General features: G+C 42.8%; 37 protein-coding genes and 1 tRNA gene (1 of these 38 only partly in view). 16 read left to right on the plus strand and 22 right to left on the minus strand.

Annotated features, from left to right (window positions below):
* The 3 genes from dnaG to R8N46_RS13895 all read left to right on the plus strand — a co-directional run.
* On the plus strand, positions 1-494 hold the end of the coding sequence (dnaG, locus tag R8N46_RS13885; protein ID WP_005379719.1) for a DNA primase. The gene continues 1,273 nt to the left of window position 1, outside the view; only the last 494 of its 1,767 coding nucleotides appear in the window; its start codon lies off the left edge, out of view; its stop codon occupies positions 492-494.
* 99 nt (positions 495-593) lie between these two features.
* Positions 594-2,456, plus strand: coding sequence for an RNA polymerase sigma factor RpoD (rpoD, locus tag R8N46_RS13890; RefSeq protein ID WP_005395986.1), 1,863 nt, complete (start codon positions 594-596; stop codon positions 2,454-2,456).
* A gap of 318 nt (positions 2,457-2,774) precedes the next feature.
* Positions 2,775-2,852: transfer RNA gene (locus R8N46_RS13895), tRNA-Ile, on the plus strand.
* Between the two features lie 159 nt (positions 2,853-3,011).
* On the opposite strand, the gene R8N46_RS13900 is transcribed toward R8N46_RS13895, so the two are convergent.
* The 7 genes from R8N46_RS13900 to R8N46_RS13930 all read right to left on the minus strand — a co-directional run bounded on the left by R8N46_RS13900 (position 3,012) and on the right by R8N46_RS13930 (position 7,537).
* Positions 3,012-3,971: a reverse transcriptase family protein gene (locus R8N46_RS13900; RefSeq protein ID WP_016790917.1), complete on the minus strand. Its 960-nt coding sequence runs from the start codon at positions 3,969-3,971 to the stop codon at positions 3,012-3,014.
* A complete protein-coding gene (locus R8N46_RS13905; protein WP_016790918.1) occupies positions 3,952-4,257 on the minus strand; it encodes a helix-turn-helix domain-containing protein in 306 nt (101 codons plus the stop codon). The genes R8N46_RS13900 and R8N46_RS13905 overlap by 20 nt, the downstream gene beginning before the upstream one ends.
* Positions 4,258-4,296: 39 nt before the next feature.
* Positions 4,297-4,464: a hypothetical protein gene (locus R8N46_RS13910; RefSeq protein WP_016790919.1), complete on the minus strand. Its 168-nt coding sequence runs from the start codon at positions 4,462-4,464 to the stop codon at positions 4,297-4,299.
* Between the two features lie 371 nt (positions 4,465-4,835).
* The gene (locus tag R8N46_RS13915) at positions 4,836-5,216 is read right to left on the minus strand and encodes a transcriptional regulator (protein ID WP_069548585.1); all 381 of its coding nucleotides are present in this window, start codon (positions 5,214-5,216) and stop codon (positions 4,836-4,838) included.
* A 217-nt stretch (positions 5,217-5,433) separates the two neighbouring features.
* Positions 5,434-5,628, minus strand: coding sequence for a hypothetical protein (locus tag R8N46_RS13920; RefSeq protein WP_078231042.1), 195 nt, complete (start codon positions 5,626-5,628; stop codon positions 5,434-5,436).
* Between the two features lie 60 nt (positions 5,629-5,688).
* Entirely contained in the window at positions 5,689-6,996 is a 1,308-nt protein-coding gene (locus tag R8N46_RS13925; protein WP_318098441.1) for a HipA domain-containing protein, read from the minus strand.
* 1 nt (position 6,997) lies between these two features.
* Positions 6,998-7,537 carry a hypothetical protein gene (locus R8N46_RS13930; RefSeq protein WP_318098448.1) on the minus strand — a complete coding sequence of 180 codons (540 nt, stop codon included), beginning with the start codon at positions 7,535-7,537 and terminating at the stop codon, positions 6,998-7,000.
* Between the two features lie 105 nt (positions 7,538-7,642).
* Between R8N46_RS13930 and R8N46_RS13935 the strand changes: the two genes are divergently transcribed.
* The 4 genes from R8N46_RS13935 to R8N46_RS13950 all read left to right on the plus strand — a co-directional run bounded on the left by R8N46_RS13935 (position 7,643) and on the right by R8N46_RS13950 (position 13,408).
* Positions 7,643-7,852 (plus strand): helix-turn-helix domain-containing protein, encoded by a 210-nt coding sequence (locus R8N46_RS13935; RefSeq protein WP_078231052.1) that lies wholly within the window; start codon positions 7,643-7,645, stop codon positions 7,850-7,852.
* Positions 7,853-8,168: 316 nt separating this feature from the next.
* Complete coding sequence (locus R8N46_RS13940; RefSeq protein WP_318098440.1) at positions 8,169-10,088, plus strand: ATP-dependent nuclease; 1,920 nt, start codon at positions 8,169-8,171, stop codon at positions 10,086-10,088.
* Complete coding sequence (locus R8N46_RS13945) at positions 10,085-11,731, plus strand: ATP-dependent helicase (protein WP_318098439.1); 1,647 nt, start codon at positions 10,085-10,087, stop codon at positions 11,729-11,731. The genes R8N46_RS13940 and R8N46_RS13945 overlap by 4 nt, the downstream gene beginning before the upstream one ends.
* Before the next feature lie 363 nt (positions 11,732-12,094).
* Complete coding sequence (locus R8N46_RS13950) at positions 12,095-13,408, plus strand: hypothetical protein (RefSeq protein ID WP_318098438.1); 1,314 nt, start codon at positions 12,095-12,097, stop codon at positions 13,406-13,408.
* Positions 13,409-13,846: 438 nt separating this feature from the next.
* Here R8N46_RS13950 and R8N46_RS13955 read toward each other — a convergent pair whose 3' ends face one another.
* The 4 genes from R8N46_RS13955 to R8N46_RS13970 form a co-directional block, all read right to left on the minus strand.
* Entirely contained in the window at positions 13,847-14,692 is an 846-nt protein-coding gene (locus R8N46_RS13955) for a hypothetical protein (protein WP_318098437.1), read from the minus strand.
* Between the two features lie 424 nt (positions 14,693-15,116).
* Entirely contained in the window at positions 15,117-15,836 is a 720-nt protein-coding gene (locus tag R8N46_RS13960; RefSeq protein ID WP_029831241.1) for a hypothetical protein, read from the minus strand.
* Positions 15,826-18,750, minus strand: coding sequence for a VPA1269 family protein (locus R8N46_RS13965; protein WP_089194152.1), 2,925 nt, complete (start codon positions 18,748-18,750; stop codon positions 15,826-15,828). The genes R8N46_RS13960 and R8N46_RS13965 overlap by 11 nt, the downstream gene beginning before the upstream one ends.
* Before the next feature lie 7 nt (positions 18,751-18,757).
* Positions 18,758-20,164: a site-specific integrase gene (locus tag R8N46_RS13970; protein ID WP_318098436.1), complete on the minus strand. Its 1,407-nt coding sequence runs from the start codon at positions 20,162-20,164 to the stop codon at positions 18,758-18,760.
* Positions 20,165-20,636: 472 nt separating this feature from the next.
* Here R8N46_RS13970 and R8N46_RS13975 point away from each other — a divergent pair, with 472 nt between their 5' ends.
* Positions 20,637-21,440: a MetQ/NlpA family ABC transporter substrate-binding protein gene (locus tag R8N46_RS13975; protein ID WP_017633488.1), complete on the plus strand. Its 804-nt coding sequence runs from the start codon at positions 20,637-20,639 to the stop codon at positions 21,438-21,440.
* Positions 21,441-21,535: 95 nt separating this feature from the next.
* On the opposite strand, the gene R8N46_RS13980 is transcribed toward R8N46_RS13975, so the two are convergent.
* Positions 21,536-21,811, minus strand: a complete 276-nt coding sequence (locus R8N46_RS13980; RefSeq protein WP_005383040.1) for a hypothetical protein — start codon at positions 21,809-21,811, stop codon at positions 21,536-21,538.
* A gap of 223 nt (positions 21,812-22,034) precedes the next feature.
* A complete protein-coding gene (locus R8N46_RS13985; protein WP_005379714.1) occupies positions 22,035-22,754 on the minus strand; it encodes an SIMPL domain-containing protein in 720 nt (239 codons plus the stop codon).
* 233 nt (positions 22,755-22,987) lie between these two features.
* On the opposite strand from R8N46_RS13985, the gene R8N46_RS13990 reads away from it, so the two are divergent.
* The 5 genes from R8N46_RS13990 to dhaR all read left to right on the plus strand — a co-directional run bounded on the left by R8N46_RS13990 (position 22,988) and on the right by dhaR (position 31,247).
* Positions 22,988-24,751 carry a lysophospholipid acyltransferase family protein gene (locus tag R8N46_RS13990; protein ID WP_213972401.1) on the plus strand — a complete coding sequence of 588 codons (1,764 nt, stop codon included), beginning with the start codon at positions 22,988-22,990 and terminating at the stop codon, positions 24,749-24,751.
* Positions 24,752-25,346: 595 nt separating this feature from the next.
* Complete coding sequence (locus R8N46_RS13995; protein WP_213879947.1) at positions 25,347-27,299, plus strand: PTS mannitol transporter subunit IICBA; 1,953 nt, start codon at positions 25,347-25,349, stop codon at positions 27,297-27,299.
* Between the two features lie 111 nt (positions 27,300-27,410).
* Positions 27,411-28,559: a mannitol-1-phosphate 5-dehydrogenase gene (locus tag R8N46_RS14000; protein ID WP_213972400.1), complete on the plus strand. Its 1,149-nt coding sequence runs from the start codon at positions 27,411-27,413 to the stop codon at positions 28,557-28,559.
* Positions 28,560-28,645: 86 nt separating this feature from the next.
* Positions 28,646-29,176: an MltR family transcriptional regulator gene (locus tag R8N46_RS14005; RefSeq protein WP_005379708.1), complete on the plus strand. Its 531-nt coding sequence runs from the start codon at positions 28,646-28,648 to the stop codon at positions 29,174-29,176.
* A 145-nt stretch (positions 29,177-29,321) separates the two neighbouring features.
* Complete coding sequence (gene dhaR / locus R8N46_RS14010) at positions 29,322-31,247, plus strand: dihydroxyacetone kinase operon transcriptional regulator DhaR (RefSeq protein WP_213972399.1); 1,926 nt, start codon at positions 29,322-29,324, stop codon at positions 31,245-31,247.
* A gap of 80 nt (positions 31,248-31,327) precedes the next feature.
* On the opposite strand, the gene ptsP is transcribed toward dhaR, so the two are convergent.
* Genes ptsP through dhaK form a run of 3 tightly spaced genes read right to left on the minus strand, consistent with a single transcriptional unit; the run spans position 31,328 to position 35,438 of the window.
* Positions 31,328-33,727: a phosphoenolpyruvate--protein phosphotransferase gene (gene ptsP / locus R8N46_RS14015; protein WP_104975837.1), complete on the minus strand. Its 2,400-nt coding sequence runs from the start codon at positions 33,725-33,727 to the stop codon at positions 31,328-31,330.
* 1 nt (position 33,728) lies between these two features.
* Positions 33,729-34,364, minus strand: coding sequence for a dihydroxyacetone kinase subunit DhaL (gene dhaL, locus R8N46_RS14020; protein WP_005379705.1), 636 nt, complete (start codon positions 34,362-34,364; stop codon positions 33,729-33,731).
* Between the two features lie 15 nt (positions 34,365-34,379).
* On the minus strand, positions 34,380-35,438 hold the full coding sequence (gene dhaK / locus R8N46_RS14025; protein WP_213972398.1) for a dihydroxyacetone kinase subunit DhaK: 1,059 nt from the start codon (positions 35,436-35,438) through the stop codon (positions 34,380-34,382).
* A gap of 353 nt (positions 35,439-35,791) precedes the next feature.
* Here dhaK and R8N46_RS14030 point away from each other — a divergent pair, with 353 nt between their 5' ends.
* Entirely contained in the window at positions 35,792-36,874 is a 1,083-nt protein-coding gene (locus R8N46_RS14030) for a glycerol dehydrogenase (RefSeq protein ID WP_005379703.1), read from the plus strand.
* Between the two features lie 84 nt (positions 36,875-36,958).
* On the opposite strand, the gene glmS is transcribed toward R8N46_RS14030, so the two are convergent.
* Together glmS and R8N46_RS14040 are read right to left on the minus strand one after the other, a co-directional pair.
* Positions 36,959-38,791 carry a glutamine--fructose-6-phosphate transaminase (isomerizing) gene (gene glmS, locus R8N46_RS14035; RefSeq protein WP_005379702.1) on the minus strand — a complete coding sequence of 611 codons (1,833 nt, stop codon included), beginning with the start codon at positions 38,789-38,791 and terminating at the stop codon, positions 36,959-36,961.
* A 110-nt stretch (positions 38,792-38,901) separates the two neighbouring features.
* The gene (locus R8N46_RS14040) at positions 38,902-39,663 is read right to left on the minus strand and encodes a DeoR/GlpR family DNA-binding transcription regulator (protein ID WP_151514452.1); all 762 of its coding nucleotides are present in this window, start codon (positions 39,661-39,663) and stop codon (positions 38,902-38,904) included.
* Between the two features lie 433 nt (positions 39,664-40,096).
* Between R8N46_RS14040 and pykF the strand changes: the two genes are divergently transcribed.
* Positions 40,097-41,509, plus strand: coding sequence for a pyruvate kinase PykF (gene pykF, locus R8N46_RS14045; RefSeq protein ID WP_005392243.1), 1,413 nt, complete (start codon positions 40,097-40,099; stop codon positions 41,507-41,509).
* A 157-nt stretch (positions 41,510-41,666) separates the two neighbouring features.
* Complete coding sequence (locus R8N46_RS14050) at positions 41,667-42,353, plus strand: GntR family transcriptional regulator (RefSeq protein ID WP_080659233.1); 687 nt, start codon at positions 41,667-41,669, stop codon at positions 42,351-42,353.
* 54 nt (positions 42,354-42,407) lie between these two features.
* On the opposite strand, the gene R8N46_RS14055 is transcribed toward R8N46_RS14050, so the two are convergent.
* From R8N46_RS14055 to R8N46_RS14070, 4 genes are all read right to left on the minus strand, one after another.
* The gene (locus R8N46_RS14055; RefSeq protein ID WP_053306859.1) at positions 42,408-44,288 is read right to left on the minus strand and encodes a GGDEF domain-containing protein; all 1,881 of its coding nucleotides are present in this window, start codon (positions 44,286-44,288) and stop codon (positions 42,408-42,410) included.
* Positions 44,289-44,398: 110 nt separating this feature from the next.
* Positions 44,399-44,893: an acetolactate synthase small subunit gene (ilvN, locus tag R8N46_RS14060; protein ID WP_005379697.1), complete on the minus strand. Its 495-nt coding sequence runs from the start codon at positions 44,891-44,893 to the stop codon at positions 44,399-44,401.
* 1 nt (position 44,894) lies between these two features.
* Complete coding sequence (locus tag R8N46_RS14065) at positions 44,895-46,619, minus strand: acetolactate synthase 3 large subunit (RefSeq protein WP_005379695.1); 1,725 nt, start codon at positions 46,617-46,619, stop codon at positions 44,895-44,897.
* Positions 46,620-47,068: 449 nt separating this feature from the next.
* The coding region (locus R8N46_RS14070; protein ID WP_318189657.1) for a long-chain fatty acid--CoA ligase at positions 47,069-48,730 on the minus strand (1,662 nt) is incomplete at its 5' end.

Here is a 48,730-nt window from a genome sequence, read left to right on the forward strand (position 1 = left end):
GTTTGGGTTTGGTTGATGAACGCCAACTACAGCAGCTAATTTCAAAACAAGGTAAAGAGGATAAAAGGCCTCAACCTCATAAAGAAATCAAGCGAACGCCGATGCGAGAAGTGATCGCGTTACTGATTCAAAACCCACAATACGTAAGTATGGTGCCAGATCTAACTAGCGTTAGAGATTTGCCCATTCCTGGTCTAAGTTTATTTGTTGATGTACTTGATAAATGCCAAGCGCATCCCCATATCAACACAGGCCAATTATTAGAGCATTGGCGAAACAGCCAAAATGAGACCCTTCTGTCTCGTCTCGCGAGTTGGGACATTCCACTCGATGAGGACAACCAAGAAGAAATCTTTTTAGACTCACTGGATAAAATTATTGCCCAGTGCGTAGAAAAACAAATTGAAAACCTGCAGGCCAAAGCAAGAAGTGTCGGTTTATCAGCCGAAGAGAAAAGGGAGCTGCTAGCACTTATGCTAGATTTAAAAGCGTAACCCTGTTTAATTAGTCAGCAACGATTTAATTTGTTATAGTAAGTGGTTTGCATTTCGCATACTGATTCCTTCACCAGATTACGAAGTTGGATACCGTCTATGGATCACAATCCGCAGTCACAGCTAAAGTCACTTGTTATTAAAGGCAAGGAACAAGGCTATCTGACCTACGCCGAAGTAAATGACCACCTACCTGCTGAAATCGTAGATTCAGAACAGGTAGAAGACATCATTCAGATGATCAACGACATGGGCATTAAGGTAGTAGAAACTGCTCCTGATGCTGATGATTTAGCACTGAACGATGACACAAATATTACCGATGAAGATGCAGCCGAAGCTGCAGCCGCTGCACTTTCTAGCGTAGAGAGTGAGATTGGTCGTACAACAGACCCAGTACGTATGTACATGCGTGAGATGGGTACTGTCGAACTTCTAACTCGCGAAGGCGAAATCGACATCGCAAAACGTATTGAAGAAGGTATTAACCAAGTTCAATCGTCTGTTGCTGAATACCCAGGCACAATTCCGTACATTCTTGAGCAATTTGACAAAGTTCAAGCTGAAGAACTACGTCTTACAGACCTAATTTCAGGTTTTGTAGATCCAGATGCTGACGACACCGCTGCACCAACGGCAACACACATCGGTTCTGAACTGACTGAATCTCAGTTAGAAGAAGAAGACGATGAAGACGTTGATGACGACGAAGATAGCGATGACGATTCAGATGATTCTGAAGAAGATGTAGGTATCGATCCTGAATTAGCGCTAGAGAAATTCAACCAACTACGCAGCACCTATCAAAATCTTCAATTAGCAATCAACGAGTACGGCTATAACAGCCCGAAAGCAACCGTTGCTAATGAAATGATGCTAGACGTATTCCGCGAGTTTCGTCTAACACCTAAACAGTTTGATCACCTAGTGAATGAACTGCGTACTGCTATGGATCGCGTTCGTACTCAAGAGCGTCTGATCATGAAGTCAGTGGTTGAATACGGCAAAATGCCGAAGAAATCATTCATCGCGCTGTTCACTGGTAATGAATCAAGTGAAGCTTGGCTGGATGAAGTTCTTGCTTCAGACAAGCCATACGCTGAAAAGATCAAACGTAACGAAGAAGAAATCCGTCGTTCAATCGCTAAGCTAAAAATGATTGAAGAAGAGACTTCTCTAAACGTACAGAACATTAAAGACATCAGCCGTCGTATGTCTATCGGTGAAGCAAAAGCTCGCCGTGCGAAGAAAGAGATGGTTGAAGCGAACTTGCGTCTTGTAATTTCTATCGCGAAGAAATACACCAACCGTGGCCTACAGTTCTTGGATCTGATCCAGGAAGGTAACATCGGTCTGATGAAAGCGGTAGATAAGTTCGAATATCGTCGTGGTTACAAGTTCTCGACTTACGCAACGTGGTGGATCCGTCAGGCAATCACTCGTTCAATCGCGGACCAAGCACGTACGATTCGTATCCCGGTACACATGATCGAAACGATCAACAAGCTAAACCGTATTTCTCGTCAAATGTTGCAAGAGATGGGTCGCGAGCCACTACCGGAAGAACTGGCAGAGCGCATGCAAATGCCAGAAGACAAGATTCGTAAAGTTCTAAAAATCGCTAAAGAGCCTATCTCAATGGAGACACCAATCGGTGACGACGAAGATTCGCATCTAGGTGATTTTATCGAAGATACAACGCTAGAACTTCCGCTAGATTCTGCAACAGCAACTAGCCTTAAAGTGGCAACAAAAGACGTGCTTGCAGGTCTAACGCCACGTGAAGCGAAAGTACTTCGTATGCGCTTTGGTATCGACATGAACACTGACCATACTCTAGAAGAAGTTGGTAAGCAGTTCGACGTTACTCGTGAGCGTATCCGTCAGATCGAAGCAAAAGCACTACGTAAACTTCGTCACCCAAGCCGCTCAGAGACTCTGCGCAGCTTCCTAGACGAATAATCGCAGCGCATACAAGCTTTTAGAAATCAAAAAAGGTGACTTTAGGTCACCTTTTTTATTATCTACTGTTCTAAGTGGATAAAAACTAAGCGCAATTGCCCTAGTTGGTATCTAGACACCTTGCAACGCTTCCCCTATAATCGTTGTCCTATTAAGGCCCCTTAGCTCAGTGGTTAGAACGCGTGTAAACCCCTAATAGTTTACAACATTCAATTAAAGCTACTAAGTACAATAGTTTTGCGTGTTGTTAATTAACAACTATTTGTTTTTCATTGACAACAAATGGTTTGCCATGCAAAATCGGCCCTACAGAATTTCGTGCCCATAGCTCAGTTTGGTTAGAGCATCCGACTCATAATCGGCAGGTCCTCGGTTCAAGTCCGAGTGGGCGCACCAATATAAAAAAGCCGCATCAAATGATGCGGCTTTTTTATATTCAAATTTTGATTAATCGAGATTCGCCAAATCGAAGCTAAAGAACTAACAGGTTATTAGCTCTCCTTTGTCTGTCCCTAGCAACGGAATAGTCCTACCTAGGTAAGGGAAGATTATCGCTCATTTTGCCGTTTGATTTCTGATGGCAGTAGCTTTATCTTTGAAAACAGACTCGATTACCCCCATCGAGTGCAATCGCCCTATTAGCCTGTTTGTATACGGCATTCGAATAGCTTCTGGTATAGCTTTAATGCTATTCCAACAAGCTAAATCTGTGACCAACTGCTTGTGTTGCTCATTTCGAACTCTAATTTCACCGTTATGAACAACAACCCCAGTAACAAGCTTAGGCTCAGCTTTCCTATATATCTTAGTTTTATCTGGATGCATTGTATGTTGGTGGCGTTCGATAACCCTCTTTACTGTCGTTTTGAAGAGTTTGTTTACATTACAACCAGAAAAAGTAAGGTCATCGACGTAAACGGTCATAACGATATCATGTTTTATAGATAGTGCTTCTAGCTCTTCAAACATTCTAGAGTTTGCCCAAAACGCAAGAGGCATGCTAATCCTGCTGCCTGTAGGTAAGAACTTGTGAATAGTACAAATATCAGCTAAAACGTCAGCGACATCAGCACTGCACTTCATTACAGAGTAAAAAAAAGAAAAAATCATTTTTCTAGTTGTAGATGGGAAAAATGACTTTATATCTGTAGTCATAGTTGGAACGTTATCGAAGTGCTTTTCTGCGTGGGTCTTTGCATTAGATACATTAGAGTGATTCTTTTTCCCTGAATGTAGATAATCAGGTGTTTCGATTCTGCATAAAAGACTAGCTATTCGGGTATGGATTCTATCTAACCCTCTCACTGGCTGTTGTATCTTTCGACTTTTTCCACCTGTACTTTTTTCTAGGAATTCATGGTAGTTACCTTGATCTTTAGAAAAAGCCTTAAGCTCGCTAAGCGTACAACCAATTAGAATAGATAGCCTTTTTTTAGTTTTAATATTATAGAAGGGGGAGTCTTTCAGTGAATATTCTTTGCCATTCGTCTTGATTTTAAGCTTTGATTTTTTCATTTTTACTCATCGCCCATTCTGCTACGTCAAGGATTTTACCTGCTAAAGATTTTCTAAACTTTTTAGCTAATTTTTTTTCATTAGCAATTTGTGCAGAGAACATCACTAGTGAAGAGATAGGTATATCGAATCTATAGGCATATTTTTCAAGAATGTCATTATTAACAGGTTTTGTGCCTGCCTCTATTCCATCTAAATATTGCTTAGGCATGCGAAATTCTTCCGCTAATTTAGTTACAGAAAGGTCATGATACTGACGTATCAAACGTAGCGCTCTATGAATCATATGAATGGCCTCATGTTTCGAAACTAGGGGGAGCAAACATTAGGTATCACCACCATCAAATAGACCTAGAAGAAAGTTGAACCAATACCAGATACGATATAGCCAACTAAGAGCTTTAAGGAAGCGTTTGAATTGCTTTTGGCGCTTCTCTCGCTTTGTTGGTTTAATAATGTTTACTTGCTGATCGCGTTGTGTGTTATTTGACATATTATGCCCTCCGTAATCCCCAAACCCCCTCGCCAGTACGAAGTAAAAAGTTTGGGTTCGTCCAATTACAGAGAAAGGATTGATCAGCACACGCCCCCGTCTCGACGAACCTTGGTTTCGTCCCAAGGTTCGAATTCCCACATGTTCTGAACGGTGCTCATCATGGTCACTGCTAGGCATGTATGGGTCAAAAAGGCAGAAAACTTTCGTTTTCCCACGAGCTAAATAAGCTCAATAAGTGACGAGGATATCCCACACCACAACGTACTAAAAACAATACATCAAGTTGCATTAGCTTGCAACTTGAGTCATTTCACCGAGCGAGCAGCTTCTTGAAATGTAGGCAACCCAGTCAGGCTAAGTTATTCAAATCAGGTACGATCAGAGGATTCCAAGAGTAGAGAGCTGCCCATGACGATCTCGAATGTCGTAAACAACGCTATTGGTCGAGATTCACTTCCCCTCATATCCAGATAAGCAAAGCCCTTAGATGAAAGAGCTTCAAACGTATCAGTAACATCCTTGATACTGCGCCCACTCATTTCAGCAAGCTCATCAAGACTGTTTGGCTTTTCGCGAGCAATTAAATTCAGTAGTTCAACATTTTCGTTAGACAACAGTTGTGAAAGCACAGCCAGTGACTCAAACAAAAATTGAGGATAAGGTTCTTCAGACGTCACTTTTCCTTCTGCAATGCGAATCATGCACTTACGAGCAAGCTCTTCTGATAGAATGCCGATTTTTGCTTTCATACCATCCTTATTCCTAATAGTCGCCATCTAAATCGACTGAATATTCACCGACAGTATCGTCTAATTGTTCTTTCATTTATTGAGAAGGAACGATCAATTTATTAGGATGTTGCTCTATGTCTTTTTCGAGTAAATCTAGAAAGCGATCAACGTTTTGACTTTCACAAGACGGCTTTGTCAGCTCACTAATTTTATCTTCCTCATTGTTCATTACTCACTACTCCCGTTGTTTTATTGACGCGATCACTTTTAACAAATCTGTAGCGATTGCAGAGCATTTGTCGTTCATAAAAACCGTTACTTCATCACCAAATTTCATCGTTACGATGCCGCTCTGATCGACACTTAACAGAGCGAAAGACTGCCTCAAATCAAGAGTCATGTTACTTTCATTAGTAGTAGCGTCAGTCATCTTTCCCTCATCACTAGCGAGTAAGTTTACAAAAAGGGTAGTAATTGTTACCCAAGATGTTTACTTGATTGATCTGTTTAACTTCTCGACGTTTTCAGTGGCATGTTGAAATATGGAGTCCTTTACAAATGCGAACTCTTCCTCTGGAAATCGTTTGTCTATCGAGCTGAGTGCATCACTGAATTGAGCGAGAAGGTCTGAGACAATCTCATGACATTCAGCATGACTAATACCGAACTGATTAGCGGTTTGCTCTATGTGTCGTAAGCAAATTTTGTTGACATGGTATTTATATCCCTTGGATGCTTTTAGACCCATCGACAACTTTAGCTTTCTCTTATTTAACCCTTTAGGACCTACAGCAGGATATGCAGACAGTAAATCGTAGAATGGTGTGAGTTGATGGAATCCATTGGAATCAATATGCACCGAAAAGTTTTTTAGATGACCATCAGTTGCACCCAAAAGGTACTGTAAAATCATAAATTTAAAGAAATCGCGAGTATTTTCATGGCTTTTTGTAGAAGCGTTTAGAAAATCAGCAATCTTAGAAGTGCCCAGTTGGTTCTCCGATTGATACTTTTTAGTTTCAGGCACGCCGAAAATCTGGCAAAAATCTTCTTGATGCCTACGAGATGCGACACTGCTACCAAAACATCTATCGAACCGCTCTACAGCTAGGGCTTTAGCTCCTGACGCTGTAGTAATTATCTCGACATTAGGTACATTAAAACCAAGCTTCTTGGCAATTTGAGCACAAATGAATTCATTCTCAACACTGCTTCTCATATCTAGCACTGAGTTATTTTGAGCAATCGCCCCCATCGGATACTTGATAATGTGGCTAGTGATTGATTTTCCTTGCGGTACGTACCACTTGTCATTCAACTTCATTAGCGTTGTTTTGGATTGTGTCCCTGAAATACACGGACGGTAGTCACCAAAAAAAGGAAGAAATGACTTACGCTGAGTAACGAGTTCATCTAATTGACTTGCAGATAGTTCTCGATATTCCCATCCTACAACTGGAGGCTCCTTGCAGTCAGTGAACGAAATGCTTCCTGTACAGTCGTGTCCGATTTTAGAGAGTAAAGTGAGCGCATCGACAGATTGCGCACCTACTGAGCGAGCGAGTTCTAATCGCTCACCCGTTAAGTCAGGAAGGAGGTTGTTTATAAAATTCAATATATTAAATGATGAAACCTCACCTTTCATTAGCGGTAGGCTTAACGAGAGCGGGAAGGCTGAATGATACGCTAACCACTCATCAGAATAAGAGAATAATAGGTGACTCTTCGACTGTTGGGCAAATTGCCCTACGAGCATGTTGTTGTTTGTGGCATATGCGTAAAGTATAGGCTTGTACAAATTAACTCCTATTCTCTACTGGTAGTGCTATGTCTTTGTATAAGTTAATCGCATTTTCTACTGCCAGCATTTCAGCTTGGATGTCTAATCTACGATTGTCATGCTCGGATATGAATTGCTCTAAGCATGGACGAAGTTCTGAATGTTGAGTACATAACAAATTAAAATACTTCCAGGCTCTTTTATTGAGGCAATAAGACCTTGATAAAAAAGATAATTTATCCTGAAGCTTCGTCAAAAGACTTTCTTCCTTGAGAGCAAGATAACTAGAGTTCTCATTGTAATTGCCATAATCCACGACATCCCAATCGATGTGATTGAACATAAATCCCTTGGAGAACTTTTCATCTCCATGTTTATCGAAGCCACATGAAAGAACGGCACCGATGAGCGACATCTCCTTCATTTTTTTTTCAACATATTCATCTGATAAGCACTCCTCTCCATCAATGTCCAGTGGTAAAGACTTAAGGTCGTTAGCTGAGAAATGTTCATTGTGATAAATAGCGAGAAATAACTCTTTTCTAATTTTTATCTTCATCTGCACAAAAAATAACCATCAAAACTCATTTTGAGGATTATAGTCCGTGGCTAACTATGCCGCAACATGCGATTGTTCAACAAATTAATTTCGCAAATAAAAAACATGAACAAGATGCTTGCAATAGCCGTTGGCAGACGCATTGTAAAAGTAAGGAAAGCGAGAAGCCTTTCTCAGGACAAGCTCGCGATTCTAGCTAAAGTAGATAGAAGTTATATCGGGCGTATTGAGCGTGGTGAAGTAAATATTACGCTTGAAAAATTATATAAGATTGCGGAGACCCTAGGCTGTGACCCTAAAGAGTTGTTACCTTAACTACTGTGACTTGCCATTGCTCGAACCTAACCATCTCACCTGAAAATCGTGATTTAAAGCAAGTAGTCTGATTGCTACCTACCCCAAAAGCACTTTTGCTTCATACTTCGCTGATACGCCAACGCTAGCAGAGGTTATTTGCGTATTTTGGACTACTGCTATCACCTTCAAAGTTCATGTGACATGAGGAGATAAGAAACGTATTCACCATCAAGTCTTTGTAAGAACTAAATGTGTATAATTCATAAATCCTGGTTGCATAGTCAACCTAATGATTATTGATTTAGCTATTTTAACAATAGAATGAGGCGAAATAGTGAAACTTGATAAATTACGACTCTCCTGTTTTCAAAGCTATGGATCAACCTCTACTGAAATCTCTCTTGACGATTTAACTTTCCTAATCGGTCCAAATGGCTCAGGAAAAACAGCAGCTCTTCAAGCGCTTTGTCGAATGTTCGCATTTGATCCATCTCTACGTCGGATAAGAAAATCTGATTTTCATGTTCCACACAACGAATCAGAGCAACCTGAAGAAAGAACTCTTTGGATTGAGGCTGATTTTCTTTTCCCTGAATTACATGAAGAGGGAGATAACACTACTGTTTCACCACACTTTGGTCACATGCGATTGGTAGACGGAGAAGATACTCCACGGGTAAGGTTTCGACTAGAAGCGTCTATGGGTATTGATGGTGATATAGATGAGTCATTAATATACGTATTAGAGGTAGACGACAACCAGCAGCCTAAAAGTACGGCTAAAGTTTCACGCACAGACCGAAGTCAGATTCAAATACACTACCTTCCAGCTAGACGTGACCCCGCTGAACATATTACCTTTGGTGCGAACGCTTTGTTAGGGCGAATGCTAAGGGCTGTTAACTGGGAGACTGAGCGAGAAGCAGTGAAGGGACATACAGACCAAATCAGCGCAAGTCTCGCAGCTAACTTATCAGTTAATGCCTTGAGTACAAGCATTCGAGATTCGTGGTCTCGTTTACATAAAGGACAGTTTTTTACACAGCCCCAAATTACTTTTGTTGCAAGTGAAATCGAATCATTGCTTCGCCACCTTTCTATTTCTTTTTCTCCTGGACACGATGAAGCTAATGTCGATTTTTCTCGATTAAGTGATGGCCAAAAATCGATGCTGTATTTGTCTTTGGTTCTTTCATCCCAGGCTATTGGCCGCTCAGTACTACAAGGCGATGAATCTTTTGATCCAGATAAGCTTAGACCTCCTGTGTTTACGTTAATTGCCGTGGAAGAACCAGAAAATAGCCTATCCCCTCACTATTTAGGAAGAATAGTAAGCTCTCTTAAAGAAATGGTCGGTCACGGGGATGCGCAAGCCCTAATAGCAACTCATGCACCATCAATGCTGAGACGTATCGAGCCAAAACAAATACGTTATCTTCGCTTGAACCCAGACAGAGAAACAACTATTGCAAGTATCGAGTTGCCCGATAAGGAACACTCAGGTGATGCTCATAAGTTTGTCTCTCAGGCAGTAAAATCCTTCCCTGAGATATATTTTTCACGTTTGGTTATCCTTGGGGAGGGGGATAGTGAAGAAATCGTAATACCTAGATTACTAGAATCTAAAGGAGTACCTGTTGACGCATTTGGGATTACTGTGGCTCCTCTTGGTGGGCGACATGTAAACCATTTCTGGAGGCTTCTTGAAGGGTTAAATATTCCTCATATTACACTTTTAGACCTCGATGTAGGAAGGCATCAAGGTGGTTGGGGACGTATCAAAACAGCCAATGATCAGTTAAAACTACATAAACCAGCTCTTCAGTTAACTGATGGATACGAAAATATCCCAACATGGAATGATCCTCAGCATAAAATTAGAGCATTTCCTCATTATCTAATGGAATTGGAAAAGCGTAGAGTGTTTTTCTCTTATCCAATGGACTTGGATTTCGCAATGCTCAGCGCTTTTCCTACCGCATTTAATATAGAAGCAGATGATCAAGTTGAACCAGAACTCCCAAATATCAAAGCGGTACTAGGTAAATCTCGTACTGAAGCTTCAGAGTATAGTGATGATGAGCAGAAGTTGTTTATTACATATCACAAGTTATTCAAAGTTGGAAGTAAGCCAGCGGAGCATATTACAGCTCTCTCTAGATTATCTGATGAACAACTCCTAGCACATATTCCTCCGTCATTGGGACGGCTAGTAGATTCTGCAAAAGAAATATTGTTGGAGCTTCCTGAATGATTAGAGTCGAGAGTTGGCAACCAGCTGATGGATTAGTATTGGAGCCTAACGCTTATAGAGCAGCTAAAGAGCGTGAATACAGCTTAGCTTTAACCGCTGGTCCAGGCGCTGGCAAAACAGAAATGCTCGCTCAGCGAGCTGACTTTTTACTTCGTACAGGCTCATGTCGCTACCCCAAACGTATACTTGCTATTTCATTTAAGGTAGATGCAAGTAGTAATCTAAAAGAACGGATCAAGCGTAGATGTGGTGCTGAGCTTTCATCACGTTTTGACAGCTATACATTCCATGCTTTTGCAAAGCGAATAATTGACCGTTTTCGTCCAATATTGACTGGGGATGAAGCCTTAGAGCCTGGTTTCACAATCGGTCCCAAAATCCTTCACAAGCAAATTGATTTTACAGATCTAGTTCCGCTTGCAATAAAGATATTAAAAGAATCCCCCGTTGCTAGAAACGCATTGAGGCAAACCTATACAGATGTTTTTTTAGATGAGTTTCAGGATTGCACAAACTATCAGTATGAGCTTATTAAGGTAGCCTTTCAAAGCACAGATATTCGCCTTACTGCTGTAGGCGATACAAAGCAAAAAATTATGGGCTGGGCTGGTGCTCTTGACGGTATTTTTGAGGCATTTAAAGAAGACTTCCAAGCTGTTCCACTCAATATGTACCGAAACTTTCGTTCACAGCCCAAACTTCTTCGATTGCAAAATGAAATCGTCAAAATTCTTGATCCCGCATCAGTGATGCCTGAAGAGCAAATCGCGGGAGAAGAAGGCCATATACAAGTTCACCCTTTTCAGAACTGCCAAGAAGAAGCCGATTATCTTTCAGAGCAAATCCAAAGGTGGATAAATGAAGAAAGTGTTCCTCCTTCTGAGATAGCTGTGTTAATCAAGAACCAACCTGAATTATATGCAATGAGGCTTATGGTTGCTCTACGTGATAGAGGTATACCATATAGGAATGAACAACAGTTGCAGGACATAACTGTTGAGCCAGCCGCACGCCTAATTGTAGACTTCCTATTAAGCACTTTTGGCAAGCAGGAACCTTCAGCATGGGTTCGCTTAATGGAAAAGTTAGTTCCCTTCACTGATGATGACGATGAAAAGGGTGAACTGGTCCAAAACTGGCAACGTTTCATTCTAGAAGAGAAAAAGGCGATTAATCAAAATCCTATAGTTCCTGAAAACCCCAAAAGGTGGGATTGCTTGAAGCGTTTCATTGAAAAAGTAGGGTTCCAAGAATTAATGTCTCTGTCACATGATTATGAAACTGAGTCACGTTTACGTGAGGTGCTCAATGATACTTGTTCACAGATAGATCAATTGATGTCTACTGGACTCGATCTCCAAGCGTCGCTTAAGCGTTTTGAGGATGATCAAGCAGTTAGAATACTTACAGTTCATAAGAGCAAGGGACTAGAGTTTGATTCTGTCGTTCTACTAGGCGTTGAAACTGAAAGCTATTGGGGAAACCCAGATGAAAACTTATGTGCATTTTTTGTAGGAGTTTCAAGAGCAAAACGAAGGTTGTTGCTAACACATGTCGGCTTTCGCTCTAGGCCTGCTGGTTACTATGGAAGATGGGATACCCAAAGGCATAGACAAGAAAGGTTTTTGGGATGTGTGATATAAACTTAACTGTAACTAACGCGTAAAAAATACCAGGTAAGACGGTTTTACGATACTTTTCATAATACGTATATCACTAATTAGATCTATCATGATAAATCACTTTTTTACAACACTGCTCTCTCCATCTTGGCTAGATCAGGTTTGTCTCTTACAAATTTTTAGGTGTGGAAGAAATTATTTCACATTTACCAAATTTTAGTAATATTTCACTGTATCTAGGGTATTGATGGCTATTTCGCATATTCTTATCATGTTATTTAAGACTATGATACAAAAAGATTATTCAAGATAAAGGCTACGAGAATACGTACTCGTGGGATAGACTTAGAGTATGCGTATTGTCGTATCTGTGGAGGCACATAAATGGTGAATAAGTTTGGGCGAGCATTTGATCATCTCACTAAAACATCAAGTCTAGAGAGTATTCTTGATGCAATACAGGCTGTAGAAGATCTTTTTTCCGAAGAATGGTTAAAGAGAAAAGAAAGTCATAGACTTCAATTGCTGTGGAATCGAAAAGATTATTTGTCCACTAATGAATTATTCTCTTTTGGCAAAGCTATTAATAGATTAAAGAAACACAATTCAACTTGGCTTGAGTCTACAGCTAATGAAATAAAGAAAAACATACATACATCCCATGGATTAATAACAGAAATAATTATTGCAGGGTCACTATCTACAGAAAAAGGAGTTGTAAGGCCTTGTCCTAAATCTTATCCAATTTATGATTATACAATTGACTTTGATTCGGGATATAAATACAAAGTTTCTGTTAAAAACTTTGACATATCTGATCATGAAAAATTATTCAAGCAAAGATGTGACTTGATAAGACAGACATTCAAAAACTATGTAAAACATCATAAAACATCAGGAAGCTTATATATTGTATGTAGCAACGGTATCTTAACTAAAGAAATAACCGACCAAATATGCTTTTTCATAGTTTTTGAAATGGATGGATACCAACAATATTTTTTAAATAAACTTGGCGTTATAATTAACTTCCAGAAAATTGCATTCTTTGACAAATATAGATTACAGCATTCATCAGATATAGTAATGATATTAGGAAATCAACACTATAATGAGCAAAGAAATATTGAGAGTAAGATAAAATTAGCGAATAATAGTCTACTTAAAGATCCAACTGACAATTCATCAATCAAGAAATTAATTATTAGACTTGGTGAAACAACCAATATAAAAAAAATAAAAAAATACGTCGAGCATATATCTAGAGACTATGAAAATTGCGGTTTTGACATATGTATTCTTATACAACCCACAGTCTGCTCTAATTTAGAAAACAACTCAACACAAATAATAAACAGTATGTTCTTTATTCCCAGGGAGTATGCATTATTATCTGACAACCTCCCTGAAAAGCTAGAGAATACAGGCTTAGTTACAATGGATTTAGGTGTTGGTTCTGTAAGTTTTGAAGAAGCACCACTAAAATTAATGAATGGTGATATTCCAACTGATTTAGATCTTTCTAATTTTTATGTTTATCAACAGGGTGATGTTTATCTCAAGATGCAGAAAGAAGGAGATGTCTATTCTGGTGAATTTATTCAAAGCTTCCCAGGTGTAAAGTCTCATCTAATTTTTAAGAACTTCACATTTATTCCTATGATTTTCGACAATACTAATAAACTTCTAATTGTCTGATTGATAGCGTATTATAAGCTTATAGTGACCACATAAACCTGGTCACTATAAATATATAATCGTTCTTATTACCATCCTAATTGAACACATTACTCAATTAATAAACACGAATTTTCACAGAAGTGTATTATGTAATTTTTTCTCAATCTGACAAGTTAGAAAATGAGTCATTAACAAGGCGTACAGCCTATTTTCTAGTATCGTAAATCATTTCTATACAAAAAACGTTTATAACATTTGCTAAATTAGAACAGAACGGATTGGCTGTGATATGGAAAAGCCTCCGTATCAGCGCATATATTGCATATACTGACCTGAATTAATTGAAGGCCATCTAAAATCTTCGGAACCTTATAAGTGTTTCAAATCGTTTACCTATAAAAACAAAGCTCGTCTATTCAATTGATGTGAGCTAAACGAGCAAAACTATACAGATAACTAATTGTTGTAACGACGTACGAAGATATTATTGGTTGATGCGCACCAGATGATTGGTTTATCGGTGTTACCTGATACCCAGCCATTACCAGCAACTAAAACATAGGCACCAACCAAATCTTCAATATCATCAACATCAAATCGCTCAAGAAATTCATCAACGATATCGCTATACACGACCACACTTACGTCATTCCTGCGCATAGAGGAATTTAACCAAAGTCGCCCATCGTCGGTGTATCCCGTCGAAGCAATTGGTCCCCAAAAGAATTGGACGCCATCAGTAAAATTTCCGTGAACATCAATGTCATCAAAATGAGTAATCACATCGCGGATTTGCCCCTGAACCAAAGGCTCGTTATTGCTTCTGTAGAATGTGATTGAATTATAAGAGTCCCTGAACGCTTCACTTTGTCGCAATCGATGCAATATGCGTCTCAATGTAAACTGTTGAGCGAAGTTCTGTTGAGCAACACCGACTCTTACTGTTCTTCCACCACCTTCTCGATGTCTACCATTAGGATTCTGAGGTGGAGCAACTTCCAATTCTCCGCCAACCTCTTCATCTAGCCTAACAATTATGTCGTCACCCTGTTCAATCCCCTCTTCATCAAACTCGCCATTTGGTACTCGAACATATTCCGTTCTCAAATCACAATCTTCCAAATGGTGAGCACTAAAGAATGGATCTTTGCGACCTTCCACGCCTCGATTGAACCAAGCAAACTCCCTACATTCAGGACATTCTAAGTTACGTCTCTTTGCCTCTAACAGGCGAGGCTCTAACTCTATGAAGTCATCGGCATCCCAGATGCGATCATCCAAAGTACAATAAGCGTCTCTCATGTAATCACCTATTTAAAAATAAACATAGTTTATCTATGGCCTTTCCTTAAATAAGCAACTATAAGCATTACACTCAGTTGAGCACAAGGAGATTGATCACCCTTTTCAGCAACTTGAAGGAGAGATTTTGGGTGAAAAGCGATTCCATCACCGTTAGTGATTGTGGTGCGAGAAGATTATATGAAAGACAGGAGGAGGCAGCTTGCCTCCTCATGTGAGGCTAACCTAATATCGGCATACATCTATTCAATGACTGCTCGTTATCAATTATGACTACAGATGTTACAACGCTAAATTGGGCGAAATCATGGCGAATGTTAAAACTATACATAAAGGACTAGGTATACACGTCAGAAGCCAACGGCTAATCATATATAGTGTTATTGTTCTTCAAGGTGATTTTTTCAACAACGCCATTTATTTCCTATTTTTCTATCAATACTTTATATGCTGTTTCTATTGCGGATTTAAAATCAATATCACTAAGCATGTCACCTTTTCGGATTGTTGTTTTAGCGATTAAGAAACCCTCATCATCAAATTCAATTTTACTATTACCATTCAAGAAATAGCGAATGGCATCTGCATATTCTTCAATGCATTCTTCATTTAACTCTGAGGTACTGATACCTTGAGATGGTGATACAGCATCATCGATTAGCCCATTTTTACGATATATAAGTTTTTCACCTGTATCTTCAATAATAGGTAAGTCATGAATTTGCTTGAGCATATTTATTTGATTTCTTGCTGACCTCAACTCGTTATATAAAGTTTGAACCTTGAACTTAACAACATCACTACCAATGGTTGCAAAATCAGCATCTGTCATTGAAGTAAAGTCTACAGGTGAATAATCCGCAGATGCCTTACTTACTTTTGCCTTATCTATATCATGTGACCACGCATCGAATAAGACTCTGTATGGGTTGGGTTTTCCCCGAACGGTTTTGTTATAAATTGAGCTGGCACTCATTTTTATTCCAATAGCCTCTAATGCACCAACTACATTAGGCACGGTTAAATCCACATGATTCTTTTTAAAACCATAAATAATTTTATTCAACGCTTTTAGGCGTGTTTCAACATTTGAATTTGCATCTTTAAGAAGGCTCTTTAGAACGGTATCAACATCATGCTGCATGGCATACCTCCATCAAATTCTCTAATCTCAAAGCTGCAACTAGATACTTCCCTTCCTGTGCTTTGATGTCGTTTTCAATCAACTTTGCCGTTGCTGATATAGCCTGCTCCTTTTCCTCATGACTTAAGTTCCTTAGAAATATTGGTTGCTCACCAATGGCAACAAGTGCTTTATCAACAAACGTGTCACGTTTGAACTTCAAGTTTTTATCTCTTTCGAAATAGGGCAAATAAGACTCGGACTCTACCACTGCGTTCAAATGTTCAAAGTTAGTACAATCCTCAAAACCGATACTTTCAACGAAATCTTCGCTGGTATTAGTTAGATTTCTAACCGTTTCAAACAGTAAGTTCCCATAATAAACCTCAGAAAGAATCAAATTCACATCTCCTGAGTTCATTTCCATGTTATTTTCCGCTTTCTTAATCAAGTTGTTCAGGCTAGCCCATTCTTCTGAACGACCATTTGCTTTGAACTCTCTCTTCCTCTGCTTTATAAGCTTCCTATAATCAGATTGCAGAAGACTATACTCATCATTGAGTTCTTTAGCCTTATAAAGAAGAGCATTCACATGCGCCCAAATATTAGTTAAGAATGGTTTACCACTGATTAGATACTTACAATTCAAGCACTTACCTATACCATTAAAATGTGCAGCATCTTCATCACGCCCTTCATGACAAAGCGTCCCTGAGTTCGGGCATATCCCCAATGCATTAGAGTTCCAACTGCGTTCTTGAACGTCTCCCCAAGATGTTAGATAGATATCAGGGACGTAAGCAATCTGCCTCGCCTTCTCGATATCCGATGTCTTCAGCTCTTCTGTAAGAGCTAACTCCATCTTGCTACTTATTTTAGCTTGAACTTCAGTAATTCTGTCATTTATATAGCTCTTATCATATTTGGTATAACGGTATGTAGTTCGTACGTTAGCGTGGCCAGCGATTAACTTAGAAATGATATGAATAGGCACACCAAACTCTTCGAGCCTTGTAATGCCTGTAACTCGCGTGCAGTGCGGCGTTAGATAACTGATGTAAGAGTTACCACCGCCAACATTATTTCTAAATTTTTCAAATTTCTCTTGAGATATTACAGAGTAATCAGCTCCCTCAGCATCAAGACGGCGCTGGATCTCCACCATCAATTGGTTCCACATCTTTGTAATCAACAGCTTAGTTGGTGGAAAATCTCTACTTTTTTCATCAGAATTCAAATTACACCTAAACAAATAGAAGCGTGAAGGTGTAATTTCTAAAACCGCAGCAGTTGGCTTGCCGCCTAGGATAGTTTGAGGTCTATCAAGATCTTTCATGGCAGCAGGAGATTTAACGGGATGATGTTTGTTCAAAAACTCTAACTGTCGTGAATATATAGTAAGTGCATCTTCATGATGCCAAGGAATCGTATACCCACTAACCTCACTGAAAGCTACACTTCTATCTGCTGTCTTGTTCGTGTTGATGTACATGTAGGCTTGTCTAACTATTGGGGATCCATTTTCATCAATATTTTTACTCTGTATAGCTTCCCTTACTAAGCTAATGTCACGCTTAACAAACCCTCGGTCTTGATTAACTGAATATCTCGATTTCCAATAACCTGCATGACCACTGTCATTTGGTATCCATCGTAAACTGTCAAAGTCATAACGATAGTCGTCACCCTCACCACTATCTAACACTTGAGCCTGAATTATTCTTATCGGCAATAGAAAAACCAAAGCCAATAGATTATTCAAGGTTGGGTTAAATACACTATTACCTTCATCATCAATGAAATATTGATCTTTAAGCGTCTTTGCCCACTTATATTCCTCGTCAAGCAAGATATCAATGGCTAGTTGGTGGACTCGCATTGGTATCACCGCTTTAGGTGTTTCGTCTTTACTAGAACCAGTACTTTTCTTGAAAACCTTATCTCTCTGAATACGATCCCATTCATAATTATCAAATAGAGGTTCGAAACCATTCTCAGGATCAATGTTATATTCATTCATCGCCCAAAGCATCATATCTCGGATGTACATGGACTTCGCTCTAACAGTCGCTTTAACTTCATTCTCTAGATAGTGAAGAAAACGTTGAGAACCTCTACGTCCCTGAACTAAAAGCTCAGTTAGCTCATCGACTGTATGAATACACTCAATCCCCAGCACATTCTCAACATAATCAAGCAAGTTATAAAATGCTGAATTTTGCCCCTTCTGGGTCTTTAAAATAAGCGTATCAATGTAAGATTCATTAATCTTTACAAGAAGAGAATATGCAGCTAACTGCTCTTGACGGCCTAGAGATTTAACTTTTCCACGAGCAATACTTCTACCTTGAGGTTTAATAAGATCGTCAGGAACAATCTTCTCTAAAATACCTTTCGGAACTTCAGTTTCGTTAAACTCATAGATTGTTCTTAGAAAAGCAGTTATGCCGTAAAGATCCCTCCTTGTAAGGTTATTTGATTCATCGCCTCTGTTTCCTTTGAATAAATCATAATTACTCACGACCAAATCAAAAAGGTATTGAGCATCTTCAATTTTCAATTCCTTAATACGATATCGCTTGTAAAATAACGAATAGAGCCTAGCGAAGAGCCTTCCCTTTTGTCTTGGTGCAGAGTTGTCACCATAAGATGAATTGTGCTCATCAAATTCATCCACAAACTTTTGAACATCAGGACTAGACTTAGTAGCCAAAGCCGTTAAATATGAGGCTGACCAATTGAACTTGGCAAAGTTGTAGAATTCAGAGAAGCAAACTTTCCTGCGCAGCATCTCATCATGCAGTTTTTCTGAAAAAACATCTGGCAATGATGTAGCATTTAACACCAAGAAACACTCAATCAATTTCGTGTTGCTTAACTCTTTTATGCCCGTATCTTCGATGTATTTTAAGACAGTTGATTTTGTAATTTTCAATTTAGACCTACATACCTTTTAGAGACAATAGATATACACCTGCAACATTTTTCAAAGCTTCGTCGATTGCTCGTTTATTCGCTGACTTATATATTTCTTGTGACATAATACTTCTATGGTTCATCATATCTTGAAGTACTTTTGGAGGTACGCCAGCCTCCTCCAAAATTGATGCAAACCAATGTCTCATAGAGTGCGGCGCAATCCCGTTCTTTGCACCATACTCAACATAATATCCTAATTTTTGAAGTCTCTTGCATGCTTGTTTAAATGCTTTTAAATAAGAGTTAATTGACATCGGCGCACCAAGATCATTCACATCTCCAGTTTTTATAAAAAAGAATGGATGCTCATACCCATACTTGGCTTTATACTCTCTCATACAGACTTCTCTTTGATGCATATACTGTTTGAACAATTTAACGAATAATATTTCAGCATCTTCATGAATTAATCTAATTGGTGTTGTGTAGTCTGGATCAAGAGCCAAGTCTTTCCACCCAGCATAATAAGAGTTAGAGTTGTTCTCGTTATCTCTCGGTAATAGGCCTCGCTCCAAAAGATACTCTGCTCGACTTTTATTTTTATATGGAGGGATATCACAACTCGATTCTGATGGGTGATGAAGAGAGATTTCAAGCTTCCCCGAGCTAGGGTAAATATTGAAATCGTTGAACCATAAATGGAACGGCTCACTCTCTCTTAGCCCACCAAAAATCAAGAGCATTGTAATCATCTTAGCACCAATATTTTCTCTTCCATTTCGCAGTTTGAATCCTTCATTTAGAAGTGGCTCAATCAAATCCTCTGGAAACTGGGACACCTTGTGGGAGGTTGTGGTAGTACTCTTGGAAAACTTGAATATGTGATCTGTTGAAGTCGCCTGTAGCCTAGCAGCAACCTTATTAACGTCTGTAACGTGGCTCAGGAACGAGTTATTCTTAACTTGGCTAGCACGAAAGAAATACTCCTTATGTATCTTAGAAGGTGACTTAGGCAGGGTGCCATTCAATCCTATGTAGCGAGAGAAATCTAGAATATAACTGACATTCCTTCTGACTGTTTTTGCGCTGCTTGGAGTCCAACCCAAACCAGAATCTCCAGATAATGAGCACTGAATAAAGCCCCTTATGGTGTCAGCAACATTATTGTCATTCTTGTAGGCAGGAGCCTTCTCAACACAGAAGTCGTAGAATAAGCCAATTGCTCGGGCTACCTGACGTTGCCAAGACCCGCTGTTACTATTTGTCTCGAAGTAGTTAATTAGCTCTCTAAATACGATTGGCTTCTCTGAGCCAAGAGGTTTGATGTAAAGGACGATAAAGTGATTCGTCACTCCACTCTTGAGTTTTATTTTCTGCTTTACCGTAACATGGTGAACAGGATGAGCGTAAGATTGCTTCCTGAACTTCATTCACCTAACCTCTCTTGCTTACAATGATTAACTATCTTCCATCTTCTTGTTGTAAGTTGTAAGGGATTAACACTTAAACTCACTTGAACAATAATACAGTTTAACTTATAGTTATCAAGACTATTGTTGGAAGTTGTTGTAAGTACATTATAGGTTATATACGAGCAGTCGACTCATAATCGATTGGTCCGCAGTTCAAGTCTGCGAGGGGCCACCATATTTCGAAAGGCGTAGCAGGTTAATACCTGCTACGCCTTTTTTGTATCTTATATCTTTAGGTACAGTTGCGGTAACTCGTCACTAACCTCGTAATAGCTTTTCCTCTTCCCCTCTTCTTTAACTATTATCTGGCTTTCTATACGAGCAATAGAAACAAAATGTCTGCTCGTGATTTAAACCATTGACCCTCAGACAACTTCTGATAGCATGGACATATAAACGTATGGACGTCTAAAGCAAAAATGGAGCTACAATGAAAAGTATTGGTCACTTAAAGAAACTAGCTTTGATTCTCACGGCAGTAGTCGGCTTAAGCGCTTGTGGAGAAAAAGATGACTCTGTCATTAAAGTGGGCGCGACAGTTGGACCACATGCACAAGTAGTCGAGGCGGTAGCGAAGGAGGCAGCGAAGCAAGGTTTGAATGTCGAAGTCATTGAGTTTTCTGACTACGTGACACCTAATGCCGCTCTTAGCGATGGTAGCATCGATATTAATAGCTATCAGCACCAGCCATTTTTAGACAACTTCAACAGTAGCCATAACGCCCAATTAGTATCAATTGGTCAGTCCATTCTTATGCGTATGGGGCTTTATTCCAATAAGTATCGCTCACTGCAAGAGCTTCCAAACAATGCACGTATAGCGCTTCCAAATGACCCTACCAACGGTGGTCGTGGTCTGTTGCTACTCGCCGATGCAGGTTTAATTGAGCTGAAACAGGGTGTTGGCCATAAAGCCGCCCTAACTGATATCACAAAAAACGCAAAATCATTTGAATTTGTCGAGGTAGATGCCGCTCAGCTACCAAGAACATTAGATGATGTGGACGCGGCTGCGATTACAATGAACTACGTAATGTCTTCTGGTTTAGATCCGAAGAAACAAAGTATCTATCTTGAAGCAAAAGACGCCCCATTAGCAGTCATGGTCATCGCCACTCGTGACGCAGACAAAAATAATGAAGCGTATAAAAAGTTCGTTTCTATTTATCAATCTCAAGCGATTCGTGATTATCTCGATCGCACTTTCAAAGGCACAATCGAAGCAGCTTTTTAATCAATAAAGCAGCGAATACTTTGCCCCACGAATCAGATAGAAAAGAGGCTAATGTTTTCTCATAGCCTCTTCTTTTCATTACTCACTAAATCGACTCATTGTCGACTTTCAGCCTCTAACTTCATTGCCAAATAAGCTTGGTCAGCAGAAACCAATTCAGGACGGTTAATCAACTTCCAGAGGAAGTATGGTGGGATTAAAAATACGATGAAGTAGAGAGATTCATGGAAGAAAACATCGGCTATCGTTTGCTGATGCTCCCAAAGTGCCGTCAGTGCGAAGAGCTCTAACATCACGCCTAATACGCCAAAGACGACAGAGACAACAATCGCTAAACCCAGTAGTTCTCTAATAAAGTGCTTGTATGCCATGATACTAATTCCTTCTAGCAATAAGTCATACTAACTTACGCTCATAAGAAACAAGTGAGCTTGATTATTATCAAACTCACCTCATCACTGTTAAGAACTTAGTTTTATAAAAAAGTACTTGTATATAGCGTCAGCGAAGACTGATTTCCCTATCACAGAGCATAGATACCTCTACAAATAGAAGGTGATGGAACGACCAACTATTGACTATATGAGCGCAACTTTAATCAGATAAGTAATATTGAACCGTCGATACCACTCGTACTTTCTTAATGTAAGGCGTGTTGCTGTCTCGGTCATAAATCGAGAACTGCCCTTGAGTTGCACGTTTGATCTTACCCAGTGAACTCTGTGAGTCTTTCGCAAATTTCTCAGCCACTTCACGCGCATTCTTAGTCGCTTCTTCGATCATGTCTGGCTTCACATCATTCAGCTTAGTAAAGCTGTACTCAACACGATTTGCATAAGGATCTTGGTTAAGCAAAACGCCTTGCTTTCCTAGCTCACCTATTTCATTGATTGCCGCTCGAACAACATCAACACTCTGGCTATAAACCGTAACGGTTCGCGAGGCCAAATAACGATACTCAATGTCTTGCTCGCTCCCATATTGCTGTGCTTTTCTGTCAATGACCGCTGGGGAAGAAAGGGAAACGCTGGTTTCAGGAAGCCCTTTGGCACTTAGAAAGTCCAAAATCAAACGGGTTTGCTGGTCAATTTCATCAAACATGGCTCCCATATCATTACTCGCTAGAGTAAATTGAATCGGCCAAATCACCGTATCAGCAGGATACTCACGCTCCGACAAACCTTTTACTGTCACGACTCTTTCATAGGCTCGGTATTTCACCGCCGTCTGCTGCATAAAATAGCCAAGTATGCCAAGACCAAGTATCAAACTTAGCCCAATCCAAAGTGCTGCTTTATTGGAAACTCGTTCCATTATTTCCCCCTGATAAATATCAACTTAGCTTAATCTTTGTTCTAGATAAGATAGCCTATCTATTATTTTAAGAGGGAGACATAACGCGAGTTTTGATTCATAGCACAGTGATATACCGTTTTCTTTAGTCAATAAAGCTTCATTGGTTTGTCACCAAAGGCTCATGCTTTTGCCTCTTAACTGTCATCTGTAATTTCTACTATCCAATCAGCAACTTGTACGCTGAGGTAAATATGGATAGTTCAACCCCTTTTCGTCTCCCTCGTAAAACGCCGTTTGGCATTGGTGAAAACGTTGCTGAATGGGCAACCGGTTTAAACCAGCTTGATAAGTTCTACGCTCAACGCCCCGTTAATGCCGATACCAAAACTTTTCTCCGCTTCACGTTGGATATTTTAGGTATCGATTATCGCATTGCTCATGGTTCACTCGACTCAGTGCCTAAACAAGGTGCTACCGTCATTGTGGCGAACCACCCGCTTGGTTGTGTGGAAGGCGTCATCTTGGCCGAACTCTTGTTGATGGTACGAGACGATATCCAAATTCTAGCTAATCAATACCTGAAAACCGTACCAGAGTTAGATCAGCTCTTCATTGGTGTCGATGTGTTTGAAGGCAAAGACGCCGTCAAATCAAATATGAAGGCCCTCAGAGCGGCTAATAAACACCTCGCAAGTGGCGGCTTATTGCTTGTCTTTCCTGCCGGTGAGGTTTCCCAGTTAGTCGATGCCAAACAGCAACGCTTGGAAGACAAAGCGTGGAGTCGAAGCGTAAGTAGCCTGATCCGCAAAAACAAAGCAACGACAGTTCCAGTATTCATCAGTGGTCAGAACTCGAAACGCTTCTATATGGCAGGGAAAATCCATCCACTTTTGCGTACCCTAATGCTCGGGCGGGAGCTACTGAACAAACATGCACAAACCATCAACTTGTCTTTTGGCCAAGCGATTAAATTCAAAGAGCTCAACACACTTAACGATGATCAAGTGGTGAACTATTTGCGGCTCAACACTTACTTGCTCAATCGTGAAACCCAATCAGTTAAGCCTTCTTCTTCATCAGAACTGCTCTCTCCAATAGCGGCAGGGTTACCCGTAGGCGAATTGCTTGAAGAGCTGAACAACTTACCAAAAGAGTCCAAGCTGCTAACAAGTGGTGAGTTCGATGTTTACTGCACGGAGTCGCAGAGTATCCCTTCCCTACTGCATGAAATTGGTCGCCTACGTGAGCTCAATTTCCGACAAGTTGGCGAAGGGACTGGACTAGCAATAGACATTGACCATTTCGATCATGATTACCTGCATCTGTTTGTGTGGGACAGAGAGAACCAATGCTTGGTGGGCGCGTATCGTTTAGGTCTGGTTGATCAACTGATTGAAAAGCGCGGCGTAGCAGGTCTGTATTCACGAACGTTGTTTAACTATGACCAACGCTTTATCGACCAAATGGGTAAATCCATTGAGATGGGGCGCTCTGTGATTGCACAGCAATATCAAAAGAGCATGAGCGCGCTACTGCTACTGTGGAAAGGCATCGCAACGTTCGTTCATCAAAACCCAGATTACACTCACCTATTTGGTCCGGTAAGCATTAGCAACGATTATAGCGATACTGCACGTCAATTACTGGCTCAATCAATGACACTGCACCACTACGACAACAATTGCGCAGAGTACGTCACACCTTCTAACCCACTTCCTGAGCACCACCGTGACTGGAACACCAGCATGCTCACTGCTCTGGGTGATTTACAGCTATTGTCACGTGTCATTGCCAGAATCGATGAAGGGAAAGGAGTGCCCGTTTTGCTACGTCAGTACTTAAGCCTCAATGGCAAGCTGGTATGCTTCAACGTCGACCCTGCATTCAATAACGCTCTAGATGGATTGATTATGGTGGATTTGCGCGATGTTCAAGAAAAGACGTTGGCAAGGTATATGGGACGCGAGCAAGCTCATGACTACCTCGTCTATCATACTAATAGCAACGATGATTAAGAACAGTGATTAAGTAGAGAGTTGGGAATAACAAGAAGAACCGTGTGGCGACTCTCTTTATTTACCCTTTCATCAACTAATTAGGCGTGCTCCGTGAAGTGCGCCGAAAAGACTCTTATAGATACAATCTATCGAAAGATCTAGATAGCATTTATCTCACCAATTCCGTCACAAACTTTCACAAAAAACAAAAACAGATCCAGATCACACTTTAAATCCACCACAACTCAACACAAAACGTGACATTGATCATTACAAGTATTTAATTCGAATTTCAAAAAAAATCAAAAGTGATCAAAGTCACAAAGTATTTTGATTTTAAATTTGTCAGAAGGTCGGATTGATCACTAAGATTTTTATTGACAGATTTAAAAGTGGCTTTTTGTTATTAAGTTACAAGTTAATAAGTTGAACTTGGTCACTTAAAAACCGTTTCTCAGCCTAAGAAATGCGGACGTAGATCACGAAAAACCCGTTGTCAGTTCCAATTGGAAAATGTGTGGTAAATTGATTGGGTACTAAGCAATCAAACAAACGGTTTTGGCGAACCGTTTACTACAACAAGATTCATCAGAACATCGAACGGGGAATTGTTATGATATCACCAGATGCCAAGATCAAGATACAAAATTTTGGTCGTTTTCTGTCAAACATGGTAATGCCAAACATCGGCGCGTTTATCGCGTGGGGCTTTATCACTGCTCTATTTATCCCAACTGGATGGCTACCAAACGAAACGTTAGCCTCTATGGTTGGCCCAATGATTACCTACTTGCTGCCACTACTTATCGGTTACACCGGTGGTAAATTAGTTGGTGGCGATCGTGGTGCGGTAGTCGGTGCAATCACAACAATGGGTGTGATTGTCGGCACAGACATCCCAATGTTTATGGGGGCAATGATGGTCGGCCCAATGGGCGGCTGGGCTATCAAGAAATTCGATAACTACATCGATGGTAAAGTAAAAAGTGGCTTCGAGATGTTGGTTAACAACTTCTCTGCGGGCATCATCGGCATGCTATGTGCGATCCTTGCCTTCATCTTTATCGGTCCATTCGTAAAAATTCTTTCTGGTGGCTTGGCGGCTGGCGTTAACTTCCTAGTTTCTGCTCACCTACTACCACTGACTTCAATCTTCGTTGAACCTGCGAAGATCCTGTTCCTAAACAATGCGATCAACCACGGTATTTTCTCTCCACTGGGTATCCAACAAGCGTCTGAAACAGGTCAATCGATCTTCTTCCTAATCGAAGCAAACCCAGGTCCTGGTCTAGGTATCCTGCTAGCTTACATGGTGTTTGGTAAAGGTACGGCTCGTCAAACGGCAGGTGGTGCATCAATCATCCACTTCTTCGGCGGTATCCACGAGATTTACTTCCCATACATCCTAATGAACCCTCGCCTAATCCTTGCGGCTATCGCAGGTGGTATGACTGGCGTATTCGTTCTAACTATCTTTAACGCAGGTATCGTTTCTCCAGCATCACCAGGTTCAATCTTTGCAATCTTGTTGATGACTCAGAAAGGCTCAATCGTTGGTGTTCTAGCGTCTATCGCAGCAGCAACAGGCGTGTCATTCGCCGTAGCAGCACTACTAATGAAGACACAAACGTCAACAGAAGAAGACGGTGATGAAGCAGCACTAGAAAAAGCAACATCACAAATGGAAGACATGAAATCTGCATCTAAAAACGATGCGGTGGTAAACAGCCAAAGCAAAGGTGACGTAGACCTAGCGACAGTACAAAGCATCATTGTCGCTTGTGATGCGGGCATGGGCTCAAGTGCAATGGGCGCGAGCATGCTACGCAAAAAGGTTCAAGACGCAGGTCTGAACATCCACGTAACCAACCTTGCCATTAACAGCTTACCAGAGAGTGCAGATATCGTGATTACTCATAAAGACTTAACGGATCGTGCACGTAAGCATGCTCCAAACGCACACCACATTTCATTGACTAACTTCCTAGACAGCGAGATGTACAACCAGCTAGTCACCAAACTACTAGCAGCGCAAAACCAATCCGCAGCCAATGACGACCAAATGGTAAAAGTTTCGCTCGTGGCAGCAAACGACGACAACTTCGAGCCACAGCAAACGTCGGTGTTCCAAATCCAGCGTGAAAACATTCACCTAGGTTTGAAAGCTGCCAACAAAGAAGAAGCGATTCGCTTCGCGGGCAACAAGTTGGTCGAACTTGGCTACGCAGAACCAGAATACGTAGACGCGATGTTTGAGCGTGAAGCATTGGTTCCAACTTACCTAGGCGAATCTATCGCAGTACCTCACGGTACGGTAGAAGCGAAAGACCGCGTGAAGAAAACCGGCATTGTAATCTGCCAATACCCATCGGGTATCCAATTTACTGAAGACGACGATGATGTAGCGAAACTGGTTATCGGCATTGCCGCTAAGAACGATGAGCACATCCAGGTGATCACCACCATTACGAACGCGCTCGATGAGCCGGAGGCAATTGAGAAGCTAACCAGCACCAACGATGTGGAAGAGATTCTAACCATCCTTGGCGGTCAACAAGCAGCTTAATTACCCCTTTAATTTGCTCCTGAGGCAAATGAGGTCAGCTGTCACCCCCTATGCGGTTGGCCTCCCCCTAGTTTCGTAAGTCAACATTTTAGACATTGGTAGGTAAGAATTATGAAAAACGCAGTTCATTTTGGCGCAGGTAACATTGGTCGTGGCTTCATCGGTAAACTATTAGCAGACGCAGAAGTCGAGGTCACATTTGCAGATGTAGACGCACCACTCGTCGATCAACTGAGTCACAAGCAAGAATACAAAGTAAAAGTGGTCGGTACTGAGTGCCAAATCGACACAGTAACTCACGTCACCGCGGTAAACTCAGCCAGTGAAGATGTCATCGACCGCATTGTAAAAACCGACTTGGTAACAACAGCGGTTGGCCCTAACGTACTGGACATCATTGCAAAAACCATCGCTACCGGCATTGCTAAACGCTTTGCAGCAGGTAACGATAAACCATTGAACATCATCGCGTGCGAAAACATGGTTCGTGGCACGACTCACCTAAAAGGTGAAGTGTACAAACATTTGGATGAATCATTACACGCGAAAGCAGACGAGCTAGTTGGCTTCGTCGACTCCGCAGTGGACCGCATCGTACCACCAGCAGAAGCGGCGAACGATGACCCACTAGAAGTCACTGTAGAGAGTTTTAGCGAATGGATTGTGGATGAGCAGCAATTCAAGGGCGAAATCCCTGACATAGCTGGCATGGAAAGAACCAACAACCTAATGGCATTCGTAGAACGCAAGCTATTCACTCTCAATACAGGCCACTGCATTACCGCTTACCTAGGTTGCTTGAAAGGCCATCGTACCATTCTTGAAGCAATTGAAGACCCAAGCATTCACGCTGAAGTAAAACAGGCGATGCAAGAAAGTGGTGAAGTGCTGATCAAACGTTACGGCTTCGACCGTGACATGCACAACGCCTACATCGAGAAGATTTTAGGACGCTTTGCCAACCCATACTTAGTGGATGAGGTGGATCGCGTAGGTCGTCAACCAATTCGAAAATTGGGTGCAAACGATAGATTAGTGAAGCCTTTACTCGGTACAATTGAGTATGGCACTGAAAATCAAACACTTTTGAAAGGCATTGCCGCTGCGTTGAAGTACACTAACGACACTGACCCACAAGCCGTAGAGCTACAAAACTCATTAAAAGAAGTGGGTGTGAAGAAGACGCTAGCGACATACACAGGTCTTGCAGAAGACAGCGATGAAGTGGCTCAAATCGAGACACTTTACAACCCACTTTGATTTACCTAGGGGAGCTCGGCTCCCCTTCTATGTCCTTCTCTGCTTGAAGAGTTGGGATAGCTAATAATTAGAAATGTATTCAGTATATGGCAGATAACATCAACGAAACCGAGATCATTGAGCGATTAAACAGCGCACCATCGGTACGAGGCTTTTTCATTGCAGCAGTCGACGTTTTTAACGATTCGATCGACGGGTTGGTGCAAAGAATCTTTCGTAAAGATAACTTCGCTGTTCAATCGGTTGTCGGTCCGCTGCTACAAGACTCTGGACCGCTGGGCGATCTGTCTGTTCGTTTGAAGTTATTGTTTGGCTTGGGAGTGCTCCCCGATGACATTTACCACGACATCGAAGACATCATCAAACTCAAAAACCAACTCAATAGTGACGCTTCAGATTACGAATTCACTGACCCGAATATTCTAGAACCAATTAAGAAGCTGCACTTGGTGAAGAAAATGGGCATGGTACAACTGGAAGTCAGCGAACCAGATGACGACATCGACCTTGAGTTTTATCAGCTACAACTGCAACGTCAACAACAAATCATTAAGTCAGGGCTCTCACTTGCCATTGTCGAGATTTGCAATGAGCTCGGCAAAGACAGCCCTTTTTAATCGAAAAACTGGCACGGAAGCCTCCTCAACTCGCCCCCCTTTTTGCACATTCTTCTATACAACGTGCGTGAAAGCCATCACAGTCCATATTCCGATGTCTCTGTAACATCAGACCAATCTATCGCTAGTATTGAAACGGTATCGCATGCTTTCAATCGAAGACACTAAAACTAAGTGGGAGTTTTTCCAGAAACACCACTGGGTATCTCCAGAATTTTCCCGCACTCCCGTCCTCGAGTCGTGGGAGCGTTGCATAAAGCAATGCAGCCCTTACACCTGGTCAAAACCACATATTGCTTCTGGATTTACCTTCTCATCTCTAATGAAGCGCAACGAGCATCTCATCGAATGCGCCACGACCGTACTTGAAGATACGTACGATATGCTTGGTGACGAAGACCTGGTGTTGATGGTAACCGATGGCAACGGCTGTATTCTCTCCACCGTCGGGCACGACTCTTTGCGACAAGAGATGCAAGCGCTCGGCATAAAACAAGGCTGTTTTCTCTCCGAAGGAAAGATAGGCACAAATGCAGTCAATCTCTGTATCAACACTCATATCCCGTGTGAAGTTTTTGCCGCCGAACATTTCAATCGCCACTTGCACTCTTATGCCTCTGTAGCGGCGCCTGTTTTCGACCAATTTGGCAAATTACGCGGTACAACATGCCTTTTCAGAAAAGCGGAAAGCTATAAGAAAGAAGACTTAGTCATCATCGCGTCGAGCGCGAAAGAAGTCAGCTTGCAAATCCACATTCAGTCGGAACAAGAGAACATGAACCGCCTCACTTGTGCGCATAACGCAACGTTAGAGTGCATGGATGACGGCCTTCTAGCGTGGGATGAAGAAAATCGCATCACCATGGTAAATCACCAGTCCGAGCGTTTGTTAAACATTGAAGCCAGTCAGGTCTTGGATAAAGAAGTCTTTTCTGTTTTGCGCTTCCCACCGAATGTCCTTACTAGTATTGAGTCAGGTGCGAGCATAAACCGTAAACTCACAACGGTAGAGGTTCGTGGCGAGTTTGTTGAGGCGATCATCACCTTGCGTCCACTCAACGACGGCACACACTTATTGTTCTTGCACCCTATCGATAAAATTCGCGAACTTGCTCAACAACAAATAGGTGGCAGTGCGCGCTATACGTTCAGCACTTTGCCCGTCATTTCACGAAAAATGAAGCATGTCATTACCGTGGCAAAACGGGCCATAAAGTCCAAATCACCGATTCTAATTACGGGTGAAGAAGGTGTAGGAAAAGCCACTCTCGCCATGGCGATTCATAACGAAAGCACCTACAAAGAAGGGCCGTTCATTACGCTCAACTGCCGCTCCATCAATACAGAGCAACTGGTCAAAGAAACTCTGGGGTATGACGAAGGGCAAGGCATGCCTTCAAAGTTTGAGCTCGCCCATGGCGGTACGCTCTTTTTAGAAAAGGTGGAATATCTGTCGCCCGATTTACAAGCCGTGCTACTTAAGTTGTTAAAAACTGGGCTCGTCAGCCGCAGCGACAGTTTGCGATTGATCCCCGTAGACTTTCAACTTATCACGAGCACCGCTTCAGAGATCAGCGAGTATGTCACTCAGCGCTCATTTGGTCGGCAACTTTATTATGAAATCTCCTCGAACGAGCTGCATATTCCGCCACTACGAAAGCGTAAAGAAGACATTGAATTTCTCGTCCAGCAGCTTATCAGCCATTATGAACGCCGCCACAATGTGACGATCTCGATAGAGCCAGTCGCACTGGAAGCGTTGATGAATTTTCGTTGGTCAGGCAACAACTCTGAATTAAGAAACCGAACTGAGCGAATTTTGCTTAACCGCAGTTCCAACTTAATCAAGCTGAACGATATTCCTGAAGACATTAAACTGAATTCTTGCCATACCGCAGAAAATACGCCAGTAATCACGTTAGAAGAAGCCGAGAGAAGAGCGATTGTTCAGGCTTGGAATCAGTGTGATGGCAAAATGCATGATATGGCGAAAGCATTGCAAATTGGCCGCACGACCTTATGGAGAAAAATTAATAAGTTTGGGCTGCAGGAGCAAATGAAGCTGTATTAAGTCGTGAATTGGCGTTCCTATAACAAAAGTAAAACCGGCGTAAGCACGCCGGTACAGGTGTACTAACGATAAGGTATCGACTAAACATCGACAGACAACTGACGAATCTGCGCTTTTAGTCCCGGTAGCAGACTCGCACTGGCGCTGAATTTTCGCAACCCCACGCGAAGCAATGTTTCTGTGGCATTTGGATCGCCAGCCATCTCACCACACATACTAACCGGTATGCCCGCGCGATCGCCTGCTGCACACGTGAGCTCAATGGCTTTTAGTACCGATGGTTCAAAGTAGTTCACCAATTCAGCAACAGCGGCGTTACCTCGATCGGCGGCCATAACATATTGAGTCAAATCATTGGTGCCGATAGAGAAAAAGTCGACTTCTTGGGCTAACGCATCAGCATTTAATACCGCGGCTGGCACCTCAATCATAATACCAACGGGCAAATGAGTCGCATCCAAGCCGAGTTGGTTTGCTTGATGCGCCAACAGCACTTTTACTTTTCTCACTTCTTCAACCTGAGCCACCATCGGTATCATCAATTGAATATTCGGTTGCTCGTGAAAGGCTCTCAGAATGGCTCGAAGTTGAGCGGTAAACAATGACTCATGTTGAAGGCACAACCGCACCCCTCTCAAACCTAAAAATGGATTATCTTCTGCTGGCATAGGATAAGCGGCTAAAGGCTTGTCACCGCCAACATCTAGACTACGAATCGTAAGTGGCTTATCACCAAGTGCGGCAGCAATATCACGATACACTTGATATTGCGCTTCCTCAGTCGGCAACTCATCACTATTTTGAAATAGAAACTCAGTCCGAAATAGACCAACGCCCTCAGCTCCTGATGTTAGTGCATCATCAATATCTTTCGGTCCACCAATATTGGCGAATACTGGAATATGGACACCATCACAGGTGACTGCGGCTTGCTGAGCACTCGCTAGTGCACTTTGTCGGGTGCTTTGCCACTCAATTTGTTGCGCTTCTAATTCCTGCTGTATGGCATCTGAAGGAGAGAACCATAAATGCCCTCGAAAGCCATCAATAGTCACCACTTGACCAGCACGCACAGCATCAAGGCAGCCCTGAGCTTTAACGATGGCAGGAATCCCCATCGCACGGGCAAGAATCGCACTGTGAGAGGTTTTCCCTCCCTCACTCAAACAGATACCAAGCACTTTCGATTTATCAAGCCCGGCCACATCAGAAGGCATCAGGTCGCGGGCCAACAAAATACTCGGTTCCTGAATGTCGATGGCATTAGGCGTTACGCCTGTCATTTCGACCATAACTTGGCGTGCTATATCATGCACATCTGCTTCGCGTTCCCGCATGTACTGACTTTCTGCCTGGCGAAACTCTTCGGCCAACGTTTGCAGTGATTCTACCCAAGCTTGCTCGGCTATCATGCCCGTTTGAATTCGCGACTCGACCGATGCCCATAATTCTGGGTCACTGAGCATCATGCTATGAGCGGAAAATATTTCCCCTTTCGGCTGCTTCGCTTGCTCCTGCAAGTGTTGAAAAACCACACCTATCGCACGCTTAACCCGTTCAATTTCATCTTGTTCACTTTGGAAATCACGTTCAGGCACAGCTGGCATTTCATGAGTAAAAAGGACAGCAGGAGCAGTAGCGATACCGTCATTGACTCGAATACCAACAACAGCACCTTCAATCTGACTTGAGGCCATGCCATCGAGCAGAGTATCTGAACTTTCTTCAGGTTCGACAATGCCTTGCTCAACCGCCTCTTTTTCTCCGAAGTGCTCATAAGCTAAGGATTCAAATGCCTTGATTGCTTCACTGGATTGAGGTCCAAGTGCGCATAAGGTGATCGTCTCTTGACTACGAACGCCAAGTTTCGCAATGCTGTTCAAGCTTTTCGCGTTCACACGGCGCTCGCCTTTTTTCAACCATAATTGGCAGTCGAAAGGCGCGAGTGCACCAACAATGGCCGCAGCGGGACGAGCATGTAATCCATGCGGATTTTGCACTACCCAATCAAATGTCCGTTCTTGCTCAAAGTTTTCTGATACTGGCGCTATCTCAGCGGATGTTAGTGGCTGATCACCAAGGTGCTCTTGTTTTACGCTTAACGCATTCTGTGCCTCTTCGACTACCGTCGATAAAGGCAGTCCGGCGGCGGCAGCCACCGACGCCGCCATGGTTCCTTCAACAATAGGTGCCGAGATAAGGGTGACATTTTCCCTCACATGATCATCAATCAGATCCAGAGCCATTTCCGTGCTAAGCAACGCGCTGCCAAGATCCATCAACACAACAACCCCTTGTTGATCTTGTACCTGCTCAATCGCTTCCATCACGGCAATGGCATCGGTTCCGATCGGGTTCTCTGGATCATCAATCCCAGCAGCAATCGCAAGCTTGGCTTTGCCTTGCGTCATTTGGGTGGCAAGTTCTGCCACCCCTTCGGCAAGTCGACGACTATGAGATACAACTACAATTCCCACCATCTTAATTACCTGCTATTGCCTGCTGTAGTGCTTTAATCATTAACAAAGAAGAGGTTGCACCGGGATCTTGGTGACCAATACTGCGTTCACCTAAATAGCTTGCTCGCCCTTTTTTCGCCAACATTTCAATCGTGGCAACCGCGTTCGTTTCTGCTAGTTCAACCATTTCATTCAGTAAGTGATCGGCGCTCATGCCATTTTCTAACGACGCCTTCACGCTAACTAAAACGGGTAACCAAACATCACACATGGTTTTATCACCCAGCTCTGCTTTACCACGAGACACCACGCCATCCACACCGCTTTTTAGTGCATCGACCAACTCTTCAAACGTTAGTTGCTCTCGGGTTCCGACAGCGGCAGCCGTGCGAATAAACAGCGTGCCATACAGCGGGCCACTTGCCCCACCGACACTAGAAAGCAAGGTCATGCCCGTATTCTTGAGAATGCTGCCGATATTTTGGTCCGCAAATTGCGGCAGTTTTTCAGCAACTTTTTTAAAGCCACGGTTCATATTGAGACCGTGGTCGGCGTCACCAATATCACGATCAAGGTCGGTCAGAAAATCTTGATTCTCTTGATACGTTTTTGCACATAACTCTAGCCAGTGAACGATATGTTGTTTTTCAATTTGCATGTTTGCTCTCCCCTGTTACCACTTGATCGCGGCCGTATCGACAGGAGCATCAAACAGCTCCAACATCTCTTTGTCTGCCTTCAGCAACGTAATCGAAACGCCTTCCATATCGAGTGACGTACAGAAGTTACCAACCATATTACGCACGATACGGAACCCTGCTTGCTCACAGTTATGAGCCAGACGGCGGTACACTCCGTAAAGCTCTGAAGTTGGCGTACCACCCATACCATTCACCATCACGATGTAGTCGTGTTCAGCGGCGAAAGGCTCAATGCTGGATTCCACTTCATCCCATTCACCTTCGTCACGATTCCAAATACGCAATGTGCGCTGATAAGGCGTGTTTTCAGCAACTTCAGCAAACATCTCATCCACTAACGTATCGGCGTCGGTGTATTTCACTCGCTTGATACCTGGTTCACCATGGATACCAACACCAAACTCAACTTCATCATCTTCCAGAACAAAAGATGGTTTACCCGCCGCTGGTACAACACAAGCATTAAGTGCCACACCAAATGAACGACAGTGATTATTCACACGACGAGCCAGTGCTTCACATTGCTCCAGCGAATAACCTTTGTTCGCGGCAGCCCCAACTAACTTTTCAACCAATACCGTTCCAGCAACGCCACGGCGACCAGCGGTGTATAGGCTGTCTTTGACTGCAACATCGTCATCCACCAACACCGACCCAACTTTGATACCATCGGTATGAAGCAGCTCCACAGCCGTTTCAAAGTTCAACACGTCTCCGGTGTAGTTTTTAATGATAAACAGCACCCCCTCACCGGTATTCACTTGGTTACCACATTCGTACATTTGATCAGGCGTAGGTGAAGTAAATACCTCTCCTGGGCAGGCGCCTGTCAGCATGCCTTTACCAATAAAACCAGCGTGCAAAGGTTCATGACCACAGCCACCACCAGAAACCAGTGCCACGTGCCCCGGCGTTTCCTCGTGCCACATGTAACGAGGCTCGTAGTTGGCTTTTAGCTCAGGGCGGGACAATGCCAGGCCTTCCATTTGCTGCAATACAACATCATCGACTTGGTTAATTAACTTTTTCATCGTTCTATCTCATTCCATTTATATTTTTATGTAGGGTATGAATTCATCTTAAACAGAGAAAAAGCGTGCTCAACAAAAATCAATCTGTTTCATATTGAAACAAAAACTTCGGCATTTTTGTTTCAATATGAAACGTAAAACGACAAATTGTCCTGAATAGTGATCGTCGCCATAAAGCATGCTGATGCTTATTACTTCTGACAGTCGGTTTGACACAGAGGTCATAAAAGCATGGAACAAAACCAGAGATATCCTTCACCACTTACCACACCAAACCTAATATAAACCTTATCCCTACAATGGATATTCATTGCAGTCCAAAACACACATAAAAAAGGTTAAAGGTTTGAATTATGGACAAAATTATTATCAGCCCAAGCAAATACGTCCAAGGTGAACAAGTACTTACATCTATCGCTCACTATGTAAAAACATTGGGTGAACGTCCGTTAGTAATTGCCGATGAGTTCGTGACTAACCTGGTTGGTGATGACGTCAAGCAAAGTTTTGCTGACGAAAAGCTTCCACTCACTATGAACATTTTTGGTGGCGAATGTTCGCGCGTTGAGATTGAACGCATCACGGACATTTGTGCCACTCAGAAACACGATGTCATTGTCGGTATTGGTGGTGGTAAAACGTTAGATACAGCAAAGGCTGTTGCGTTTTACACCAAAATTCCTGTCGTGGTGGTTCCTACGATTGCCTCGACTGATGCGCCAACCTCAGCGCTTGCGGTGATATACACACCTGAAGGTGAATTTGCAGAATATTTGATGATCCCTAAAAACCCAGACATGGTCATCATGGATACGTCAGTCATCGCCAAAGCCCCTGTTCGCTTACTTGTATCGGGGATGGGCGACGCGCTTTCCACCTACTTTGAAGCTCGTGCCAACATGACTTCTGGTAAGGCAACAATGGCTGGTGGGTTAGCGACGCGTTCAGCACAAGCGCTTGCGAAACTTTGCTATGAAACCTTGCTTGAAGATGGTGTAAAAGCAAAAGCTGCGGTAGAAAATGGTGTGAGCACCAAAGCGGTAGAAAACATTATTGAAGCCAATACATACCTAAGCGGTATCGGTTTTGAAAGCAGTGGTCTAGCGGGTGCTCACGCTATTCATAACGGCCTAACTAAGCTTGAAGAGTGTCATCATCTCTATCATGGTGAGAAAGTCGCGTTCGGCACACTAGTTCAGCTGGTACTAGAAAACGCAGCGATGGAAGAGATTAATACGGTTCTTGCATTCTGCCGTTCTGTAGGTCTACCAACCAACTTATTTGATATGGGCGTTAAAGAGCTTAACCACGCTAAGTTGCGCGAGGTCGCCGAAGCCTCAACGGCCGAGGGAGAAACCATCCACAATATGCCATTCCCAGTGACGGCAGAAAATGTCTACTCTGCAATTCTAACCGCTCACCAGTTGGGTCAATAACTCACAAACCTTAAAATGGGTTTAAATAAAAAAGCGGCACATACTCTCGCATGTGCCGCTCAGGATTTTTGCTGTTAAGCGTAATTACTCAACCGTCACCGCTTTCGCTAGGTTACGTGGTTGGTCTACGTCCGTACCTTTGATCAGTGCTACGTAGTAAGACAGCAACTGCATAGGGATGGTGTAGTAGATCGCCGCCGTGATTTCACTAACGTGAGGCATTGTGATGATCTTCATTGTCTCATCGCCTTCGAAGCCTGCGTCTGCATCTGCGAATACGTATAGAAGGCCGCCACGCGCACGCACTTCTTCAACGTTTGATTTTAGCTTTTCAAGTAGGTCGTTGCTTGGTGCAACCACAACAACTGGCATGTCAGCATCAATTAGGGCCAGAGGACCGTGTTTCAGTTCACCCGCCGCGTACGCTTCTGCGTGGATGTACGAGATCTCTTTCAGTTTTAGAGACGCTTCCATCGCGATTGGGTAGAACTCGCCACGGCCTAGGAACAATGTGTGGTGCTTGTCTGCAAAATCCGTTGCTAGTGCTTCAATTTCTTTCTCGAAAGAAAGTGCCGCGTTGATTTGCTTAGGAAGTGCGTGTAGCGCTTCAACAATCTCTTTTTCTTTCTCTTTGCTGATGCGACCTTGCTCTTTACCCAGTGCTGTTACCAGCATAAGTAGTGCAGAAAGCTGAGTCGTGAACGCTTTGGTTGAAGCCACGCCGATTTCGACGCCAGCGCGAGTCATGAATGCAAAATCTGATTCACGAACCAAAGAGGAACCCGCTACGTTACAGATGGTCATCGCCGCCATGTAACCTTTCTCTTTTGCTAGGCGAAGTGCTGCTAGCGTATCAGCGGTTTCACCAGACTGAGACAACGTGATCAATAGGCTGTTTGGGCGAGTCACAAACTTGCGGTAACGGAATTCAGACGCGATTTCTACATCACAGCTCACGCCTGCAATGTCTTCAAACCAGTAACGTGCCGTCATACCTGCGTTGTAAGACGTACCACACGCCACGATTTGTACGTGTTCTACTTTGCTTAGAATGTCTGCCGCGTGCACACCGATCGCATCTGTCACAACAGAATCTGACGTGATACGACCTTCCATTGTGTTGATCAACGCTTTAGGTTGCTCATAGATTTCTTTTTGCATGAAGTGACGGTATTGACCTTTATCACCTGCATCATGCTCTGCATTAGATTCAACAATTTCACGCTCAACTGGCTCACCCGTTGCATCAAACACAGTGACTTCACGGCGAGTAATTTCTGCTACGTCCCCTTCTTCTAGGTACATGAAACGGCGCGTAACGTTAAGTAATGCAAGTTGGTCAGACGCTAGGAAGTTTTCACCCACACCAAAACCGATCACGATCGGGCTGCCTGAACGCGCTACTACGATGCGTGAAGGATCTTTGCGATCCAACGCTACGGTGCCGTATGCGCCTTCAAGTTGTTTTGCTGTTTTTTGTACCGCTTCTAATAGCGTTTCTGAAGTACGAAGTTCCCACTCAACCATGTGTGCGATAACTTCTGTATCCGTTTGCGATTCAAACACGTAGCCACGAGATTGAAGCAGCTCACGCAGCTCTTCATGGTTTTCGATGATGCCGTTATGTACCACTGCGATATCACCAGACATGTGTGGGTGAGCATTGATTTCAGAAGGTTCACCGTGCGTCGCCCAACGAGTGTGCGCAATGCCAGTTCCGCCGATCACTTTTGCTTCTTCTACTGCATCAGCCAATTCTTGTACTTTACCCAAGCGACGAACGCGCGTTAGGTTTGATTCGCCATCAACAACCGCAACGCCAGCAGAGTCGTAACCGCGGTACTCTAAGCGGCGTAGACCTTCAACCAAAATTTCTGCAACATCTCGTTGTGCTACTGCACCTACGATTCCACACATGTGTTTATCTCCGTTTGTAGTTTTGTTCTTCCCTAGCCATGATTTCAAATAGAGGCAGCAAGCAAAGGCCTTTATCCAGAGGGAAGTAAAATATGAAACTGATTACATTATTAGGCGCAAATGACTTTCACGCCATGTTGTTCAATCTGTACTTTATGCTCTGCTTGGATATCTGCATCGGTCACCAACACATCAACTTGATGCCAAGCGAGCTCTAAGTTTGGGATCTTACGGCCGACTTTTTCGGACTCGATCATTACGATCACTTCACGTGACGCTTCTGCCATTACCTTACTTAAGCCAACCAATTCATTAAATGTCGTGGTTCCACGCTCGAGATCGATGCCATCCGCACCGATGAATAGTTGGTCAAAGTCGTAAGCTCGTAATACAGATTCGGCTACTTTGCCTTGAAAGGACTCTGAGTGCGTATCCCAAGTACCGCCAGTCATCAGCAGTGTCGGTTCGCTCTCTAATTCATTTAGGGCGTTAGCAACATGCAACGAGTTGGTCATGACCACTAAGCCACGTTTGTCATTCAACTGTTGAATCAGCGCGGCAGTCGTGCTGCCACTGTCGATCACGATGCGATTATGATCGCGAATCAATGATGCTGCTGCTTTTGCTAAGCTTAACTTTCGAGTCGAAACATTAGCGCCCAATTCTTCGTGAATGACTTCCTTTGGGATAGCAATCGCACCGCCATAGCGGCGTAGAAGTTGGCCGTTTTTCTCTAAAGAAGCTAAATCCTTTCTAATCGTGACCTCTGAGGTTTCGAATTTCTGAGCAAGTTCATCAACGCTGACTTCTCCTAGTTCAGAAACCAAGTTAGAAATGGCGTGTCTTCTTAATTGAGTATTTCGTTTCGACATTTAAGTTTTGATTTTAAGTTTCGATGTGAAACTTATTATAGTCAAACCGAAACTTTTAAGTCCATTTATTTCGATCCAAAAAATTAATATTTCTCGATAAAACCTTGTCCTAAGACAATTCTTAAACAGTGATATTGGATTCATTCAGTGGTAGAATTCGCCACCGAAAAGAAAAAAAATTACAGAATTGAAGGCTATTTTTTTGCAACTTTCTGCATATAAAGTGGGATTAGTCACAAAAAGGTAACCAAAATCGCCGATCTTTTAGTCATAAAATGACTAAACTTGGTGAAAGACTTTCAGAATCTGAAGTTCTAATAATGAGACGAAAAATCGGTGGGTGACAGGTACTAAATGTCATCAAAAACGTCCTGACTTCAGAGTAAATAACCGACTTTCAAATTGTAACTATACTTACCGGAGAGTATCTTCCATGAAAAAGACCAAAATCGTATGTACGATTGGCCCTAAAACAGAATCTGTAGAGAAGCTAACTGAACTAGTTAACGCAGGCATGAACGTAATGCGCCTTAACTTCTCTCACGGTGACTACGAAGAACACGGCACTCGTATCGCGAACTTCCGTAAAGTAATGGAAGCTACTGGCAAACCACTAGCAATTCTTCTAGATACTAAAGGTCCAGAAATCCGCACTATCAAGCTAGAAGGCGGTAACGATGTTGATCTAGTAGCAGGTCAAGAATTCACTTTCACAACTGACACTTCAGTTGTAGGTAACAAAGATAAAGTTGCAGTAACTTACGCTGGTTTCGCAGCAGACCTAAACGTAGGTAACACTATCCTAGTAGACGACGGTCTAATCGAGATGGAAGTTATCTCTAAGACTGAAACTGAAGTTAAATGTAAAGTTCTTAACAACGGTGCACTAGGCGAAAACAAAGGTGTTAACCTTCCTGGCGTTTCTGTAAACCTACCTGCACTATCTGAAAAAGATAAGAACGACCTTAAATTTGGTTGTGAGCAAGGCGTTGACTTCGTAGCAGCTTCTTTCATTCGTAAAGCGTCTGACGTTCAAGAAATCCGTGAAGTACTTGCTGCAAACGGCGGCGAGAACATCCACATCATCTCTAAGATCGAAAACCAAGAAGGTGTTGATAACTTCGACGAGATCCTAGAGCTTTCTGACGGCATCATGGTTGCTCGTGGTGACCTAGGTGTTGAAATCCCAGCTGAAGAAGTAATCTTCGCTCAGAAAATGATGATCGAGAAGTGTAACCGTGCACGTAAGATGGTTATCACAGCAACTCAAATGCTTGATTCTATGATCAACAACCCGCGTCCTACTCGTGCGGAAGCAGGCGACGTTGCTAACGCGGTAATGGACGGTACTGACGCAGTAATGCTTTCTGGTGAAACGGCGAAAGGTAAATACCCTGTTGAAGCGGTAACTATCATGGCTCAAATCGCGAACCGTACTGATTCAGCGCTAAAAGCTGAGCTAGGTTCTCGTCTAGACAGCCCACGTCTACGCATCACTGAAGCAGTATGTAAAGGCGCAGTAGACACAGCAGAGAAACTAGCTGCTCCACTTATCGTTGTTGCAACTGAAGGCGGTAAGTCTGCACGTTCAGTACGTAAGTACTTCCCAACTGCAAACATTCTAGCGCTAACAACTAACAAGAAAACTGCTGCACAGCTAGTTCTAACTAAAGGTGTTACTCCTGTAGTTGTTGATTCAATCGAAAGCACTGACGCATTCTACGTAGCGGGTAAAGAACTTGCTCTAGAATCAGGTCTAGGTAACAAAGGCGATATCGTTGTTATGGTTTCTGGCGCTCTAGTTGCTTCAGGTACTACGAACACAGCTTCTGTACACGTGCTATAAGACTGAACTTTTAACACTTCAGTTTCTTGAGAAGGAGGGCTTATGCCCTCCTTTTTTATATGGCTTTCTTGCTCTCATAATAGGCTAATTGTATTATTTACCTCTATCAGAATTTCGTACTGTTTAATTTTATCGTCACGATTAAAGTTTCTATGAGGTGTATGTGTCTAGTCCCACTCTTACCGACAAAGTATTAAGAATGATCCGTCAGGATATTCTCGATGGCGAGCTTAAACCAGGTCAAAAACTCGTGGTTGCCGAACTCAAAGAGAAGTACAACGTAGGAGCGTCACCCATTCGAGAAGCATTGGTGCAATTATCTTGGAGCAAATACGTCAAACTCGAGCCGCAAAAAGGCTGCTGGGTTGCACCTGTATGTAAAGATGAGTTACATGACTTGTACGAAAGCCTGCAAATGGTCTCCGCATGCTTACTCAGTAAGGCAATTATGATTGGCGATGAAAAATGGGAACTGGATGTACTAACTGCTTATCACAAGTTATCCCGAGTAAAACCTGGCGAAAGCTTTTGTTGGAGGGAATGGGAAGAGCGCCAAAATCAGTTTCTTACTGCGCTGTTTGAAGGTGCTGGCTCTGTCAATATGTTTGGGTTTTTCCGCGATCTACTCACGCAAATTAAACGCTACCAATACTTCGCGATGCAGATTTTAGGCACAGGGAACCCTGGGCACTGTAATCTCGATGAGCAAGAAATACTGATGAAGGCATCGCTAGACAAAAAGAGTCAGGATGCTTTAGGTTATCTAGAGCGTTATTTGAGACAGTCAATACAGTGTATCGAAGCCGCCATCGACAACCAATGTCGCATACTGGCTAGCGAATAACGCTGAGACTAAAAAGCGGGGGTCTATCCCCGTTTTTTCGTTTTTGTAAAAGCACTAAGCAATATCATCATAACTATGACATAGCGATACGCAGTTACGCCCTGCACTTTTTGACTCATACAAAGCAATATCAGCACATTTATACGTTCTTGTACGATCAGAGGTTAAATCACTATACCCAGCACTGACAGTAATGCCTCTATCACTACGCATTTGAACCGCGACACGTAGCCTGTTCAATACAATTTCAGCCTCTTCTAGTGTTGTATGCGGCATGATCACTGCAAATTCCTCACCACCGACACGAGATACAAAGTCTGTGCTGCGGACTTCTTCTAGGAGGGTTTCTGCGACACTACAAATCACCTTGTCTCCTTCGTCGTGGCCAAGCTCGTCATTAATACGTTTAAAGTGGTCAATATCAAACAACGCCAAACAAGCAGGAGGGCTATCAGGATAGCGTTCAATAATCCCCGCATATTGCGCCAATTGCTCTTCAAATTTTCGGCGGTTCCACAACCCCGTCAAGCCATCTTTTTCGCTTAGGTTTCGTAATTTTTCTTCTAACTCTTTTTGCCCAGAGATATCCACCAGCGACGTAATGTAATAACTCACTTTACCTGATTTGGTTAAATTCGCCTGAATACGCATTATTGCAGTAAAGACTTGATTAAACTTAGTTCGACAACGAATCTCCCCTTCCCATACGTGTTCACTCTTCAGTGTTTTCCAGATACTCAGGTTTGCTTCGAGATCTTCAGGTAAGAGAATTAAATGATGTGCACTCCAACCTTGGGCATGCTTGGTTGAGTAACCCATCATGTTTTCAAACTCTTGATTAACCATGATGATTCTATGTGAAGCATCCGAGATCATCACCGCAGTCATACCATCAAGAGCAGCTCGAGCCAACTTCGATTCCATACTATGACGCCGATAATGCAGAGCAAGGGCTGCCGTCGGCAAAGTGAAGCCGAGCACCAAACTTAGAACAAAAAACGCTTCTTGGATTAAGTCATCAATGTCCCTCTGAGCTCGGGATAATAACTGCTCATTGGTAAGATCAATAACCAGATGAAGAGGTTCGCTAGAAACAAACTGGATGGTGCGATACGCGACCAAATTCGAACCATTGTAAGCATAGCCCGAATCTTTTGAATTTAAACTACGCCAAATGTTTGGGTACATCCGGCCAAAATTAAATTGAGAGCGAGCGGGAATTATATGGCCATACAAACGAGCTGATTTAGGGCTATCAATGTAAAATCCGTCACTCTTAATCAGCTCAATATGGAAATCAAGCACTGACGAATAGTTGAGTCGAGAGGATAAATAGTCAATATCAACATTAAGCACAAGATACCCTTCGCGCTTTCCGTTAAGCGAAATAGGCATCAAAATACGCAGTGACGGACTATAGGGATAGACTAACTCGCCATACTCTCGTTCTAAACCTATCCCCCACGAAGCGATTTCGCCATCGTCTAAGTTCTTAGCGAATTGAAAGTAATCTCGCTCTGACTTATTTTGCAATTTGATCGCGGGCAACGCAGCGCCTGTTTCAATATCATAATTAATCCTCACTTTTTCTCGACCAGAAACATCAAGAAAGCGAATTTGCTTATACAACTTTTGATTGATTGCGACCGAGATCCACATGTCTTCTAAGATGGAACGGTTCACCCGGTTAGGTTGGCGCAGATATTCATACAGACTTTGGCTGTGACCAAGTAGGTCACTGATCGTTTCGATTTGATCCTGAATATTGCTGTATTCACGGCCAGTATAGGCCAATTGATGTAACGCTTCTTGAGCGGTGTTCTCAACATTGTTTTCTAACAATGTCAGATATTTCTGATAGTAGTAAGCGGCAGTGAGTGCACTAAAAAATAGTGCTGTCGCCAATAAGGTGCCGACTCGCTTAGGTACTTTCACACGTCTAATGCCTATCATGCTTACTAAAACGACAATTATATCATTAATTGTTATTTTCTAAACAAAAAAGCCACTTAGATTAAGTGGCTTTTCTATATGCAATCAGAGAGTTAAGGTTTGAGAGCTCGCTCTCCTCGCGCAATGCCAACGACACCACTACGAGCAACTTCGACAACTTCGGTCACTTCGGATATCGCTTGAATGAAGGCATCTAGCTTTTCACTCGTACCCGCAAGTTGTACGGTGTATTGGGAAGCCGTGACATCCACGATCTGGCCACGAAAGATGTCTGCCGTCCGCTTCACTTCTGCTCGCGCAAAACCACTGGCTTTCACTTTCACCATCATCAGTTCACGCTCAATGTGCTCATACTCGGTGACTTCTTGTACTTTCAGCACATCGATCAGTTTGTGTAACTGCTTCTGAATTTGTTCCAACTGCATCTCATCAGATGTCGTGGTAATGTTCATTCGCGACAGGGTTTCATCATCAGTCGGTGATACCGTCAAAGATTCAATGTTGTAACCACGTTGAGAGAACAAACCAACAACACGAGACAACGCACCCGGTTGGTTTTCCAATAGCAATGAAATAATGTGTCTCATATTAAGTTCTCTCCGTTTTGCTTAGCCACATTTTATCCATACCCTCACCTTTGATTTGCATCGGGTATACGTGTTCGGTTTCGTCTACGTTGATGTCCACAAACACCAGACGATCTTTCATATCCAACGCTTTTTGTAGCCCTTCTTCGAGCTGATCAGGCGTTTCGATACGAATACCGACGTGACCATAAGCTTCTGCAATCGCTGCAAAGTCAGGAACAGAACTCATGTAAGAATTAGAGTGACGACCTTGATAAATAATGTCTTGCCACTGTTTTACCATGCCTAAGAATCGGTTGTTCAGGTTGATGATCTTCACTGGAATGTCGTATTGCATGGCTGTCGACAATTCTTGAATGTTCATCTGAATACTGCCGTCACCAGTCACAACCACGACCTCTTCTTGTGGCATGGCAAACTTCACGCCCATACCAGCCGGAAGACCAAATCCCATGGTGCCAAGACCACCAGAGTTTATCCAACGGCGCGGCTTATTGAATGGGTAGTACAGCGCCGCAAACATCTGATGCTGGCCCACATCAGACGCCACATATGCGTCGCCATTAGTTAGCTTGTGCAGCGTTTCAATTACTTGCTGTGGCTTGATTCGTTCTGGAGACGTTTCATAAGACAAGCAGTTGCGGTCACGCCATACTTGAATGTCATCCCACCATGCAGTGATAGCATCTTGATCATTTCCACTACCTTGCTCTGCAAGCAGCCCGAGCATGGTTGTCAGCACTTTTTCCGCAGAACCTACGATCGGCAAATCCACTTTCACGTTTTTCGAGATCGATGACGGGTCGATATCAATATGCATCACTTTTGCGTTTGGGCAGTACTTTTCAAGGTTGTTGGTTGTACGGTCATCAAAACGCACACCGATACCAAAAATAAGATCGGCTTCATGCATTGCCATATTAGCTTCGTAAGTGCCGTGCATACCCAACATGCCCAGTGAGTTTTTATGTGTACCCGGGAATGCCCCCAAGCCCATCAAAGTACTCACAACGGGTAGGTTCAGTTTGTCGGAAAGCTCTAAAATATGTTCATGGGCGCCAGAAATCACCGCACCACCACCGATATAAAGCACTGGTTTTTTCGCCTCTAATAGCGATTTAAGCGCTTTTTTAATCTGGCCTTTATGGCCCGAAGTTGTCGGCTTGTAAGAGCGCATTGAAAGCGTTTCTGGATATTGATAAGGCAGTTTGATTTGCGGGTTCATTACATCTTTTGGCAAATCAATCACAACTGGACCAGGTCGACCTGTAGTCGCGATATAAAACGCTTTTTTGATTGTTTCAGGAATATCTTCCGCTTTTTTTACTAAAAAGCTGTGTTTGACCACTGGGCGGGAGACACCGACGATGTCACACTCTTGGAAAGCATCATTACCAATTAGGCTATTCGGTACGTTACCCGAGATAACGATCATTGGGATAGAGTCCATATACGCTGTTGCAATACCCGTAATGGTATTGGTCGCGCCCGGCCCCGAGCACACAAGTACGACACCCGGTTTACCGGTAGCTCGAGCGTAACCATCTGCCATATGAGTGGCGGCTTGCTCATGCCTTACAAGTACGTGTTTGATTTGATCGGTTTTGGCATGCAGTGCATCGTAGATATCCAAAACAGAGCCACCTGGGTAGCCAAAGATCTGCTCTACGTGCTCTTCTATCAGAGATTGAACCACCATCTCTGCGCCTGACAACATTGCTGTCATAATTGCTCTCCTTAGCCAGTTTCCTCACCGTAAGGTCAACGGATTGGTCTGGTTTTACATAGTCTAGGTCTTATTCGTAGCCTAATCGAAATACTTCCACGTTTTCGGCTATGTCTTGCGTTCGTCATAACATCCCGCAAGGTTACCCAACAAATGTAACGTTTTATTATCAAAGGGTCTAATGAGAGATTGATCTACTTTTTAAACAAGATACTAGTAATTAGAATGTTAGTAGGAATAGCAGCCACACATCTCCTATTTCACAGTACAACCTAAAAAGTTAACGCTCAAAAAAAGAACATTATTTCATAAGCTTTTAGCTATAGGGTGCGAAATAGCGTTATTTGACGAGCAGAACAGAAAAAATCAATACAAACAAAAATCCCCAGCAATGCGCGATCACATCACTGGGGATTTTTTCATCAATATAAAATCTAAGTCAGCTTAAGTTACTTTTTATCCGACTTTTCCTTATACATTTCTTCAATTTCATCTTGGTATTTGTCATTGATGACTTTACGACGAAGTTTTTGAGTTGGCGTTAACTCACCATCATCCATAGAGAAAGCTCTTGGTAACAATTTAAACTTCTTCACTTGTTCAAACTTTGCCAACTCTTTTTGAAGATCGTTCACACGCTTCTCAAGCATTTCGACCACCTGGTGGTGCTTAATCAACTCAACGCGATCGTGATATTTAATATTCAGCTCTTTCGCGTACTCTTCTAGCGAGTCATAGCAAGGCACGATAAGCGCAGAAACAAACTTACGAGTATCCGCAATGACTGCGATTTGCTCGATGAAGTGGTCTTTACCAATCGCACCTTCAATCATTTGTGGAGCGATGTATTTACCACCTGAAGTTTTCATCAACTCTTTGATACGATCGGTGATGAACAAGTTGCCATTTTCATCAATGTAACCAGCGTCGCCCGTTTTTAGGAAACCGTGCTCATCAAAGGTCTTTTCCGTCTCTTCTGGCATTTTGTAATAGCCACGCATCACCATTGGACCACGAACCAGAATCTCGTTGTTTTCGCCGATCTTAACCTGTGCGCCAGGCATCGACATACCAATAGAGTCGGGGTTAAAACATTTATCATCCCAACACGATACTGTCGCCGTGGTTTCAGTCATGCCGTAGCCCAACTTAACGTTGATACCAATCGCATGCAAGAATCGACCGATGGTTTCATCCAGCTTTGCACCACCACAAGGCATAAAGTTGATTTGCCCGCCAAGTAGCGCACGCAGTTTGCTCAGAACCAACTTATCCGCCAAAGCGTATGACTTACGCAGCAAGAGCGATGGCTGACGTTTTTCTTGATGACAAGCGGCCATTTTTGCGCCCATGTTGACTGCCCAAGTAAACATGATCTTACGGTGAATCGGCGCGCGAGACACTTTCTCATGAATCGCAGAGAAGATCTTCTCATAGAAACGCGGTACGGCACACATCACGGTAGGTCGCACCTGGCTCAGTGCATCACGTACTTGCATGGTGTCTTGCAAATAGCAGTTGGTCGCCCCTTTGTACAATACATAAAAGGTCCAAGCGCGCTCAAATACGTGTGACAACGGAAGGAAACATAATGACACGTCACTTTGAGAAAGGCTCAAGCGCTGATCGTGCCCTTCCAATTGCGCCGCAATGTTTGCGTAGTCCAACATAACGCCTTTTGGCTGGCCTGTTGTACCCGAGGTGTAGATCAGCGTGAGTAGATCATCTTCTTTTGCCTGATCTAAACGCGCGTCCAATTCAACTTGATATGTAGTGTCGCCTTTGGCAACAAATGCTTGCCAAGAGATAACGAAATCATGATCGCCAAGTTCTATATCATCAGACATCGCAACAATGAGCTCTAACTGTTCGCACTGGTCGAAAATGCTCACGGCTGCATCAAATTGAGGCTGTTCACCAACAAACAGAACTTTGACGTCTGCATTGTTAATGATGTACGCCGACTGAGCGGCAGTATTGGTTGGGTAAATAGGTACTGTCACGCTGCGTAATTGCAGTGCTGCGATATCAGCGATCGTCCATTGCGGCATGTTGTTCGAGAAAATGCCGATCTTATCTTGGACTCCTAATCCCTGAGCCAAAAGTGCAAG

Origin of the sequence: Vibrio sp. 1874, assembly GCF_033344395.1 — a bacterium.
Classification (GTDB): domain Bacteria; phylum Pseudomonadota; class Gammaproteobacteria; order Enterobacterales; family Vibrionaceae; genus Vibrio; species Vibrio alginolyticus.

Bases quoted from the DNA above. Each gene is read 5' to 3' on its own strand.
- rpoD (WP_005395986.1), top strand. From the start codon at position 594: ATGGATCACAATCCGCAGTCACAGCTAAAGTCACTTGTTATTAAAGGC.
- R8N46_RS13900 (WP_016790917.1), bottom strand. From the start codon at position 3,971: ATGAAAAAATCAAAGCTTAAAATCAAGACGAATGGCAAAGAATATTCA.
- R8N46_RS13905 (WP_016790918.1), bottom strand. From the start codon at position 4,257: ATGATTCATAGAGCGCTACGTTTGATACGTCAGTATCATGACCTTTCT.
- R8N46_RS13910 (WP_016790919.1), bottom strand. From the start codon at position 4,464: ATGTCAAATAACACACAACGCGATCAGCAAGTAAACATTATTAAACCA.
- R8N46_RS13915 (WP_069548585.1), bottom strand. From the start codon at position 5,216: ATGAAAGCAAAAATCGGCATTCTATCAGAAGAGCTTGCTCGTAAGTGC.
- R8N46_RS13920 (WP_078231042.1), bottom strand. From the start codon at position 5,628: ATGACTGACGCTACTACTAATGAAAGTAACATGACTCTTGATTTGAGG.
- R8N46_RS13930 (WP_318098448.1), bottom strand. From the start codon at position 7,537: ATGAAGATAAAAATTAGAAAAGAGTTATTTCTCGCTATTTATCACAAT.
- R8N46_RS13935 (WP_078231052.1), top strand. From the start codon at position 7,643: ATGAACAAGATGCTTGCAATAGCCGTTGGCAGACGCATTGTAAAAGTA.
- R8N46_RS13945 (WP_318098439.1), top strand. From the start codon at position 10,085: ATGATTAGAGTCGAGAGTTGGCAACCAGCTGATGGATTAGTATTGGAG.
- R8N46_RS13950 (WP_318098438.1), top strand. From the start codon at position 12,095: ATGGTGAATAAGTTTGGGCGAGCATTTGATCATCTCACTAAAACATCA.
- R8N46_RS13955 (WP_318098437.1), bottom strand. From the start codon at position 14,692: ATGAGAGACGCTTATTGTACTTTGGATGATCGCATCTGGGATGCCGAT.
- R8N46_RS13960 (WP_029831241.1), bottom strand. From the start codon at position 15,836: ATGCAGCATGATGTTGATACCGTTCTAAAGAGCCTTCTTAAAGATGCA.
- R8N46_RS13970 (WP_318098436.1), bottom strand. From the start codon at position 20,164: ATGAAGTTCAGGAAGCAATCTTACGCTCATCCTGTTCACCATGTTACG.
- R8N46_RS13975 (WP_017633488.1), top strand. From the start codon at position 20,637: ATGAAAAGTATTGGTCACTTAAAGAAACTAGCTTTGATTCTCACGGCA.
- R8N46_RS13980 (WP_005383040.1), bottom strand. From the start codon at position 21,811: ATGGCATACAAGCACTTTATTAGAGAACTACTGGGTTTAGCGATTGTT.
- R8N46_RS13985 (WP_005379714.1), bottom strand. From the start codon at position 22,754: ATGGAACGAGTTTCCAATAAAGCAGCACTTTGGATTGGGCTAAGTTTG.
- R8N46_RS13990 (WP_213972401.1), top strand. From the start codon at position 22,988: ATGGATAGTTCAACCCCTTTTCGTCTCCCTCGTAAAACGCCGTTTGGC.
- R8N46_RS13995 (WP_213879947.1), top strand. From the start codon at position 25,347: ATGATATCACCAGATGCCAAGATCAAGATACAAAATTTTGGTCGTTTT.
- R8N46_RS14000 (WP_213972400.1), top strand. From the start codon at position 27,411: ATGAAAAACGCAGTTCATTTTGGCGCAGGTAACATTGGTCGTGGCTTC.
- R8N46_RS14005 (WP_005379708.1), top strand. From the start codon at position 28,646: ATGGCAGATAACATCAACGAAACCGAGATCATTGAGCGATTAAACAGC.
- dhaR (WP_213972399.1), top strand. From the start codon at position 29,322: ATGCTTTCAATCGAAGACACTAAAACTAAGTGGGAGTTTTTCCAGAAA.
- ptsP (WP_104975837.1), bottom strand. From the start codon at position 33,727: ATGGTGGGAATTGTAGTTGTATCTCATAGTCGTCGACTTGCCGAAGGG.
- dhaL (WP_005379705.1), bottom strand. From the start codon at position 34,364: ATGCAAATTGAAAAACAACATATCGTTCACTGGCTAGAGTTATGTGCA.
- dhaK (WP_213972398.1), bottom strand. From the start codon at position 35,438: ATGAAAAAGTTAATTAACCAAGTCGATGATGTTGTATTGCAGCAAATG.
- R8N46_RS14030 (WP_005379703.1), top strand. From the start codon at position 35,792: ATGGACAAAATTATTATCAGCCCAAGCAAATACGTCCAAGGTGAACAA.
- glmS (WP_005379702.1), bottom strand. From the start codon at position 38,791: ATGTGTGGAATCGTAGGTGCAGTAGCACAACGAGATGTTGCAGAAATT.
- R8N46_RS14040 (WP_151514452.1), bottom strand. From the start codon at position 39,663: ATGTCGAAACGAAATACTCAATTAAGAAGACACGCCATTTCTAACTTG.
- pykF (WP_005392243.1), top strand. From the start codon at position 40,097: ATGAAAAAGACCAAAATCGTATGTACGATTGGCCCTAAAACAGAATCT.
- ilvN (WP_005379697.1), bottom strand. From the start codon at position 44,893: ATGAGACACATTATTTCATTGCTATTGGAAAACCAACCGGGTGCGTTG.
- R8N46_RS14065 (WP_005379695.1), bottom strand. From the start codon at position 46,619: ATGACAGCAATGTTGTCAGGCGCAGAGATGGTGGTTCAATCTCTGATA.